Origin of the sequence: Rhizobium aouanii, from assembly GCF_037002925.1 — a bacterium.
Classification (GTDB): Bacteria; Pseudomonadota; Alphaproteobacteria; order Rhizobiales; family Rhizobiaceae; genus Rhizobium; species Rhizobium aouanii.
This window is the reverse complement of record NZ_JBAMYD010000005.1, coordinates 57672-114374: the sequence shown is the minus strand read 5'-3', so window position 1 is coordinate 114374 and position 56703 is coordinate 57672. Positions and strand designations below refer to the sequence as shown.

Below are 56703 nucleotides of genomic sequence, written 5' to 3'. Positions count from 1 at the left end.
TTTTTCCCGTGCCATCAGCGCCAACCTCAAGGCCAGCGGTGACACCTACACCGGCTCCTACGTCGGCGCGGGCAGCGGCACCGCGGGCCTCGGCGGAAAACGCGCTGGTAATGCCATAAACCTCGCGATCAAATGGGCGAAAGAGGTCAATGGCGATCGACGTGCGCAGATGACGATCGAAAAAACCGGGGCATCGGGCATGCGTCTCACAACCGTCGATACCGACCCCGCTACAGGTCGATCGGTTGTTACGAGCCGCATTGAGCTTCGTCGGAGCTGATATCTTTTTGCGTTCAAAGAGCCGCTGGCGTGCTAAAGGGTTGATAGAGAAGCGCCGAAGCTATAGTTTCGCCTTCGCAAATCGCTGAACGATACAAGGAAATAGTTATCTCATGCCGACAGGTACCGTTAAATTCTTCAATGACGACAAGGGCTTCGGCTTCATCACCCCTGAGGGTGGCGGACAGGACGTTTTTGTTCACGTGTCTGCGCTGCAGAGCGGCGGGTCGCTCCGCGAAGGCGACAAGGTCAGCTTCGAAGTTGGACAGGATCGCAAGACCGGAAAATCGAAGGCTGAGAACGTCTCGACTCTCTGATCGAAATCGAAGATGGCCCAGCCTGCGTTGAGCGGGTTGGGCTCATCGTCACGAGTCGCGGGCGCGAATGCCTTCGTACTCTCAAGCGCGTCGTGATCTTCGCGCTTTAGGTCTTTGTGTTACGCACGTCGTTGGCGCAAAACCGCTGCACGGTGTTCCACGCATTCGTTTTAGACGATGCGATCAGCTGATCACATCACGCCACTGACAGAATGCTCTCCGCGGCCTTCTCGGCAATCATGATCACCGGTGAGTTGGTGTTGCCCGACACGATCGTCGGCATGATCGAGGCATCGACCACCCGCAGTTTCTCGAGCCCATGCACCCGCAATTGCGGATCGACAACCGCCATCGTGTCGCTGCCCATCTTGCAGGTACCGACCGGATGGAAGATCGTTGTGGCGATATCGCCGACGCGACGGATCAGCTCCTCGTCAGTCCGGTATTCCGTGCCCGGCAACATCTCCTGCGGCCGGTACTTGGCGATCGCACCGGCCTCCATGAGCCGGCGGGCATGCCGGATCGATTTCGTCGCAACCATCCGATCGCCAACGGTCGAAAGATAATTCGGGCGGATTTCCGGCGCCACCGAAAAGTCCGGGCCGCCAACATGCACAGTCCCCCGGCTTTCCGGCCGCAAATTGCAGACGGAGACGGTGACGGCGGGAAATTTGTGCAGCGGCTCGCCGAGCCGGTCGGTGCTCAAGGGCTGCACGTGATATTCGAGATCGGCGGTCGCAACGGCCGGATCGCTCTTGGCAAAGATACCGAGCTGGCTCGGCGCCATCGACAGCGGCCCGGACCGGCGCAGCATATATTCAAGCCCCATACCCGTCCTGGTGAACAGGTTGTGATAGAGCTGGTTGAGCGTCTTTGCGCCCTCGATGCGGAAGACCGTACGGATTTGCAAATGATCCTGCAGGTTTTCGCCGACACCCGGAAGTTCATGGGCGACGTCCAGTCCGGCCGCGGACAGCACATCCGGGCGTCCGACCCCGGAAAGCTCCAGGATTTTCGGCGAATTGATCGCACCGGCAGACAGGATGACCTCGCGACCGGCGCGAGCCAGATGGTTCTGCCCGTTCAGCCGGAACCGTACGCCAGTCACCATTCTGCCGTCGAATTCCAGCCGCTCGGTTTCGGCGCCGGTCAGCACACGCAGATTGGGCCGCTTCATCGCCGGACGCAGAAAGGCCTTCGTCGTGTTCCAGCGCAAGCCACCGCGCTGGTTGACCTCGAAATAACCCGAGCCTTCATTGTCGCCATCGTTGAAATCGTCGGTCTTCGGGATGCCGAGTTCTTCGGCCGCATCGCGAAAGGCATCGAGGATCGGCCAGGACAGCCGCTGCTTTTCCACCCGCCATTCGCCGCCTGCCCCGTGCATCCGCGACTGGCCACGATAGTTGTCCTCGGATTTCAAGAAATAGGGCAGCACGTCGTCCCAGCCCCAGCCGGAATTACCCGCCTGCCGCCAGCCGTCGTAATCGGCCGCCTGGCCGCGCATGTAGATCATGCCGTTTATCGACGAGCAGCCGCCCAGCACTTTTCCACGCGGATAGGGCAGTGACCGGCCGTTCAGTCCGGCTTCCGCCGCCGTCCTCATCATCCAATCGGTGCGTGGATTGCCCATGCAGTAGAGATAGCCGATCGGCACATGCACCCAATGATACCGGTCGCTGCCGCCGGCTTCGAGCAGCAGGACGCGGGTTTTCGGATCGGCCGACAGCCGGTTGGCCAGAACGCATCCCGCCGATCCCGCGCCGACGATGATGAAGTCGTAGCTTCCCGCATCAATGGCCGCATCAATGGCTGCATCATCCACACGCATATTCACGCCGCCGCCCCCGCTGCCGCCGGCGGGACCGCCGTCAGACGCCGCCAGAGCGGTGTCATCGCTTCGGCGATATCCTGATAAAGAGCGTAGCGCCGCGCATAATGCGCCTCGAGCGAGACATCCGGGCGATAATGCCGCTCGGTCCGGACCATGGCCGCAGCACCGGCGCCGAAATCCGCGAAGACGCCGACGCCGGTTCCGGCCGCAATCGCCGCGCCCAGTGCACCGGTTTCGCGCGAGCGGGCGACAGTGACGGGTACGCCGAGCACATCGGCAAAGATCTGCGGCCAGATCAGGCTGCGCGAGCCGCCGCCGGAGAGCACCGCCTCGTTGAATACCGCGCCGGCCTTTCGGATCGTCTCGATGTGCTGGCGATGACCGAAGGCGACACCTTCGAGAAGCGCGCGAACGAGATGTCCTTTGATGTGCCAGCCGGCAATGCCGTAGAAGCCGGCGCGTGCGTGCCCGTCCTGTTGGGCGCCATAGAGATATGGATGGTAGAGCGGGTCGTCTGCTGCGGGCTCGATCGCCCCGGCCAGCGCGCAGCAGGCATCGAAGGGCGAAACGCCTGCCGCGTGCTCGCCTTGGAAGAACTCCCGCACCAGCCATTCGAGATTGGCAGCCGAGGTGGCGCTGTTCTCCATCGCCATGTAGCGGCTGCGATCGAAGGTCGAGGACATGAAGACCGGCCCATCAAGGTCGGGACTGTCTATAACGACCTGGTTGATGCTCCAGGTGCCGGCAATTATCGAGGCGCTGCCGGTACGCGAAACGCCCGAGCCGAGCGCCGAGGCGACGACGTCGAACAGCCCGCCGACCACAGGCGTACCGGCGGCGAGCCCGGTTTGCGTCGCCACCTCTTCCGTCACGGTCCCGGCAATGTCGGCGCTTTCGATGAGCGGCGGCAAGAGGTCCATGCAATCGCTCAGTCCATAGGCTTCCATCAGTGACCTGTCGTAGCGTCGCGCGGCCAGATCGAGCAGACCGGCACCCGACATGTCGGATACTTCGCTGACGCGGCGGCCGGTCAGGCGGTTGACGACGAAATCCTTGGAGAAGAACACGGTACCGATGCGATTGAACAGTTCCGGCCGGTGACGCTTCAGCCAGGCAAGCAATGTCGGCGTCTGGGATGGCCACGGGCGCTGGCGGGCAATCGGATAGGTCCGGTCACCAACGCCGGCTTCTCGCCATTCATCCACCAGCCCGGCCGCCCGCGTGTCGAGCGACTGGATGCCGATGAGCGGAGCGCCGTCGCGATCAAGCGCATAGAGACCGTTGCCATGCCCGGCGCAACCGATCGCGGCGATTTCCTCCGGCCGGATCCCTGCCTTTTTGATGCAGGCGCGGATGACCTGCCGGGCATTCGCCCATAATTCGTCCAACCCCCGCTCGACATGCCCCGGGCTCGGCATGCGGCTGTGCCCCTCTTCCGACGCAGCCGCGATCTCGTTGCCCGCCCGGTCGAAAATTACCGCCTTGATGACGGTGTTTCCGGCATCGAGCCCCAAAAGATAGTTTCCCATGCAGAACCCCTCCCAAGATTCGAAATCGCTGCTCAGCCCTGCTGGTAGAGCGCAAAGGCCTGTTCGCCGCTCGCATCCTCGTGCACGATCGCCATCAGCCCGCGCACCACGGCACTCGGATTGGCGTGCTGATAGATGTTGCGCCCATAAACCATGCCCATTGCGCCCTGTCGCATCAAGGCGGCGGATTTATCGAAGACGGCACGAAGATCTTCCTTGCCGCCGCCGCGCACCAGAACCGGGCAACGGGCTGCTTCCACCACTCTGTGGAAATCCTCGGCGTTGGCGGTCGGATCCGCCTTGACGATATCCGCCCCCATCTCGCGGGCGAGCCGCGTCAAGGTAACGATCTTGTCGGCATCGCCATCGACCATGTAGCCACCCTTTTCGGTGACCGGCTGCATCACCAGCGGCTCGATCATCAGCGGCATGCCATACTTGTCGCAATCGGCCCGCACGCGGGAAATGTTCTGCACGCATTGGCGGAACAGGTCCGGCTCGTCCGGCAGCATGAACAGGTTGACGACGATGCAGGCTGCATCCATTTCGATCGCGCCGATCAACGGCTCGGCCTCGTTCTGCAGCACCGCCCACATGTCGCGGTGGCGGATCCGGTTATAGGGGTTGCCCATGTCGATGCGCATGACCAGTGCCGGCTTGTCCTTGCCGGGTACGTCCTGCAGCAGGTCCGCCTGGCCGTAATTCATCTGGATCGCATCCGGCCCGGCAGAAACCAGGGCCTTGACGACGGCCTGAATATCCTCCAGCCCGTTGAGGAAGGACGGTTCGTTACAGACGCCGTGATCGATCGCCACGTCGAGGCAGCGGTCGCCGCCGAACAACCGGTTCATCCGGACTTTGCTGTTGTGTCGCATTCTATGCTCCTTGGTTCGTTCCTTGCGGAAAGCATGTCTTCGTTGACGCCGTGGCGTTCGGTGAGAAGGGTGAGAAAACGGTCGCGCTCACGGATGCGATCCGCAAGCGTCCAATGCTTTTCCTGCGCCAGCAGGTCGAGTACGGCACCCATCATGTCGAGCGTAAGCTCGCCCGAAATGGCAAGCGTCGTGCGCCGTAAAAGCAGGTCTTCGAGATGTTCCACCGCTTCACAGCGGATCAGGCACTGCAATTCGCGCACCGAGTAGCCGGCGTGCGGCAGCACGGCATCGGGACCTGCCGCGATAAAACCGGCAACCGCCTCGGCATCCGTGCCGTATCGGGCAAACAGCTCAGCCATGCGCCCGCCGGGAAGGCCTTTACTGGCCGCCACTTGCGCAAGCCAGACAGGTGCGTTGGCGGGAAATGCCCGCCCGCCGCCGATCGGCCGATCAGTTGTCGCAACGCGGCGCCGCCTGCCTAGCCGTTCCAGAGCCATGTCGGCCGCCAGTTCCCCGAAGGACCGGAATGTCGTCCACTTGCCGCCGATCATGCACAGAACCGGTGGGCCGCCATCCTTCGGCTCTACGACCGTGCAGAAATGATCGCGCGGAATGCGCCCGGTAAAACTGTCGGTGCTGGCCGGCAGGGGCCGCACGCCGGAAAACTGGAAAACGATCTGTTCCGGCCGGATGGCAATATCAGGCAGCACGAAGGCGAGCGATTGCAGGATATAGTCCCGCTCGTCCGCCTCGCAGCGCACGGTTTCCGGATCGTCGACGCGGATATCGGTGGAACCGACGAGAACCTTGCCGAGATAGGGAAACAGGATACAGATCCGCCCGTCCTCGTTCTCATAGTAGATCATGTGATCGGCGAGCGCTTCGCGCAGCTCCGCATTGTCGACGACCAAATGCGAGCCCTTTGTGCCGCCCATCAGCGGAGCCGGCCGCGCTTCTGGCGAAAACAGGGTCTGATTGGCGATGTCGATCCAGCCGCCGGTGGCGTTGATGATCAGCGCCGGTTCGACAGCAACGGATGTGCCGCCGATCTGGTCTTCGACACGATATTGGCCATCCTCGGTCCGCCGCAGTTCCGCATAATTCAGCGCCACCGCTCCGAACTTGGCCGAAAGACCATCCTGCAGAAGCTCGATGCCCAGCCGCTCCGGATGGCTGACCCAGGCGTCGAAATAGGTGGCGGAACTCTTGATGTCGGGATTGAGCGCCGGCCACTTGGCAAGCGTCGTGCGCCGACCGCGGAACTGGTGGCGGGGCATCAGCGCCCGTTTGCGGGTGAGGAAATCATAGATGCTCAGGCCCGCCTTGATGGCGACGGCGCCACGCCGGCTCGGGCGGCGGCTGAGGCCCAGGAAGCGGACGATGCCATTGCCGAGGCCGGAAAAGATATCGAACACCGGCACCGTCGTCGGCAGCGGCGCGACGTAATGCGGTGCATTGCGCAGCAGCCGGTCCCGCTCGACCAGCGATTCCTGCACCAGCTTGAATTCGCCGTTTTCAAGATAGCGAAGCCCACCATGCACCATGCGCGACAGCGCCGAACTGGCCCCGGAACAATAGTCGTGTTTCTCGACGAGCAGCACGTTCAGCCCCTGCAGCGACAGCTCCCGAAAGACGCTGATGCCGTTGATGCCGCCGCCGATGACACAGACGTCCACCTTCGGGCTCTGGCGGAGCCCGTCCAATATCTCTTGCCGTTTCATGATGGCGATCCGCTACCTGTCCATGTCAGTCAGTTTCGCCGCTATGGCCGTATCGATGGCCGCAAGCTCGGCCGCATCCAGCCGGATCGTCCCGGCCCTCGCATTGTCGAGCGCTTGTGCCGGATTGCGCGCCCCGCAAAGTGCAAAGGTGATGCCCGGCTGCGCCAACGTCCAGGCAATCACGATCTGGGCGATGCTGGCGCCGTGTTTTTCGGCGACCGGCCGGATGGCTTCGGCCAGCGCCTTTGCCTTCTGGCGGTTGTCGACCGAAAAGCGCCGATTGCCCTTGCGCTGGTCGTCGCCTGAGAACACCCGGTCAGGACCGATGGTGCCGGACAGCAACCCCAGCGCCAGCGACGAGTAGCTCAGCGTCGCAATGCTGTTGGCCTCGGTCAGCGGCAGAAGCTCCGCCTCGATCTCCCGGTCGATCATGCTGAACCGCTCCTGGATCGCGTCGAGACCACCGGCAGCGATATAGGCATTGAGGTCGTCGGGGCTGACATTGCTTGCACCGATCGCCCGGATCTTGCCCGATCTGCGCAGGTCTTCCAGCGCCCGCATCGTTTCCTCGATCGCGGTCGTCGGGTCCTGCCAATGGGTGATGTAGAGGTCGATATAATCGGTTCTAAGCCGCCTCAGGCTTTCCTCGACCTCATGCAGGATCGCGTCACGGCCGAGATAACGGTGCACCGGCTTGCCGTCCTGGTCGAAGAAATGACGACCCTTCTGCGTATGCCAGACAAGGCCGCATTTGGTGACGATGACAGCCTTGTCGCGGCGCCCGGTCAGTGCCCTGCCGACAATCTCCTCGGAACGTCCAAGCCCATAGGCCGGCGCCGTGTCTATCAGCGTCACGCCGGCATCGAGCGATGCCTGGATGGCGGCGATGGATTCGGCCTCATCGGTCCCGCCCCACATCCAGCCGCCGATCGCCCAAGTGCCCAGTCCGACCGCCGAGGCAGAAACACCTGACTTGCCGATCTCACGTGTCAGTTGCTGTCCATTCATGCCCATTTTCTCTCCCCATTCGCAAGTGCCAGCACCCGAGCACCCGTCGCCTCATCGGTCACCAGCGTATTCAGATGATTGCCGCGCAGAACGCTGAGGATCGGACCCGCCTTGTTCGGCCCGCTCGCCACACCGATCTTGGTGGGGATCGAGGCGAATTCCGGCAGCGTCAGCGACACCAGCGAACGGTTGAGGCTGTAGTCGCAGACTTGGCCATGATCATCGAGCAGATGCGCCAGCAACTCGCAGGAGGCCCCGGACCGCTCGATCGCGGCGCGGTCGGTGCTCGAGGACGGATGCAGATCGTAATAGCTCGAATCGTCCGAGAGGATCGAGCCGATGCCGACCACCGCCACCTTCGCCTCGCGCCCCCGTTTGAAAACGTCTGCGACGGAACGCATGTTGATCAGCATCGCCCGCTGCTCGGCATTATCGGCAAAGAGGGGCGCGTGGATCTGGTAGGAACGCCCCCCAAGCCGGTCGGCCATCAAGGTCGAGACATGGTTGACGTCGGTATAGTGCTTCCCTTGCACGCAGCCGGTTGCTGGAATGACCTCGACATCAAAACGACGCGGCGGCTGCAGACCAGCGACGACGGCGCTCACCCCTTTGCCGCCGGTGATGCAGATCGTATCGCCGTCGGTGATCTCTTCCAGCAGCAACCTTGCTGCCGCTTCGCCGACGGCTTGAAGCGCCGTCTGCGGGTTGTCGGACACTGTCGGCACCACCACGGCGCGGCCGATGCCGCCAAGCGCTCGTAGCCGTTCTTCCATATCGACCAGCGGCTCGACCGGCGACTTGATCTTGATCTCGACCAGACCGAGCTGGCGGCCGCGCTTGATCAGGCGGTTGACGGTAGCGTGCGAGATGCCGAGCTGGTCGGCAATCTGCGCCTGTGTCAGTCCCTCGAGGAAATGCAGGACCAGAGCCTGATGCATCTGCCGGGCGATGACGATTTCCTCGCGCGGCGCATTTGCAGGTTTGAGTTTGGCTATCGGCATATCAGGCAGCCTTCCGCTTGTGCAGAAAATGGTCGATCGAGACGGCAGCAAGTAGAATGCAGCCTTTGATCATGTCTTGCCAATAGACAGACACGTCGAGCAAGATCAACGAGCTTGTTACGACCGACAGCAGGGCGATGCCGAGAATTGCCCCGAGGATCGTGCCGGAGCCGCCATTCAGCGACGCACCGCCGATCACCGCGGCTGCGATGATGTTGAGTTCCATGCCGACGCCAAAGGTCGGGGTCGCGGCACCGAAGCGCGACATGTAGATCACCCCGGCAACACCGGACAGCGTGGCGCAGAGCACCGTCACCCAGAACTTCACCTGGTTGGTCTTGATACCGGAATAGAGTGCCGCCTTCTCGTTGCTGCCGGTGTAGAACACCTTGCGGAAAGCGGTTGCCCGGCGCAGCAGGAAATCGAACAGCACGACGACGGCGACAAAAATCAGGATCACATAGGGCACACCATAGAACGTGCCCTGCCCGACCGCCTTGAACGAGGGTGGCAAGGTGAACAGCGACAGCGGCGTACCCTTGGTGATGATCAGGCAGATACCGCGCACGATCACCATGGCCGCAAGCGAGGTGATGAAATGGTTGAGCCCGACGATTGTGACGAAGAAGCCCATGACGCAGCCGATCAGGCCGCTGGCGATAATGCCGATCAGGGATGCGCTCCACGGATCGAGCCCCATCAGGAACAGCGAACCCGACAGCACCATCGAGAAGCAGACGACCGAGCCGACCGACAGGTCGATGCCGCCGACGATCAACAGGATGGTCATGCCGACGACGACGATCCCTTCCACCGAAAACGACATCAGCATCGCCCGGAAGTTGCCGAGCGTCAGAAAATGCGGCGAGGCAAAGCTCATGGCGATGCAGAGCGTCAGGATGATCGCGATCAGTCCCGCCTCGCGCATCGTCCCCAGCCGTTTCCAGCCGGGCGCGCGTGCCTGATGTGCCGTTGCCAATGTAGCGTCCGCCATGACCCTGTCTCCTGCCCCTGCTTTTTCCCTATGCGGCATGCTCTGATGCCTTTGAATTGTTGTGGCCGCCGATCCCCGAGGCGAGCCGCATGATCGCTTCCTCCGTGATCGCCTCGCCCTCGACCTCGCCTGCAACCGTGCCTTCGTGAATGACCAGCACCCGGTCGCACAGGCCGAGAAGCTCCGGCAGTTCCGACGAGATGACGACGATGCCGATGCCGGAGCGCGCGAGATCGCGCAGCAGCCGGTGGATTTCCGATTTGGCGCCGACATCGATGCCGCGGGTCGGCTCGTCCATCAGGATGACCTTGGGATTGACCGCCAGCTGCTTGGCAATCGCCACCTTCTGCTGGTTTCCGCCGGACAGCGATGAGACCGGCATGTCGATGCCACCCATCCGCACGCCGAGCCGTCGGACCAGGTTGTGGGCACGATCCGCCTCGGCCTTGGAATTCAACAGTCCCAGCGGTCCGGTCAGCGATTTCAAATCGAGAACGGCAATGTTCTGGGCGATAGAAAGATCGAGGAAAATGCCGGAGCCTTTCCGGTCTTCCGACAGGTAGACGACGCCCGCTTGCGCCGCCTGCGCATAGGACCGCGCCCGCAGCCGCTGTCCATGCAGTTGCACCTCGCCGCCGGTTACCGGTCGCAACCCGCAAATTCCTTCGGCTATCTCGGTGCGGCCCGAGCCGATCAGCCCGCCGAGGCCGAGAATTTCCCCTTTGCGCAGGTCGAAGTTGACATCCGTGAAGCGGCTGCCGTCGCCGAGATCGCGGACGCGCAGGATGATCTCATCGGTCCGCTCCGCCAGCGCCTGTTTTTCCGGATACAGCTGGGTGATCTCGCGCCCGACCATGCGGCGCACCACATCATCCGGCGTCAAATCCGCCACCTTGTCCGTCGAGACATAACGGCCATCGCGAAACACGGTGACCCGGTCGCACAGGCTGAAGATTTCGGCCATGCGGTGGCTGATATAGATGATCGAAATACCCTGCGCCTTGAGGTCGCGGATGATTGCGAACAGGATCTGCGTCTCCGATTCCGTCAATGCGGCCGTCGGCTCGTCGAAAATCAACACCCGGCAATCGAGCGTCAGCGCCTTGGCAATCTCGACAAGCTGCTGGCTGGAAATGGACAAGTCGCCGACTTTGCGGCGTACGTCGATCGGCGCCAAACGATTCATCACGACCTGCGCATCCCGCTCCAGCCGGCCATAATTCATGAAAGGCGAGCGGCGACGGTTGGTCGCGGCCATGAACATGTTCTCGGCCACCGTCGCATCGGGGCAGAGCGCGATTTCTTGATGCACGAGGCCAAGCCCGAGCGATTGCGCCACGGCCGGCGACGTTACCTTTACCGGCGCGCCATCGACGAGAACGTCTCCCTCGGTCGGCTGCAGCACGCCGGCAATAATGTTCATCAGCGTCGACTTGCCCGCACCGTTTTCGCCGCAAAGCGCATGAACCTCGCCTTTTTCCAGGCTGAAGCTCACCTCCGTCAACGCCTTCACCGCACCGAAGTGCTTGCTGACATTGCGGATTTCCAGAACCGGTACCGACACCATCATCGTCCCCTCCTCACGCTTGAGGCGGCTGTCCGAAGCATCACGCCCCGGACAGCCGGCACAAAAGTCTACTCCTCGATGCCTTTGGTGCCCCGCCGCTTCAGGTACTTGTCCCAGTAGAAGTCGTCGGCATTGGCAGCCGTGACGATCGACAGGCCGTTGTCGACGAAGGGAATGCTCATCGGATTGAAGCCAACGCGCTTGGCGTCGTTCATCGGGTCGATGAGTTCCGGATGCTTAGCAAGCCACAGGAGCATGAAGCCCATGTAACCCTGCATGCCCTGGTTCGGATTGATCGAGCCGAACACTTCGCCCGCCTTGATCATGTCGAGGATGTTGGCGTTGACGTCTGCGCACATGACGAGGATCTTGCCGCCGCTTTCCTTGTTGGCCTGCGAAGCGCCGATGGCCGAGTTCGCTTCCGGCATGAAGACGGCGCCGATATTCGGATGTGCCTGCACCAGGCTCATCAGGCCCTGATAGGCTTTGTTCGGGTCCTGGTTGGACGCAGCGCGGCCGACCAGCTTCATTTCCGGATATTTTTCCTCCATACGGGCGATGAAGGCGGCGATACGCTTGTCGTGGTTGTCTTGGCCTGGATTTTCGAGGACGGCATATTCACCCTTGCCACCCATCTTTCCGGCGATCGCGTCGGCCGCATAGGTGCCTTCGCGGGTATTGTCCGAGGTGACGAACGAGATGCGCTTGGAGAGCGGCGCATCAGCTGCGAAGGTCACGACCGCCGTGCCCTGGTCGATCGCCCGGTTGATCGGCTCGATGAACGGGTCGGAGTTCATCGGGTGAACGAGAATGCCGGCCGGGTTCTGGGCCAGTGCCTGGTCGAAAGTGGCGATCTGTTTGTTGACGTCATATTCCGGCGTGCCGGTATAGGCGGTCTCGCAACCGAGCTGCTGACCGGCCTGCTTGAACATTTCATAGACCGGGAACCAATATTCGACGCCCGATACCATGACGTTCATGACGTATTTTTCACCGGGCTTGCAGCGGAACGGATTTTCCGTGTTCGCGCTGGCCGCGCCGGCGAAAAGCGTCGATGCAAGGACCGCCAATGCGGTCGTGCTTAGAAATTTGCGCAAGTTTCCTCCTCGAGGCCGAAGCCCCTCCCAAATATCCGGCGGCGCCTCAGCGGCTGCCGATGATCCATTGAAGACCGGAGTTCCTCCTCGAAGTCCGGTATGGGCAGATAATCGCAACGGCAGAGCGCTGTCAATATAATTCATACAGTGAAATATATTTCACAAAAGATTGTATGCGGAATGTCGATAGCGCCTTAGGCGAATACCGCTAACAGGGGACAGAGCAGGTGAGCAGTTATTGGGTGACGAAGGTTGCGCTTTCGAAGGTGCGACAGCGGAACCATCTGCTCTCGCCGCGGGTTGGATAGGCATCCTCAAGCTCTCAGCCCCACGGAGCATGCGATGGCTATATCCGCCAGCAATCGAGACTCGGCCGCCTATCCGATACAGTCGCTGTTCGTCCCCTTTCCTTTCGTCTGCTTCACGCTCGCGCTAGCGACCGATATTGCTTTCTGGCAGACCGGCAATCTGATGTGGCAGAATTTCTCTGCATGGTTGCTGCTCGCCGGGCTCATGTTGGGCTCGCTTGCGGTTCTGGCCGGATTGATGGATCTGATGCGTCCCCGCACCCGCCCGTTGCGGCCGCCGCTCCTGTCCGCCCTGCTCTATCTGATCATATTGGGCCTCTCCTTTGCCAACAATCTTATCCATGCCGGCGATGGATGGACGGCCGTAGTCCCATATGGACTGATGCTGTCGGCCGTCACCTTTATCTTGTGCCTGGTGGCCGCAGCAGTTTCCGCTCGCAAATATGCCAGACTGGCCTGGAGGATATGATGATGAAGTCCCAGGTTCTCCGCGCTTCGGTTCTGTCGATATCTGTCGGCGTCGGTCTTGCGGCTTACGCCCAGAACGGAGGTTTTGATATCTCTCAGCAGATCGGACCGAACCCCGTCCTTCCGGAACCAACCGCCTCACTGCTGCCTGATCTAAAGGTAGCGGAGGTCGTTGGCTGGAAGGATGGTGAGACGCCGGCCGCCCCGAACGGTTTGACGGTCACTGCTTACGCCAATGACCTCGCCAATCCGAGGACAATCCACACCTTGCCGAACGGCGACGTACTGGTAGTCCAGTCGCGCGGCCCATCAGGCGAACCGACATCACGGCCGAAGGATTTGATCCGGGGCTGGATCATGTCGATCGCTCGTGGCGGCGGCGGCGAGCAGAAGGAAAGCAACGTCATCACACTGCTGCGTGACGCGAATCGCGACGGCACGGTGGATGAGAGGCACGATCTCCTCAAGAAACTCGATTCGCCGTTCGGTGTCGCCTGGGTCGACAACACCCTTTATGTCGCCTCGACGTCCGCCATTCTCGCCTACCCCTATGAACTTGGGCAGAATGAAATCACCGCCCAATCGAAAACCCTGACGCCCCTCCCCGGTGGTCCGATCAATCATCATTGGACCAAGGATCTGGCGCTGAGCCCCGATGGGCAGATGCTTTACGTCTCGGTCGGCTCGAATTCCAACATCGCCGAGAACGGGCTTGAGGCGGAAAAGGGCCGTGCGGCGATCTGGCAGGTCGACCGGCACACCGGCGCGGCGCGCGTCTTCGCCTCAGGTCTGCGCAATCCAAACGGCCTCACCTTCAACCCTGAGACAGGTGTGCTCTGGACGGTCGTCAACGAGCGCGACGAACTCGGGCCGAACCTCGTTCCCGATTACATGACCTCGGTCAAGGAAGGTGGTTTCTATGGCTGGCCATGGAGCTATTATGGCAAGCATGTCGATGCGCGCGTGCATCCGCAGCGTCCCGACATGGTCGAAAGGGCGATCCCACCGGATTATTCGCTGTCGAGCCATGTCGCCGCGCTCGGACTGACCTTTTCTATGAATTCAGCGCTGCCGGCCGCCTACGCCAACGGCGCCTTCATCGGCGAGCACGGCAGTTGGAATCGGGACAGCTTCAACGGCTACAAAGTCGTGTACGTACCATTCGAAAACGGCAAGCCCTCCGGCAAGGCGCAGGACATCGTCACAGGGTTTATCCAGGGCGACCAGGCGAAGGGACGGCCGGTTGGCGTCGAGATCGACGGGACGGGAGCGCTGCTCGTCGCCGATGACGCCGGCAATACTGTCTGGCGCGTATCGTCGTCCGACGGCAAAATCACGCCGCAGCCAATCGGCACGGACCAAGTAAAATTGCAAGTTTCGACGAATGCGGCGAGAGATCAGACTCCCGATGTAGATCCAAACATCGGAACGGAGATGACGGGGTCGGCCGCTCAATCCCAGCCGCCGCCGGCCTCACCCGATAAGCGCCCGGCCGGCCTGGAACCACCTTCCGGCCAACAACAGGATGAGCGCCGGCCTGCGCAGATGCAGATTGCCCCCGCATCAGGTCTCTAAAAATTGGGAGGTGCCGAATCCGAAGCACCGTTCATGGGCACAAGACTACTGCGCACTTTGCTGGATGCTCTACAGCCGATTGGCGCGCAACAAGGTGTCACGAGACAAATATCCCGCAAGCGTCCCATCGGCGGCTCTAACGTGCAGGCCCGGCATCTCACCAGCGAGGATGAGCGCCAAGGCGTCGTGAACCGTGGCATCAGCGGCAATCTCGGCATCGCCGTTCGACGGTTCCGGCGCGGTCATGATCATCGATACGGCAATCAAGCTCAGCCTTTTTATAGCCCGGTCGGGGCCGAGGAAACTCTCGACGAATTCGTTGACGGGACGCGCGAGGATTTCCTGCGGGCTATCATATTGAAGGAGGCGGCCATCCCGCATGATGGCGATGCGATCGCCCATCTTAATCGCCTCATCGAGGTCATGGGTGACGATGACGACGGTCTTCTTCACCTTCCTGAGAATATCGCGGAATTCGTCCTGAAGCCGAACGCGGGTGATCGGATCGATGGCACCGAACGGTTCATCCATCAGCATGATTGCAGGGTCGGCGGCGAGCGCACGCGCGAAACCGACACGCTGACGCTGTCCGCCCGACAATTCGTGTGGCAGGCGCTGCCGCATGATGGCCGGATCAAGACCCACGAGATCCAGCAGCTCGTCGACCCGGCGATCGCTGCGCGCCTTTTCCCAACCAAGAAGCCGCGGCACGGTCGCGACATTGCGCGCAATCGACATATGCGGAAACAGACCGACTTGCTGGATGACATAACCGATGCTGCGGCGCAGCTCTTTCTGATCGACCCGGGCGATATCTCTGCCATCGACCAGCACACGTCCCGTCGTGGGTGTTTCCAATTGATTGATCATGCGCATGGTCGTGGTCTTGCCGCAGCCCGAAGGACCGATCAGGGCAACCGTCGTACCGGTCTCGATCAGGAGATCGAGATTGTCGACGGCATGCGATCCGCTTCCGTCGTAATTCTTCGTGACATGGTCGAGATGAATCATCCTGATATCCGCTTTCGGCCGCTTAGCGCCGTTGAGTGAAGACGCGCTCCAAGGCGCCGAACGCCAGTTCCGCAAAGATCGCGAGCAGCGCGATCGGAACCGCTCCGACGAGAAGGCGCGGCATGTTCATGATCGCAATGCCGGCATTGATGAAATCGCCAAGCCCGCCACCGCCGATGAAGGAGGCCAGCGCCGCCCCGCCGATGACCTGGATGGCACTCGTCCTGACGCCCGACAGAATCGAGGGAACGGCCAGAGGAAGTTCGATCTCCCACAGCATCTGCCCGGCGCTCATGCCCATTCCATCGGCCGCATCGATCACCGAAGCGTCGATCTCGCGGATGCCGATGATCGTGCTCAACAGCAGCGGCGGCACGGCAAGGACGATGAGGGCGACCACCGACGGCAACAATCCGATGCCGAGAAACGGCATCGCCGCCGACAGGATCGCAAGGCTCGGTATGGAGCGCAAGGCGCCGGCAATATTGACCACGGCAAAGGCGGCGCGAGGTGCCCGTGCGACGGCAAATCCGAGCGGCACGGCAATGACGAAAGCGATGCCGAGCGAAAGCACGCACATCAGAAGATGGCGATTGAAAGCGTTGAAGAAGGCGCCGGAGTTGTTGAAGATCCAGCTGAATGCATCGATAACGATCATGCCGCTTTACCTCCACTGCGCCGGCGCAGCAGCTTTTCGAACGATGCAAAACAGTAGTCGGCAAAGAGCGCCAGAAACGACGTCAGCAGCCCGCCCGCGATGATCTTTTCGGGAAACCGCTGGTCGATGCCTTCGAAAATGATGACGCCGAGCCCGCCGGCATTGATATAAGCGGCAACGGTTGCGATGCCGATGACCGTCACCATGGCAATGCGGATGCCGCCGACGATATAGGGCATCGCCAGCGGCAGCTCGACTTCCCAGATGCGGCGCGCGGTGCCATAGCCCATGCCATCGGCAGCTTCGAGTATGTCACGCGGAATTGCCTGAAACCCCATGCCGATATTGCGGATCAGGATCATCAGCGAGTAGGCGGCAAGACCGGTAATGGCGGGTGCCGCCCCAATCCCCATGACAGGAATGAGAAGCGCAAACAGCGCCAGGCTCGGCACGGCGAACAGGATACCGGTGAAGATGATGATAACCGCGAAGCTCCGCGGCCGCCTTGCCGCCCATATCCCGACGATCAGTGAGATCACCAGAGCAATGCCGACCGAGGAAAAAACGAGATACAGGTGCTCCAACAGCGCTTCGAATAGCCGGTCGAGGTGTTTAGGGACCCATTTCATCGTCGAGACCTCCGCGTCCGGGCGCTCGTTCGCCTGTCTACCATGAGATCCCCAATCTGCGATCGGCGTCGTCGGCTCTCTGCGGCAGGACATCGTAGGCCGACGGAGCGACCGCCGAAAATCGTCTGAGGCCGAGTCGTTCCAAAGCCGCCGCTCCCTCAGGCGTTTCATGCAACGTCACGAGGCTCCGCTGTAACGCTGTGGCGATGTCCGCGGGCAATGTTTGCGCGGCAACCAATAGCGGCGCGGGAAGCGGATCGGTCGTCGCCAGAATACGAAGACCATCGATCGCTTCGCGTTCGTGCAGCGACAACAATTGGAAGGCATAGGCGTCGATCGCGCCCGCATCGATCCTGCCATCCTTGAGGGCTGCGACGATGCCTGAGGGGTTGAGCAGTGGTCCAACCGTTGTGCTCTGGTTCATCGTGCCCGCAAATCGGCCGGCAAGGTAGGAGCGCGCCGCATGGTAGCCCGATTGGGAATCGCGCACCGTCCAGCCCCAACGTGCCGTAGCGAGATCCGCCACGGCGGTCACCGGTCCGGTGGAGGCGACGAGGATGTGGCTGGCATAGAGCGGCTGGTCCAAAGACCATGCTTCGCTCGAGACGGGTGCAGCAAGGGCAGCCGGTCTTAAGCCCTCGGGCATGCGCGAAAACGGATAGCCGCACATGAAGACCGCTCCCATGTCCGGTCTCGCCCATAACGCCGACAAGGGTGCTGGTGCTGGATGGGCGATGATCTCCAGCTCGACGCCGGAACGTAGGCCGACCAGCGCAAACAGCGCGTCCCACAGGCCGCGAATGCGCGGGCTGAGATTATACATTCTCGAACAGGCGATTGGCTTGGAGATGACCATGGCTATTTATGCGAACCGCAGGCGCTGGCCAATATTCATCTCCCTGGCCTTCTCCACCATGGCGGCGCCGAGCGCCACGTCGGTCGTGCTGAGGCCGCGATGCCAGAACAGGATCGTCTCCTCGTCGCTCTCGCGGCCGGGTTTCATGCCGCAGACGATCTGGCCGATTTCGGCATGCAAGTTCTCGGCCGTCACCTTGCCCTCGTCGACGTGACGGCGAAGCGCTCCGAACGGTTTGCCGGGGCCGCATTGCCCCCAATCGTCGACGACGACCTTGTCCATGATATCGGTGAGATCGAATTCAAGCGCGCTCATCGTGCCATAGGGCACGACGAAGGCTCCCTTCTTCACCCATTCCGTCTTGAACAGCGGCGCCGGTTCCGGCAGGCGGCTGGCTTCGACCATGATATCGGCGTCCTTGAGGCAATCCTGCCAATTGTCGGTGACGATAATCTTCTTGCCGAGATCCGCCTCAAGGCGCATTGCGAAGGCATTGCGACTTTCCGGCCGGCGCGAATGCACGCGGATTTCCTCGAAGTCGAAGAGATGGTCGAGAAGCCGGACATTCCAGTAGGAGGTTCCGCGCGCACCGATATGGCCGAGAATCCTGCTGTCCTTGCGGGCGAGATATTTCGCGCCAAGGGCGGTCACGGCGCCGGTGCGCATGTCGGTGATAGCAGTTGCGTCGATAACGGCCTTCGGCACGCCAGTGTTCGGGTCGAACAGGTTAAGGACCGCAAGTTCCGAGGGCAGATCGACCTTATAGTTGTCGACGAAATCGCCGACGACTTTGACGCCCGCATAGTTCAGCGCTTTGACATAACCGCGAAGCACATTGAAATGGCCTTTGTCGGAGCTCTCCGGCACAAGATGCACGCGCGGCTCGATGACGGTTTCGCCCCTGCCTTGCGCATCCAGCGCTTTCGACACCGCATCGAGAATCTCGTCATTCGTCAGCGCCAGCGCCTTGGCATCGAGGGCGTTGAGATAATCGATCCAGATTTCCTGCATTTCCCGCTTCTCCACATTCCTGTCCGACTGCTGAATGGACGGATTTTCGAACAAACACCGTAAGAAGATCGCCACGCCAGGTCGCGGCCGGATCGATATCCGGCCGCGGGCGTGACAATCACTTCGGCAGCAGGCCGTTTTCCTTGAGGAATTCGACCGCAACGTCCTTGGCTTCCTCGTGATCGGTCTCGACCTTGGCATTGAGGACGCGCATTTTCTCGTTGTCGAGATGGGTGCCGACCGCTTCCAGCAATTCGGCAACCTTCGGATTGGCCTTCAGCACGTCCTGGCGGACGACGGGGGCCACGAAGTAGGGCGGAAACAGACCCCTGTCATCTGCCAGCGGCACGAGGTTCTTCGAGCCGATCTGCCAGTCGGTCGCGGCGCCATTGGCGACGTCAATGTCCTTTTGTTCCAGCGCGTCATAACGAAGGCCAAGCTTGGCAAACTGCTTGAACTCCTTGAACTCGGCGTCGTAGACACGCTTCAGGCCGGGCAGGCCGTCGGCGCGGTCCGGAAATTCAGCGCCGCCGCCGAAGACCAGGGTCTTGGAAACCTTGGCGAGATCCGACAGGCTTTTCAGATTGTTAGCCTGCGCCGTTTCCTGCCGGACGACGATGACATAGCCATTGTTGATGCCGCTCGGCTTCAGCCAGGTGAGGTTGAACTGCTTGGCGTAGAAGTCCTTGACCTGCGTGTAGACCTTCTCGGCATCGGTCGACATCTCACCCTTGACGACAGAAGCAAGCGCCGTGCCGGTATATTCCGGATAGAGATCGATCTCGCCGGCCACCAATGCCTGGTGAGCAATCAGCGTGCCGCCGAGATTGATCTTGCGCTCGACGGTGATGCCGGCATTTTCCAAAACGGCGGCGTACATTTCGGCGAGGATAAACTGCTCAGTGAAATTCTTGCTGCCGACCTTGATGGTCTCTGCGGATGCAGGCTGGAACATGGCGGCTGCCATGACGCCGGCTGCAAAGATGCCTTTTGTCCAATTTTTCATAGTCATTCCCTCTTGTTGACTTTTCAAAGAACGAACCGACGGCATTCCCCGGAATAACTGTCGGCATGACCGGTCGGCGCCCTGCCCTTCTTGCCGGGGCAGTGGCGAACCGGCTTATTGCGGGCCGAGCCCGATCAATGCGGCAATCGTCGCAAAATCCGGCCCTTGCGCGCGATCTTCTTCAAGCGCCGGGACGTGAGTGCGGACAAAGGCATAGGCTTGCGCCGATCCCTTGCCCAATTCGCCCGAGACGCCTCTGAGCTCGACGGCCTGTACCGAAGCAATCAGTTCGATGGCGGTGAGATAGCGCAGGCGCTCGACGATCGCCTGCGCCTTTGCCAAAACGCTCGGAGCCATCGATGCCTGGTCTTCGACGCCATCGGCGACAGGAATGGGCGAAAGCGAAACCGGCATGGCCAGATGGCGGATTTCGGCTTCCATGGCCGAGACGGTCTTTTGCACGGTCGCAAAACCGGTACGGCTCTGGCCCATCGGGGTCAGGAAGCGTGGCAGGTCGGACATGCCAGGCGACATGATCTTCATGATCCGATAGGCGGTGCCTGCCGCACAATGCGCCATCGCCTGCCCCAGCCTTTCCCAGGCGAGCACAAAAGCGGTCATGTCAAAATTGCCGTGTGAAAGAATGACGCCCTCGGATGCGATCACGACAGGATTGTCACTGGAACTGACGAGCTCAATCTCAGTCGCCTGCCTTGCCTCATCGATCGCATGCCTCAACGCGCCCCAGACCTGCGGTGTGCAGCGGTAGCTCAACGGATCCTGGAGACGCCTTGCTGCATCGGCGGCAAGCAAGGAGCTGCCCGATAGAAGCTCCATCAGCTGAGCGGCGACGCGGCGCTGCCCAAAGGCCGGTCTCGCAGCCAGAGCGCGGTCGTCGAAGGCACTGACATTGGCCCGGAATGCTTCAAAATTGACGGCAATCGTCTTCAGGGACCAATCGAACAGCCGCTCGATATCCACAAGCGTCAAGCAGGCGAGGCCGACGGAGAGGCTGTTGGCCACAACAAGCGCGTGCCCGTCCTTCGGCGCGAATTCGAGAGGCTTCAGGCCGGCCCTTTCAAGGGCGATGGCGGCCGGCAGCACTTCGCCGCCAAGCTCGATCTCGCCGAAGCCGAGAAGGCCCCGGCTCATATGGGCAAGCGGCGCCAAATCCGCTGCACCGATCGAGCCCAATGACGGGACGACAGGGTGGACACCTGCATTGATGGCGGCGATCAGACCGTGGAACACTTTCGGCGAAACGCCGGAACCGCCCGCCGCCATGCCGGCGGCCCTGACGGCCATCATCGCCCGCACGGATTCCTGGGCAAGCGGCGCTCCGACGCCGACAGAACGGGCTTGCGGCACGCGCATCTGGAACGCCACCAGATCTTCCGTTGCAAGTCGGGTGTCGACCCCCGCCCCAAGTCCCGTCGTCAGACCGTAGACCGGCAGATCGCTTTCCGTATAGCGGTCGACGACGGCGCGCGCGGCCACAATCCGGGCATCGACCTCGGCGGATATCTCGATCCTTGCGTGCCGACGGGCAATTGCTGCGATGTCCTCGATCGTCGGCGGCGCCGCGCTGAAGATGATCGATGGAGAATTGGTGGCGCTCACTGTTTCTCTCCGAGAATGGCAACAGGCCTGGAAGGCCCCTTGGTGGACCGTGCTTCCAGCCGATATTGCGCGCCGGGATAGTATAACAGCGCGCAGGTCACGACGGCCTCGCCTGACCAGGTTCTTCGAAAGACGCGCAGGCAAGGATGATCATTCCTGAGGCCCAGATATTTGCGTATCGTCGTATCCGGCTTGACGGCCTGGACGATATGTTCGAACGCCGTTATCGGAGCCACCTTCGTGAGATATTCATGCGGCGTCATGCTGCGGAAGTCGGTCGAGAGATAGTCGGGCGCGACCAGGGGATTGACGTAGCGCTCCTCGACCTGAATAGGCTGGTCGTTTTCCATGTGCACGATCAGCGAATGCATCACCTCAGCGCCGAGGATGAGTTCGAGCGCATCGGCGACGTTGGCATCCGCCTTCATCAACCCGGCCTTAACGACCGCCGCCTTATGCTTGTGGCCCCGCTCCAGTATTTCGTCGGCTATGTTGCGGATTTGAAGCAGATCGACATCGAGGTGCTTTGGCGACACGAATGTTCCGATCCCGGCGGATCGCTTGAGAACACCCTCGAACATCAACTCCCGCAGCGCCCGGTTCGCCGTCATGCGGCTGACGCCGAATGCCGCCACCAATTCGCTCTCAGAGGATACCCGGTCTCCCGGCCGCAACTTGCCCTCGGCGATCTCGGCGAGGATCTGCTCCTTGATCCTGATATAATGGCGCGCCTCGCCGGCGGCCGGTTTGACCGCTTTCGTCATGACAACCTCGCCATGCCATTGTCGAGGATGGTCGCGCCGCGAGAAGCAACGAGGCCTCGGAAGCGAATCTCGGCATCGTTGCGCCATATCTGCACGGTGATCGTTTCGCCGGGAAAGATCGGCGCGCTGAAACGCGCCGCGATGGCGCTCAAGCCGCTGGCCATGCTTGGATCGATGGCAGCAACAATGGCGTAACCCGCATAGCCGAAGCTGCAGAGCCCATGCAGGATCGGCCGATCAAAGCCGCTTTTGCGGGCTGCCTGCGGATCGACATGGAGCGGATTGAGATCGCCGTTCAGGCGATAAAGCAGAGCGGCGTTGTCAGGGATGTCGATATTGAATTCAAGGTCCGGTCCTCTGTCCGGGACTTTCGACAACGGTTCCGGCGCAGATCCCACTGAGCCGCACCCACCGTCGCCGCGGCACGCATTGGTCTGGACGATGGTCGCGATTGGCTCATCACCGTCCACGGTTGCGATCAGCCGCTCGAAGCTGACGAACATTCCTTTCTCAACGCCGCGGTCGATCACCGACAAGACGCGTGAGCGAGAGATGAGCGGCACATCGAGCGGGACCGGCCGGTGGATAGTCAGGCGATGTTCGGAATGCACCAGACGCGCCCAGTCGACGCCTGTCTGCTGCATCCATGGGCCTGGATGCGCCACGATATTGGCAAGGGTCGGCGCGGTCGCGAGATCGCGTTCATAGACGTACTTCAATGCCGCGTCGGGCGCGTCGGTGCCGTAGCCAGTCGACAAGGCGTAAAGGATGGCATCCCTTGCGGTAACCACATGTGTCGCCTGCGGCACCGGAAAGTCGAGGATGGATTGGGCCGACAGCGTCACGATGCGGCTCCCCCTGAGGTCGCGGGTTTGCGAATGCCACCGGACAGGCGGACGCCGCCGTCAACGGAAAGCAATTCGCCGGTGACGAAGTCAGCCCCCTGAACAAGCCAGACAATGGCGCCGGCAACGTCTTCCGGTGTCGCGACTCGGCCGAGCGGGGCGGTTTCGGAAAATCGCTTGGCAATGGCTCCATAGCCATCCGGCCCGAGTGTGTCGCGCATCCAGCGCGTATCGATGATGCCGGGACAAACCGCGTTGACGCGGATATCGGGACCGCAGGTGCGCGCCAAAGCCAAAGTCAGCGCATTGAGCGCGCCCTTGGAGGCCGTATAGGCAAGCGAGCTGCCGCCGCCGGTAAAAGCAACATTGGATGAGACATTGACGATCGCACCACCACCGCTGTCCCGCATTGCTGGTACCGCCGCCCGGCACATCTGATAAGCGCCGATGACGTTGACGCCGAAAACGTTCTGAAAATCCTCGGCCGACAATGTCTCCAGATCGAAAGGATCGGATTTGACCGTCATTGCGGCGTTGTTCACCAGGGCGTCGAGCCGTCCCCATCGATTGACGGTAATCGCGACCATCCGGCGGCAAGCCGCGTCGTCGGCAACGTCGGCCTGTACGATCTCGACCTCCGCGCCCAGACTGCGGCAGATATCGCCGGTCTCATCGGCCTCTTTTTTGCTGCGGCTGTAGTTGACGACCACCCGGGCCCCACCCTCGGCGAATTGCTTCACGCATGCAGCCCCGACGCCCGTTGCCGAGCCTGTGACGATGATGGCGGCTCCATCGATTTTCATGAGGCAAAGTCCTTCATGGCATGGACCGAAAACAGGCGCGCATCCATCTGCTTCAACTGGTCCGACACCGCGATGCCCTTCGGCAGGCGGTCCAGAACATCGGCGGCAAGATCGATGCCGGGAGCAAACTCCGTCAGCGTCAAGCATCCGCCGATCACCCGAAAAACCGCCCGCTCGGTGACGACGACCTGTGATTGTCCCTCCGGCGCAAAGGCCGGGCTCGAACTGATCTGGTCGACAGCCTCGACGATCTTGCAAAAGCGGCCGTCCTGGATGATGTCGAGCCTGCCGTCGGCAACCGTAATTTGCGCGCCGCCAGCCGAAAACGCGCCGAGATAGACAACATGCTTGGCCGTCTGCGAGATATTGGTGAATCCGCCGACCCCGACGATGGAATTGTTGAAGCGGCTGACATTGACCGCCCCATGCCGATCCACCTCTGCCACACCGAGAAAGGCGATATCCAGGCCGCCGCCGTCGTAAAAGTCAAACTGCGATGCCTGCGGGACGATGGAAGTCGGATTGACGGCAGCGCCAAAGGACAGCTCCTCGGCCGGCACACCGCCGATGACGCCGGATTCGATCGTCACCGTATAATCGTCGAACCCCTCTTCGCTGGCGATACGGCCGATCCCGGCGGCAATGCCGATGCCGAGGTTGATCGTCGGGCGGTTCAGCGGCGCCAGTTCCAGGAAGGCGCGTCGCTGAATAATCTTATCGACCGACAGCGGCGCCGGCAGCAAGCGGCCCGCCGCCATCCGGACGCGTCCGCTATAGGCGATATTGTCGGTCTCGGCGAAACTGATGCCGTGCTGGGCCGGATCATCGCAGACGACGACATAATCGACGAGCGCCGCCGGGATACGAACATCGTTCGGCTGCAGCGAGCCGCGTTCGGCAATCCGTTTGACCTGCACGACGACGATGCCACCGGAGTTTCGGCCCGCCTGCGCCATGGCGAGCGCGTCGAGGGGGAAGGCCTCGTCTTCGAGGGTGATGTTCCCATCTTCGTCGGCCGTCGTTCCGCGCAAGAGCACGCAGTCGAGCGGCATCGACGGATAAAGCAGCCATTCCTTGCCGCGCAACGACACACGCTCGACAAGCGGACGCGGCGTCGTCGCATTCATGCGGCCGCCGCCATGAAGCGGATCCATGAAAGAGCCAAGCCCGATATGGGTGACGACCCCAGGCTGACCGGCGGCAATCGCCCGATAGAGCTGCGCGATGACGCCTTGCGGCCAGCAATGCGCTTCGATCTTTTCCTCGATCGCAAGTTTTCCAAGGCGCGGCGTTCCGCGCCATCCCCCGGCAATCACACAGGCGACCAGGCCTTCATAACCGAAGTGCCCCATGCCGCGGGTCTGCCGATCGCCCGTGCTGGCAGCAAACAGAAGCGTCAGGTCGCGGGGTTTTCCAAAGGCGAGGAAACGCTCCTCGACGGCGGCCGTGATGGCCTCGGGATGGCAGTATCCTCCAAAGCCGGAAGCAGCGACAGTCATCCCGTCTTCGAGAAGATCCGCCGCCTGTTGTGAAGAGATGACCCGCATGACGATTTTTACTTCCGTCTGACCTGTATATACAGGCTAGCCTCTGATCGTTTGGAAGGCAACCGGAATCTTTGCAAGTATTTTGGGCATATCACCTCGATCAGACGATATTCAGCAGCCCGATCAGGCATAGTCCGAGAGCCCCCAGCGTCAACAGCGACAGCGCCGCGGCTGCGAGCACACGTCCGCCGGTATGGGCGACGGATCTGACATCGACGGAGAGCCCCAAAGCGGCCATGGCGGTGACGGTGAAGGCCGCGGAGACAGCCGCCATCCCGGGCAGCAGCGGCGCCGGGATCGCGTCGAGGGAACGAAGCGTCGCCATGGCTGCAAAACCGAGGATGAACCATGGGAGAAGATGGCGGAGCTTGACTGCCGGACCGCCAGGACGGCGGCCATGAACTGCGCCGAGCACGAGGATGACGGGTCCGAGCATCATCACGCGGATCAGCTTGACGAGCGTGCCCACCTGGGTGCTGACGACTCCGGCAGAGGCCGTGGCCGCCAAGACCTGCGGGACGGCATAGGCTGTCACTCCTGCGAAAACGCCATATTGTACGGCGCTGAGACCAAAAAGCAGGTGAAGAAGCGGCAGCGTCAGCACTGCACCGATGCCGAGCAGTGCGGTAAAGGCTATCGAGGCCGCGATATCGTCGGGTTTGGCGCCGATTACCGGCGCTGCGGCGGCAATTGCAGAATTGCCGCAGATCGAATTGCCGCAGGCGACCAACGTCGCCAGGCTGGCCGACAGCCCGAAGAGCCGCCCGATAACAAAGCTGCCGACCAAAGAAAGAGCAACCAGAACGGCGATTCCACCGACGAGCGGCAGTCCGGCCTGCCTGATGGCGGCCGTGCTGAGGGATGCGCCGAGCAACACGACTGCAATCTCGAGCAATGTCTTGGCGGCGAATTGAATGCCGGGAATGAAGGTCTGCGGCAGACAGACCGAGGAGCGCACGGCAACGCCGATCAGAATGGCGAGCACGAGGCTCTCGATCCAATGCGAGCCGAGAACCATCATCTGCAGCTGTTCAACGAGATATGCAGAGAGCGTGACTGCCGTACACAGGACGAGTCCCGGCAGGACGGCAGGAAGCGACAGGGAACGGGAGGCGGAGACGATCATCGGCAAGACCTTGCGGAAGACTGTAATCTCCCACACTCGATTGTCGACTTCCATTGAATAGTATAGCATCGTTCATTCGGTAAAATCGAACGATTGAATCAATGACGTTTGAACAGCTTTCCATTTTCGTCGCGGTTGCCGAACGCGAGCATCTGACCAAAGCCGCCTTTGCGATCGGGCTGACACCATCGGCCGTCAGCTCGGCCATCCGCAATCTCGAGACCTCCTATGGCGTCGAGCTTTTCCATCGCGTCGGACGCCGCATAGAGCTGACATATGAAGGACGGGTGTTTCTGGGGGAGGCTAAAGCGACGCTGGCGCGCGCAAAGGCCGCAGCGCTCGTCCTGTCCGATCTGGGCGGCTTGCAGAAGGGTGAACTGGTCGTTTTTGCAAGCCAGACGATCGCAAGCTACTGGCTGCCGGCGATGTTGATGCGTTTCAAGATCCGCTACCCGGGCATCGACTTGAAGCTGATGATTGGCAACACGACCACGGCGGCAAAAGCGGTTCTCGATGGATTGGCCGAAGTCGGTTTCGTCGAAGGCAGCGTTGATGAGCCGGCGCTGCATGTTCAGCCGCTTGCCGAGGACGAACTCCTTGTCGTCGTCGGTCCGCGCCATCCCTGGGCGCGTGGTAAACCCATTGCGCCGGCAGAGCTGGTTTCGGGCACAAAATGGGTCATGCGGGAAAAGGGGTCCGGAACCCGATCGGCTTTCGAGGCGGCAATTTCCAATCTCGGCATAGACCCCGGAGATCTGGCTGTCGCGCTGCAACTGCCATCGAACGAGGCGGTCATATCGGCAGCAAGAGAGGGCCTCTGCGCGACCGTCGTTTCGGGAGCCGTGGCAGCGCCGCTGTTGACGCAAGGCCTGCTGGTCAAGGCGCGCTTCCCTCTGCCTTCCCGCCAATTTGCGATCCTGCGGCATAAACAAAGGCACTCCAGTCGTGCCTCGCTGGCGTTGGAAACCATTTGCCGCGAGGACAAAGCTGCCGAAGTCCAAAATTGGGATGATTGGGCGCTTTAGGTCTGATCCCCCGCGCTGGTGGTCTGCTTCATCGCATCATCGATGCGCTTGACATCGACATTGTTAAGGCAGAAGCCGCACTCGGCCGCGCATGCGCGGCCGTTTTGCGAGGACTCCAAGATGAAGACCAACACGGCTGCCGCCGATGCCGGAAACCTGATCATGACTGGCGTCCTACTGATGCTGCTTGGCGATCTGCTTTTTGCGCTGAACGATGCAATGGGCAAGTGGCTGGTCGCCAGCTTTGCCGTCGGCCAGGTGCTGGTGATTCGTTCTGTCGGCGCTTTCATCGTGCTCGGGCCAATGATCCTCCGGCAAGGGCCGATGGCCTTGTTCCGCGTCGAGCAGAAGGGCCTCCAGTTCATACGGGTCCTCATGGCGACTGTCGATGTCGCCCTGTTCTATGCTGCCGTCGCCTATCTGCCGCTCGCAGACGTCATGACCTTCTATATGGCCGGACCGATCTATATTGCGGCGCTTTCGCATTTCTTTCTCGGAGAGAAGATCGGCTGGCGCCGTTGGCTCGCCGTTCTGATCGGCTTCGCAGGCGTCGTCATCGCGCTGCGTCCGTCCACGGCGATGCTGTCGCTTCCATCGCTTTTCGGACTTGCCGGCAGTCTTGCTTTTGCGCTGTCGCTGGTGATGAGCCGCTATCTGCGCTCGACCAGCGACACGACGCTGGTGACTTGGCAGACGATCGCCGCGCTGCTTACCGGCATCGTCTTGAGCATCGGTCACTGGCAGCCGGCAACGCTCATCGACTGGTCCGGCATGCTGCTGCTCGGCATCGTCGCCTCCTGCGCACATCTGCTCATCACCCGCTCGCTGAAGCTCGCACCGGCATCGCTGCTCGCCCCGCTGCAATATACGCTACTGCTCTGGGCGATCGTCCTCGGCTACCTCTTTTTCAACGATATTCCCGATACCCAGATCATCGTCGGTGCCGCAATCATCGTCGTTGCGGGCCTCTTCATCTTCCACCGAAAGAATTTGAAAGAGACGGTTCCGGTCGAAGCCGTCCCGCCCGACGGCCATTGAGAGCTAGCTCTGGTCGGTCTCCGGCTCCTCCCAGCCGAAGACGCTCCGGCCGCCGAAATCGGCGGATTGGCGGAATTCGCCGGCGATGATTTCCTTGAGGTCGGGACCTGTCACATAGCGTTCCATCTGCCTGGACTGATCGTCCAGGCGCTTGAGCGCCTGCAACTCCTCCTCGCGTCCGAGCCTGCCCTTCTGCACCGCCGATTTCATCACGGCGATCGTTTCGTCATAGACTTTGAGCGGGACCGGAAAAGGATGGCGGTCCTTGCCGCCATGGGCGATCGAGAAGCGCGCCGGATCGGAAAAGCGGCAGGGCGCGCCGTGGACGACTTCCGCCACCATCGCCAACGCCTTCACCGTGCGGGCGCCAACGCCTGGAACGAGCAGCAGCTCATCGAAATCCGCCGGCCCACGGTCGGCAGCGGCAGCCAGATTTCCATGCAGGCGCCGCATGTTGACGTCGCTCTCGCGGACATCGTGATGGGAAGGCATGATCAGGTGCGGCAGCATCGGCTGTTCGACAGGTTCGGGCGCCGGCTCTTCGGCACGCAGCAGGGCGGCGGCTTCGCGGATGATCCGGTCGGGACCGAGGGTCGCCAGCAGATCGAGCTGACCGCGCCGCGAGCGTTCCGCGCGCCTGTCGGCGAGGTTGACGATCTCACCCTGGCTCTTTCCCTCGATTGCCGCATGCGGCGAGTCGACGAAGCTCTCCAGCCCTTCGGACAGCCAGTGATAGCGCCGTGCCTGCCGCCTGTCGCCGTTCATGCCCTGCTGCACGACCACCCAATGGCCGTCATCGGCAACGATGAACCCGTGCAGATAAAGATCAAACCCGTCCTGAAGGGCGGCGCTGTCGACCTTGGCGATGAGACGGCTGGTGGTCGCGAGCCCCTCGCCGTCAAGGCCGACAAGCTCGCCGATCGACACGAGCTCCTGCGGGGTCTTGCGCGAATGCGCGCCGCGGCCGCCGCAGACATGCAGGCCGAGCTCGCCGGCACGCGGTTTCAGGCCGCGCTTCAGCGCGCCGAGAACGCTGGTGGTGATGCCGGAGGAATGCCAGTCCATGCCCATGACCGCGCCGAAGGACTGGAACCAGAAGGGATGGGCTAGTCTGCGCAAAAACTCGTCGCGGCCATAATGATGGATGATCGCCTCGGTGATCAGCGTTCCGAGCCGCGTCATCCTCTCGCCGAGCCAATGCGGTACGCGTCCCCCGTGAAGGGGAAGATCGGCGCTGCCTGCTCGTTGTGACATTTCGCTTTCTAAATCCTGTATGTCAGGGCGCCCATGCGGCAGCCGCGCCCTACAATCGGGAACCCGGTTAGATTCCACGCGTTTGGTCTCAGTCGAGAGGCTGAGGCAAACATGACCGCATTTGAAACCATGTCCGATCAATCCTACCTGACCCGAACAAAAGCGCAACATCCGGGCGGCGAAAAACAGGGAAGCATGGCATGGCGCCTGCAAGGACATGCGGAAAAGGCCGCCTTCCTGATCAATGGTAACCGCTATTTCTCGGAAGTGGCGCGTGCGTTGCGGCAGGCGCGACGGACCGTGTGGATCATAGGGTGGGATTTCCATCCCGACATTCGGATCGAGCCCGAAAAATCCGACGAAACCTTGGCCGACCTGCTGCATTCCGCAGCGGCGACGAATCCCGACCTCGAAATACGCATCCTCGTTTGGGCGCTCGGGCCGATCTATTCGGACAAATCAATCCAGTTGCTTCGCAAGAAGGATTTTCCAAAAAATGCCAGGATCGATCTGCGCTTCGACCTTCCAGGCACCGTGCGCGGCTGCCATCATCAGAAGCTCGTCTGCATTGATGATGCCGTCGCCTTCATCGGCGGCATCGATCTGACGTCGCGGCGATGGGATACGAGGCGCCATCGCGTCATGGACAGGTGGCGGCGCGACCCTGGTGGCGAGCCCTACGATCCTCTGCATGACGTCCAGGCGATGATCACTGGCGATGCCGCCCGGATGATCGGCGACATCGCCAGGCGGCGCTGGGAAAACGCCACAGGCGAAAGCCACGGGCCGTTGACCGAGAGCATTCCCTTCACCTGGCCCGCCAATCTCGCCGTTTCCATGCAGGAGATCCCGGTCACCTTGGCGCTGACGGAGCCGTCGACCGCTTTTCGCCCCGGCATCAGCGACGGCATCGCGATGACATTCGACGTCATCGCCCGGGCGCGCCGGCAGCTTTACATCGAGGCGCAATATCTCGCCTCCTTCCGCGTCGCCGACGCCATTGCCGCACGGCTGCAGGAGGAAGACGGCCCCGAAGTCGTCATCATCTGCACGCGGAGCTCTCACGGGTTGATCGAAAAGATCGTCATGGGCGGCAATCGCGACCGCGTCATCCGCCGCCTCAAACGCGCCGATCGTGCAGACCGCTTGCGCGTCTATTATGCCGTGGTGCCCGGGCCAATCGTGCCGGGCCCAGTCACGTCGAAAGAAAACGGCGAGGTGGAGGTGCTCGTCCATTCCAAACTGATGATCGCCGATGACGAGCTGGTCCGCATTGGCTCCTCCAACCTCAACAATCGCTCGGAAGGGCTGGATGGCGAATGCGACATGTTGTTTGAGGCTGGTAATGACGAGCACCGCTGCGCGATAGCGAATCTGCGCAATCGCCTGCTTTCGGAATATCTCGGAACCACGCCGGAAACCTTCGCCGCAGCCTTTATGCAAAGTGGCTCGTTGATCGCGGCGGTCGACGCGCTCAATGACGGGCCTCGGGGCTTGCGGGAATTCACCGTCGAACTATCGGGCAGTATTTCGCCGATTTTAGGCACGGCGCTCTTCGACCCGGTTCGACCCGTCGCAGTTTTAAACCGACTGGGCCTCGGCGCCCTCGTTCGCCTCCTCGTCCGCCGCCCTGCGTGATCTCCGCCGGAAGATCACCTCGCTGATGAGGAGAAGTGTCGTGCCGAGAGCCAGCGGAATGAAGAAATAGGCACAGCGGAATGCAATCAGGGCGCCGATCGACGCCTCCTTCGGCACGACATAGGAAACGGTCGCCTCAAGCACGCCGAGGCCGCCCGGAACATGTGTTGCAAGGATTGCCGAATTGGCGAGCACGTAAGCCGTCACCGACCTGAAGAAGGCAACGTCGCCGAACGCGGAAAGCATCTGGTGCAGGCAGGCGGCGACGAACATGAAATTGATGGTCCCAATTCCGACCTGCGCAACCGCAATCGAAAATCGCGGCAGCTGAAACGACCAGCGCCACAGCCGTAAGGTGCCGCGAACAAAAAACGCCAAGCCCGCATAGACGACCGGCACGACCAGCGCCAGTGAACCGGAAATACGGACGCTTGCAGAATCGATGCGCAACAGGCGCCCGGCATCGCCAGGATTGATGATCATGGCAAGGCCGCCGAGCGTGATGAGCCCGAGCCCCACGGTGACACCGCAAAACAAGATAACTTTCGCCACGTCTTCCGCCGTCAGCCCCCAGCGCGAATAGTACCGATAGCGGAAGGCGCCGCTGCTTAACCCGGCAAAGCCGATATTGTGGCCGAGCGAAAGGCTGACGAATGAGGCGAGCAGGATCTTCCGGTAGGGCAAGGATTTGCCGAGCGAGCGGATCGCCAGAAGGTCGAAGCAACTGAGGCAGAGATAAGATGCCGCCGTAAACAGAAGCGCTGTGCAGAAGGTCGAGAAAGGAATGCTGCGAACCGATTGGACGATCTCATCCAGGCTGTACTGTTGGAATATCCGGTAGAGAAGGAAGACCGCAAGACACAGGGCGGCAACCAGCAGTCCATTCCAGATTATGCTTTTCCAGCTCATCGATTATCCATTCCGAAGCGCGATACGAGGATTGAAAAAGCTGAAGCGTCATTTGTGCGTCCGAAGATGCACGGCGCTCGAGGCTCGATTATCCGGAACGATCAAACGAGTTCTGTGTTCCCCCGGGGGACAAGTTCTATGTCCTGGGGGAACGAGTTCAGCGGGGCCTATGCCGGATCAATCAATCAAACTCCTGACCTATAACGTGCACAGCTGCATCGGCGGCGACCGGAAGCTCGATCCCGGCCGCATCGCTTCGGTCATCGCCGAGGCTGAGGCCGATATCGTCGCTCTTCAGGAGGTAGATGTCCTCAGGCGCAGGACCGGCGGCGTCGACCAAGCCCATGCGATCGCCTCGCTTTTGAAGATGCAGGCTCATTTCCATCCGGCGCTGTCGATTGCCGAGGAGCAATACGGCGATGCGATCATCACTGCGCTGCCGACAGGCGCGGTCAAGGCCGGACCATTGCCATCCATCGGCGAACAGCGCGGCGCCATTTCCGTCGAAATACTGGTCGGCGGCAGAAAACTGCTGGTTGTCAATACCCATCTCGGCCTTCGTGGCCGCGAGCGCATCCGACAGATGACGACATTGCTGAACCCCGGCTGGCTGCACGGCACGGCGCATGAACCTCTTCCAACCATCCTCTGCGGTGATTTCAACGCCATTCCGTCATCAGCGACTTACCGACTTGCCACGCAATCATTAAAGGACGCCCAACTCGCAGGCGGCGCCGCGCCGAGAGCGACCTTTCCCTCGCGCTACCCGCTGATGCGCCTCGACCACATTTTCGTCACTAACGATCTCATCGTCAAACAGGCGGCGGTCCTGGAAAACCGCTTGACGAGGGTTGCCTCGGACCACCTGCCTCTGCTCGCGGAAATCGGCTTCGCCTGAACAGTCATCGACGCTGACGACTTTTACCGGGCGAGCTTCCGGCTCATCGCCGCCGCCACCAACGGTAGCGCCGTCGTCGCCACGGCTCCCAGAGGCAACCGCATGATGCCTCTGGTGACGACGAAGGTCGCCGCCATTGCACCTGCCAGCTTGAGCCAAGGCTGATTGCCGAGCTGCGCATGGGCGCTGGCATCGGCCCATCGAACGTTCTCCGCGACAACGGTCCCGGCCTGACGTTGGATCACGTGAAGGCGAGCGCGGAGGTTTTCGAGTTCTTCTCGCAGTTCTCGCAGCCGGCCTTCCAGGGCATGCCCATCGTAGATCGGAAGAGGTTCCTCGACGATTTCTCCAACGGAAGCATGGCCCCCGCGCGTCGCGATATACGCCCGATATTCGGCCTCGCTGGCGAAACCCTCACGTCTGATCAGATCAGGGTTAATGTTTGCCTCTTCGAAGGAGGCCGGTGCGGTCTCCATGCGCATATCCTTGTTTGTGCCGGTGTCCCCGACTTCGTCCTTGAACATGATGCGTCTCCAGTTGTTCCTGGCGATAGAACGCTCGACGGCTTAGAAGGATGCATCAGCCGCCGCTGCCCCGGCTGGACAAAATGCTGGTCTCGGTGAATATTGAAACGAATATTTCACGAGTCGTGCAGTATGAAATATTTATTCCACTGATGCGTCATGCGTCTGGCAGGGGTTATGTGCAGAGCCGGTTCGAGGGGATCGGCATCTTCACCCGAGATTGATTGTTCTTCTTCGTCAAGCCATTTCCTTCCGACGGATCTAGGAATTTCGGAAGGTCAAGAGGAAGGGAGAGAGCAGCCGCTGGTTGCGAGAAAACCTGTGTGGCTGCCGTCTCAGGCGGAAGGAGGGTTGTCACTCGAAGGGAGCAACTGCAACAGCTCCGCGCCGAGGCGCCGTAACGAGACGCTGTGAGCCGAGGAGGGACTCATGTTGGGAAGGCTGTTGTCACGTGTTCGCATCCAGACGCAGGTGATGGTATTCATCGTTCCGTTCGTCTTCAGCATCATGGCCGTGGGCGCGACTGGTTTTTACGCGTCGAGCTTGCTTCAGGGGCGGATGGATATTTCCAATTCCGTCCTGCAGTCCTTGAGCGGATTTCGGGATTTGTCGGCCGCGATGGGAGAGTTCCTCGCCAATGCCACGCAAGAAAACCGGGAAATCGTCACCCGCAAACTTGCCGATCAGCGCGTTCTTCTAAAATCCGGTATCGATAAACTCGCCGCAGATCGCAGCGGTCAGCAGGAGCTGGAGCAAGCGCTGTCTTCCATCGACGGAATTTCGGCCCGCATGGATACATTATGGCAGCTTCAGGAAACTCGGTCGGCGCTGCTGACCGATCTCCAGAAGGCACAAAGCGTCGTCGTCTCGTCCCAGACGGATATCGTCGAAGGCTCCAAGGTTCTCCAGCGCGCTGCCGATATGCAGGAAGATGAAGCCCGCAATACGCTGGGCGACGCACAGCGCATTTCGGACTTCGCTTCCTTCGCCCAATCGTTAAACGACAGGGCTCAAACCGCCGATCTCATCAGCGGCTCCGATATGGAGGAACTCGCCCGGCAGCAGCGCATCGTAGGAATGGCGCTTGGCGGCGAGGCACCGGAGGCCAAAAAGGCGATCGACGATACCATTGCTTCGTTGAAGCCGCTTGTCGAAGCCTCCGGCCAGACTGAGGAGCGCACAGCCGGCCTCAGGAATGCGACGAGCCAGATCGTCGGCAGGTTGCCCGAATTGCGAGAGGTCGCCACACGACGCGTGAAGGCGGTAACGGATAAGGCGGCCGAGACCGCCAAAACGGTCGAGCGCGCCAAGACCAGCCAGAGAGACGGCCAAAAACTCACAACCTCGGCTTACGTGATTCAGATCGTTATGGCGAAGCTGACCCTGGCGCCGACGGACGCCAATCTCCAGCGGCTTTCGCAGGAAATCACGGCTGTCAGGAAGGGTCTGGACACGCTGATTTCCAATGCCGGCGGTGTCGCGCAATTCGATAATCTCAAAGCCAAACTTCTGCCGGCGCTGGACAAGATGCAAAAAGCGGCAACCGACCTTGTTCGTGTCAGCGCGCAGCGCCAGGATGAATTCCGTTTGGCAGCGGCCGACGTGGACCGAATGTGGTCTCAGCTGACGGCTTTCGCTGAAATGCAGCGTCAGAATGCGGCTGAGGAACGCACGGATGCCAATTCGATGTCTCTGGGAACGACAATCCTCGGCGTGGTGATCGCAATCCTCGCAGGCGTCGGGCTGACCGTTACGCTCAAGGGTCCGATCAATCAAATCACCTCGGCTATGAGGCGCCTGGCGGAAGGCAAACTCGAAACATCTATCGTCGGTGACAGCCGAGCCGATGAAATCGGCGACATGGCCCGCGCGCTGGGAGTGTTCAAGAATAATGCCATCGCCAAGATCGAGATCGAGGAGCGTAGCGAGGTCGAGAGATCGAAGGCCGAGGAGGAACGGCATCGCAGTGATGAAGAAAAACGCACGGTCGAAGAGCAGATAGACTTCGCGGTTACGGCGCTGGCGGAAGGTCTCGGACGTCTGGCACGGGGCGACATTTCTCGGACGATCGCAACGCCCTTCTTCGGCCGATTGGAGCAGCTTCGCAACGATTTCAACTCGTCGCTCCTCCGGCTGCAGGAAACGATCGATCAGATCCGCACCAACACCCGGATGATCGAAGGGAACGCCAGCCAGATGGATCTTGCCGCGAGCGATCTTGCAAGGCGCACCGAACAACAGGCCGTCGCGCTCGAAGAGATAGCCGCAGCCATCGAAGAGATCACCACCACGGTTCGTTCGTCTGCGGCCTGCGCCGACGATGCCCACCAGATCATCACGGACACCAAACAGGTGGCCGATTCCTCGTCCCGGGTGGTTGCAAGCGCCATCGACGCGATGAGCAAGATTGAAGCGGCGTCCGACGAAATCGTTCAAATCATCGGCGTCATCGATGAAATCGCGTTTCAGACAAACCTGCTTGCCTTGAACGCCGGCATCGAAGCGGCTCGCGCCGGCGAGGCCGGGAAAGGCTTTGCGGTCGTGGCCCAGGAAGTGCGCGATCTGGCCCAGCGCTCCTCAGAGGCCGGCCAACGGATAAAGCAGCTTATCGGACGATCGAGGGCCGAGATTACGGCCGGGGCGCGCGTCGTTCGCGAAACGAGCGAAGTTCTCGAAGGCATTTCCACGAGAGTGGTCACCGCATCCGAGCAGATGGATGTCATCGCCCGCTCGAACAGAGAGCAATATAACGCCCTCCACGAAGTGAATTCTTCCGTCAACAGGATGGACCAGATGACGCAGCAGAATGCGGCCATGGTCGAGGAAACCAGCGCGGCGACGAAGGAACTTGCCGACGAGACGAGGATACTCCTCCAGTTGATCGATCAGTTCCAATTGGAAGAAGCGGACGCGCTTCGTCGGACCGCCGCGGCATAAAACGGTCATCCGCTTGACCAGCGCCCGGGCTTCCGCATCGCGACCTTCACCGTCGCGACGCGCCGAAACGCTCTGGCCGAAAGTCCGCCAGCAGCGGATGGCGGTGTCGGGTGGCGATCTCGTCTGCCAGCAATTCGCCGGCAATCAGGCCGAGTGTGGCGCCGCTATGGCTGAAGGCGACGAAATAACCCGGGACCGACGGCAGCTCGCCGAAGACGGGCTCGCCGTCGCCCGGGATGGGCTTCGGGCCGACCCCATAATCTTCGACCTCCAGCGCCGGATTGCCTTCGAGAACTTTTGAAGCCTCGTGCAGCAATCCCTCCAGCGTCGATTGCCTGACATCGTAGCTGCCGTCGGGCTTCACGCTCACCTCTTCCTCGGACCAAGCGGCATCGAGCGCGAAGCCGCCATTAGGCGTCGGCCGGATGGCGACGCGAGGGGTGTTGAGCACGACCTTCAGCGGATGGCGGATCGGCTTGGTCCGGACGAGAAGGGCGACAGGCGTTGCATCGCCGATATGCTGGCCGGCCTCGGCCACGATTGCCGGAACGTCGCCGCCGGCAGCAAGCAGCACGGCATCCGCATCGCGGCGCATGCCATTCGCGGTGATCACGCCACGGGCACGCCCGCCGTCGACATCGACCGTCGCGCGACCCGCATCCGTGACGATTTCGCCGCCCAGCGTGCGGAATTCTTCCACAAGCATGTCGATCAAGGACGGAAGATCGACCCAGCCCTCCCCGGGATTGAAGATCGCGCCTTGAGGCGTCACCGCGCTTGCGTCGACACCCGGCGTCGCCGCAGCAATTCTTTCCGGGGCGAGCCATTGCGCGTGATAGCCGAGCGCGCGCTCATAGTCGAAGATCTCGGCGATCTCGTTTCCGGCATCGTCCGCATCCCAGGCCAGGCCGCCGTCGAAGCGCAGCCACGGCGCGTCGGGATTCCGGGCGGCCAGCGTGCGGTAGCGATCTATGCCGGCCAAACGCAACCGATGATAGGCATCGGAGCGTTTGCGCGCCGAGTTGAGCCAGGCGAGCGAACGGCCGGAGGCGCCGTTGGCGAGCGGGCCGTCATTGATGAGCACGGTGCGGACCCCGCGCCGCGCCAGATGGACTGATGTCGAGACGCCAAAGATCCCGCCGCCGATGACGACGACCTTCGAAGGCTTGATGGAAGCATTCATGTCGATAACCTTGTTTTCTGCTCTTGCTAGATCGAATGAAATCCGGCACGCCCGGCGTGAGGACGACCGGGAGCACCATGCGTTGCCTCAGGCGCTTCAGAGAACTTCAGCAAGGAAGCGCTTCAGCCGCTCGCTTCGGGGATTGTCGAAAATCTGCTGCGGGCACCCAGCCTCGACGATGCGGCCCTCATCCATGAAGACGACCTGATCGGCCACCCTGCGTGCAAATCCCATCTCATGCGTCACCACGGCCATCGTCATGCCCCGGCGGCCGAGAGCGGCCATCAGGTCGAGCACGCCCTTCACCAGTTCGGGATCCAGCGCACTCGTCACTTCGTCGAAAAGCATGACCTCCGGATCCATGGCTAGCGCGCGGGCAATGGCGACGCGCTGCAGCTGCCCACCCGACAGACCTGCGGGCCGATGATCCCTACGCTCTGCGAGACCGACCTCGGCCAGACGCGCCTCGGCGATGCGCCGCGCCTCCTGCCTCGGCATCTTCTTGATCTTGGTCAGCGAAAGCATGACGTTCTCGAGTGCCGTGTGGTCGGGAAACAGGTTGAAATGCTGGAACACCATACCCACACGCCGGCGCAGCCTTTCCGGCTTCATCGCCAGGATGCTCTCGCCGTCGAGCAGGATGTCGCCGCCCTTGGGCTCGACAAGCCTGTTCATGCAGCGCAGCAGCGTCGACTTGCCCGAGCCGGAAGGGCCGATAATGCACGTGACGGTACCCGCGGCGATGTCGAGATCGACACCCTTCAACACGTCGAGATCGCCATAGGCCATGGTGAGGTCCCGGACGTTCAGGGCGCCGCCTTTGAAGCGTGGCGTACTCTCCTCGGTCGTGCCCGTGGAATGAGGCCCGGCAGCGGCCCGCAACTCGCTTACCTCGACCAATCCGCTCGCAGCACCCGAGCCGCGGCCTTGTTTTCCGAGCCGCAGTCTCGCATCGATATAATTGACGAAGTGGGTCAGCGGCACGGTGATGACGAGATAGAAGACGCCCGCCAGCAGCAGCGGTGACAGATTGCCGGTGACGACGGCCTGATCCTGGCCGACCCGGAAGATCTCCCGCTCGGAAGCGAGCAATCCCAGGAAGTAGACAAGGCTGGAATCCTTGACGTTTCCGATGAATTGATTGACCAGCGCCGGCAGAATCCGCCTGATGCCTTGTGGGATGACGATCAGGCGCATGCCCTGCCCATGGCTCATGCTGAGCGCCCGGCAGGCTTCCATCTGGCCGCGCTCGACGCTTTGAATGCCGGACCGGAAGATTTCGCCGATATAGGCTCCGGCAATCAGGCTGAGCGCCAGGATGCCGAGCGGAAATGGCGACGGACCGAATATCTCGCGCCCGATCCGGGCAAAACCCTGGCCGATGATCAGGATCGTGACGATCGCCGGCAGCCCGCGGAAAACATCGGTATAGATGCGCGCCGGCAGCCGCAGCCAGCGGGATTGCGAGATGCCCATCACCGCGAGAGCCATGCCGATGACGACGCCGAGCACGGTCGAGGCAGCTGCCAGGATCAGCGTGTTCTTCAGGCCGACGCTGATCATGCTCGGCAGAACTTCCGCCATGGCGTCCCAGTCCAGGAAGCTGCGGCGCAGATTTTCAAGCCAGTTCATTCAGATCCCCGTGAATTCTTGCCCGGCGCAGAGCCTTGGTAAGCCGCCCACCATGAGCGGACGGCTTACGGCGTCACTTCTTGGGAAGATACTGCTCCGGCATCGGTGAGCCGGGGAACCACTTTTCGTAAAGAGTCTTCCAGGTGCCGTCCTGCATCGCATCGTGAAGCGCGCCGTTGAGCGCCGTGCGAAATGCATCATTTCCTTTTCGGACCACGAAGCCGGCAGGCGCATCGAAGGACGGGATATTCACGGCAACCTTCAGCGCGGGATAGCGCTCGCCATATTGCTTGGCGGCCTCGTAGTCGAGAAAATGCGCATCGACCGTTCCGTTGTTGAGGGCGGCCACAGCGGAATTGTTGTCGGGAAATTTTACCAGATCGGTTCCCCCGAAATTCTTGGCTGCATAGACTTCCTGCAAGGTCCCCTGCACGACGCCGAGACGCTTGCCCTTGAGGCGATCGGCATCCTTGATACCGGCATCCGGGGTCAGAACGGAGAGATAACCGGCAAGATAGCCGTCGGAAAAGTCGATGGTCTTCTTGCGGGCTTCAGTCGTTCCGATCGCAGCAACGGCAACGTCGAACCTTTCGTTTGCGACCGACGGCAGGAGTGCTGAAAATTCCTGGCCCGTGAACGTCACCTTGTCTTTTTGAAAGCCGAGGCGGGAGACGACGTTGAGAAACAGCTCGATATCGAAACCGGTGAACTGACCGTCCGCCGTGGCAAACGTATAGGGCTTGGAATCGCCCATCGTACCGACGCTGATAGTCCCGGGCTCGATCAGGTTATAGGGGTTGTCGGCTGCGGCCACAGAGCCTGCCCCCATTGCAAGAAGGCATGTGACAAGGCCGGCCCGCAATGGGGCCATGATGGCCGGAAATGATAGAAAAGGCTTCATCGTCGTTCTCCGCTCTGAAGGAATGCTCTTGTCGGCATTGTAGGGTCGCCCAATCTGCCGCGCATCGCGGCAGAGATTTTGGACAAGATACCGGTCTCTGATAGAAAGAGACCGGTCTCATAACATATTTGATATCCATCAATTGACCGCTCGTCAACAACTCTTGTAGTCCTCGGCCCATGGAAGATTCCGCTCATCCGAAACGTTCAGTCACGGTCGCCGACGTCGCGAAGGCCGCAAAGGTCTCGAAGGCCACGGCCGCCCGCGTTCTCGGCGGCTACGGCGTGGTCAGCGCCAAGATTACAGATCAGGTCATAGCGGCGGCTGCCGCCCTCGAATATCGCCCGAACGAGCTCGCCCGGAGCATGAGCACCGGAAGGTCCGGCATCATCGGGGTCGTGGTCGGCGACATCGAAAATGCTTTCTTCAGCCTGGCAGTGCGCGGCATCAGCGATGCGGCCCGTCTTGCGGGCTTCAACGTCATCATCGCGAATTCGGGCGAAGAGCTCGATGCGGAAAAATCGGCCGTCGACCTCCTGATCGGCAAACGCGTCGATGGCCTGATCGTCACGCCGGCCCGCTGCGACAGTATCGATCATCTCCAGCACGTCCGCCGCGCCGGCGTGCCGCTGGTCCTGTTCGACCGGGCCATCCCGGAACTCGATGTCGACGCCGTGACCGGCGACGACCAGGATGCGGCCATCGCGGCGACCCGGTATCTGATCGGGCAAGGACATCGCCGCCTCGCCTACGTCTCTGCCATGGATGCCGAGGGTGGCGGGCTCACCGATATCAGGCGGATCTCGAATTCCGCCGTGCGCGAACGCGTAGAAGGTTTTGTCAGCGTCTTGACCGAGGCGGGTTTGCCGAACCCTCTTCATTATGTCAGGCTCGGCGCCACGGACCAGCATCAGACGGACGGCGTGATCAAGCGCCTGCTCGCGGACAGTGCCGCGCCGACGGCGCTCCTGGCATCGGACAGCCTCGTCGGCTTGCGCATCTTCAAGTCGCTGCAATCACTCGGCCTGTCCATCCCCAAGGACGTGTCGATGATTTCGTTTCTCGATGCCGACTGGACCAGCGTCACCGTTCCGCCGATTACCATCGTCGACCAGCGCGTCTACGAGATGGGCAAGCTCGCCGGCGAGCGGCTCATCGCCCGTATCGAACGCACCCCTCTTGCCGTCGAACGTCTGCGCGTCAGCACGAGCCTCGTGCTGCGCGGCTCCGTCGCGGCGATCGGCCGGTGAGACCTATTGAGTTAGCCATACCCCGCATCGCTTGAAGCAGCGAGTAATACCGCATCGCGATCGGCAACTGATGTCCATAGTCGTCGATTTGATATTACATGGGGTTGCTGTTGTCTTTGCCTGACCAACGTTATTTAATACCGAAAATACTCGCGGTGGGATTTTCAGAAAAATCATGCTCCAGTCAAAAGACGCTTCATCCGAGCTGATAGATTTGATCTATGGAAGTCTATTCGGTGAGTGCAACTGGCAGGATTTTCTGGATCGCGTTGCGCAAACTTCGCCAAATGGCAAGGCTGCCCTCCATTACCACGATCTGGCCTCGCCTGTGGCCCATGTTCCTTACGTATCGGGGTTCTCGAGGACCGAGGTCGACCAGTTCAGCAGCCACTTTGCCGCAGTGAACCCCTGGATTCCGAGATTGAGCTTTGTGCCCGTCGGTCAGGGTGTCTGCGGAGACGAGATCTTTCCACGCGAGGACTTGCTCAAATCGGAATTCTACAATGATTGGCTGAAGGGGCAGGCCCAATGCGAGACGAGCATCGGTGTCTCCATCATTCGGGAGGAAACCCGCACCTTCGTCCTATCGACCTGCACGTCGTCAGCGGACCCCGATTTCAACAAAGAAGCAGCCGGGCGTTACACGATACTCGCTCCCCATTTGAAAAGGGCTTTCGACTTCATCCGGAAGCGCGATCTACTCGCCCCGGAAAGACAGACAACGCAAACCCTGTTTGATAGCATCGGTGTCGGACTGATCTATGTTTCGGAGCAAGGGCTAGCGCGCCAATGGAATAAGAGCGCGGAAGCCTTAATGGAGGCTGGCTTTCCTATGCATGTCGCCCCAAGTGGCAAGCTCGAACTTCAATGCGAGAGGTCGACTGCCGTTCTCGATTTCCTGACGTCCAGAAAGGGTGTCCAAACAAAGCCGCATACGGCGATTGCGAAGCAGAAGGACAAGGCTAGTTATCGCATCACACTCCTCCGGCTTCAGTCAGATGCATTCACCGAGTTGTTGGAAGGGCCGACCGTGGCCGTAATCGTCGAGCCGATGGCGGCCACGCCACTCAATGAGCGGCGAGACTTCTTAATGGAAGCCTACAAACTGACTGCGACGGAGATTCGGATCGCATCAAGCATCGCCTCGGGCCATTCTCCAAAAGAGGTGGCCATAGCCGATCACATCAGCTACGAAACGGTCAGAACCCACCTCAGAAACATCTATTCCAAGCTCGGGGTAAACTCCCGGGTTGGTTTGGTCGCGCTGCTCATGCGCTGACGAACGTCGTGCAATTCGTCCCTACCGCCCGCATCGCTACCGAGCCTTTGCATATTGCGAACGGGTTCCGAGAGCAAAGACGTGCAACACTCGCACATGAATTCCGGCGACCCTCATGGCGTCGGAAAACCAGCGCTACGCCCTCTAATCATAGAGTTCCCCATGACCAATCTGCTCCCTTGCAGGCGCATCGCTGATTGAGGGATCGTCGGCCGGATCGGGATCTCGCTTGTTGGCATCGCTCAGAAACTGCGCGGCCTTAAGGAATGCTGCGGTGATCTCTTCGGTGCCCCAGCCGGCTTCATTGGCGGCTGCAATCAGCCTTTCCAAAGCGTCGCGTGCGGCAGCGGTCGCCTCTTCGAAGCGCTGCGCGGGAGATTCGGTCTTCGGTGGTGGAAAGGTCATCGGCGTTCCCTCCATGTGTCTGGCTGTTGAGGGATGAACGCGGGCCGCGGGAAATGGATGCACGATCATGCCGATTTAACAAGCGGCGACCCTATACGCACTGGGTCGACAAGGGTCGGCCACGTCTTTTCCGCCTCAGATGACGGTCTGCAACAGAAACGGAGAGCGCTCCAGCGGACGCTGGGCGAGGATCCTCAGCATTGCGGGGCCTTGTATGCCGGAAGTCGTGCAGGAATGGCCGTCGTGATAGACCACCGTCATGACGCGGCTGAGACTATCGTACCTGATCTCTGCGATCGTCCGGGTGTGAACCGGAAAGATGAATTCATGGGGTTGAGATTTCTCCCCCGAGGTTTTCAAGGTCATTGCGATGCCCCAACGAAAAAAGCAATTTTAGCCCCGCCGCGCCCTGGTCTGAGCCTAACGGTGTCTATCAAGCACATATTGCTGCGACGGTCGCGTGACATCGGCGTGACATGCAGAATCGGTACCGCCAACTCAGGGCGGAATTCGTGAAGCGTCAGTCGCCAAAGCGGCGATCAGCCGTCAATGCAATGTCCGACGGATCTCGTGTGCGAGAGCGGCCTGCGGCCAGCATTCGACCGTGCGCGCCAACGATCGAACGGCTTCGTCTACGTTGAAAACCACGTCCCCGAGCCGCTCGATCTCATAATCGAGCTCGTAGACCTGGACTTCGTCGAGGTCGTCATTCTGGAGCAGTCGCCTCATTGCATCGATAAGGCGCTCAGTTCGCCCAACGATATCAAGAGCGCTGCGTATGATGATGTCGAACATGCCTATCCCCTCGCTTCGATAATGAAGCGTCGGCCATAATCGTGATGCTGACAATCCTGAAATCTTGTCAGAGGCGCTCGCGGATCGTGTCATAGAGATCCCTCAACTCACGCAGTGCGGGTTGATGCCGATGGCGCGGCAGGGCGGCGCGACGTCCGGCAAAGGCAAGTGCGCCGGCGACGGCCGCGACAAGCAGGAGCGTTGAGGCCGGGTAAAGCTTCACCGCTGCTTCCGTCTGATGCATTGCTTTCCCGGCAATCCCCTTTGCCGACCGGGCTGCATCGAGGACCTGCTGCTGGAGCGTTTCGATCTGCTTTCGCAGCGCGCCGAGCTCTTCGCTCAGATCATGATCGGGCTGACGGGGAACACCGACGGAGGCCGTATTCGTATCGATGACAGCTTTCGGCAAAGGCTCGCCGATCTTCGCTCCCTTGGTATCGAGGGCCGTGGTCTCAGTGCTCTTGCGGCGCGGCATGATTATTTCTCCTTCCTGGAACATGATGCCGAAAAGTGTGAGCGGCTGTGGGACGACATCATGCGCTAACTCTTTAATGTAGAACAAGATTCAGACTAGGCCGACCGAGCCTAAAGTCCTGCTGTTCTAGTCGTCGTCGAGCGAGAAGACCGGCCGGTAGCGGCGCTCGGCGATCAGCAAGCTCCGGTCGGGCCGGATGATGTAGATCTCTTCCACCTGGCGTCCCCATTGATCTGTGAAGGTGTGGGGGAAGGAAGAACCCACGGGCGATTTCGTCAGCTTCGTACGAGGCTGGCCATTATACGTGATGCTGCCCGGGATGGGGGTCAGTCCTGTCGACGAATAACTGCCTGCGCCGGTCGTGCAGCCCGTCAGAATAACCGCAAAAACCAGCCCAAATCCTATGCTCCGCTTCATCGAGCCCTCCAGCTGCCTCATCTTCACGCGGCATCGCTTTTATCGTCAATGTAACAGGGGACGATAGACATTGTTCCAGAATTTGACCGGAGACATCAGAGCAGGAGAGACTTCGGCCCGAAGCCGGAACGACCGCGCCATCGCGTCCCTCGTCGGAGTGCACGCAGTCGCCTATCCCCTCACGTTGGCGTTGAGCTTTTCAGAGGCTGGTGGCATTAAAAGTCCATTCAAAGCGAGGTTGCGCTTCTAAAAAATGTTCCCATTTGTCAGAGCATGCAGTCGAAGGCGTTGCTGGCCATGACCTTGGCCTGTAGTGCTGCGCCAACCCGGCCCACCACCTCGAGCCATTCCAGGAGAAGTGCGAAGCGGTTTTCCCGCGAAAGGCTCTAAAACTCGTCGCTGCGACGCTTCACGGCGTGCTTCAACGCCACCATATGCCTTCGCCGCTCCAGCATATAATCGGCATATCCGACGCAGATGAACAGCAATGTCGGACCGGCGTAGATGATGATCAGAGCCAATGCGATAAGGATGAATGCGCTCGTCATGGTCTTTTTTCCATCAATATAGTCGCCGCATCTGACGCGGCGAAAGCGGACGGGTCCTCATCTCGGCAATGCCTGTCCCTATTCCTTCAAAATTCGCCGGCTTCCTATTCGTTCCCTGCGCGAAGCGATTTCCATATGCGCGGCAGGCCCAATCGAACGACAATGATGAAGCGGGACGGCTCGCCCGGCCTTTATCACTCCCGCGGACGTTCCTCCCGCATTGCCGCCGTCACGCTCTTGAGCAGCGGGCTCGACATCAGATCCGCGAGCAAAACCGATAGTTTCGGCTTCCAGTTCGGATAGCTGTCGCTGGTGCCTGGCACATTGGTTGGCCTTTTTTCGTCGGTGAGATCGGCGAGACGGACCGCGGCGAGAAGCGAGGGGGTCCTGGCGATGAAGCGATAGGCGCTGACGGTCAATTCCCTCAGCGTCTCCTCGCTTGCCCGCGCTTGGGAAAGCCTGGCTGGCAGGTCGAGGCCGGCAGACTTCAGCGCCGCCTTCAGGTTCCTCCGCTCGCGCTTGCGGTCTTCGAGATGTTTCTCGGTGAGATCGGCCGGCACAATGCCGTGGTCGCACCGGGCCTGAATGTCGGCGCCGCGCCACCAGCCGGCAAGGGTCTGGTGGTCGTGCGTCGAAATGCAGGCCAAAGCCAGGACGGGATAGACGTCCGCCGGCTTGAAGCCCTTCTCGTCCTGTTCATAGGAAAGGATGCGGTAGGAGAGAATGTGGGCCGCCGCCAGATCGTCCTGCAATCCCTTGGGGATCAGTCCCAAGTCTTCTCCGATAACGAGGCACCGATGCTCGGCGGACACTTCTGCAAGGGTCTGCAAAAGCCGATCCTGGGGATAGCGGACATAGGCGCCGGCATCCGGCCTGCTGCCCAATGGCACCAGGAAGAGGCGGCGAAGCGCTGCGGCGTGGTCGATGCGGATGGCGCCCGCATATCGCATGGCAGCGCTCACCATGCGCCGGAAAGGCGACATTTCTCCTGCCGCGATCGCGGAAGGCAGATATCCGGCCAGGTGCCAGTCCTGCCCATCTGTGGCGAAGGGATCGGGAGGGCTGCCGATCGTGGCCTTCGAGAGATAGACATCCGGCTCGCTCCATGTCGCCGAGCCGTCGACCGCCTCCCCGACGGCAAGATCGAGATAGAGCCCGATCCGCAGGCCGGCCTTCCGCGCCCGGTCCGCCGCCTGCATCAGCTGCCGATGGGCGAGCCATTGCAGCCACATGTGGAAACAAACATCGTCCGCGTGTCCGCGCTCGAATTCGGCGACGGCGGCGCTGTCGAAGCGCTGGAAATCGGATGGCCACCATTGCCAGCCGGCGCGTACCCCGCGCTCGACCATGGAAAACGAGAGGGATTCGAAAAGCGCATGCAGCCGCAGGCTGTCACCGCCTTGCGCGATGAAGGCATCGAAATCGGCCGGATCATAGGCTTCGTCAATCACGCTGCGCCGTCGCCAGGCCGGCCAGAGATCGCGCAGGGCCTTCAGCTTGATCTGTGCGACACCGGCGTAGTCGACGAGATCGGTTTGGCGAAGGCTTGCCAATTGCCGTTCGAGCTCGGGACTACAGGCGAAACCCGGCAACCGGTCGACCGCAATATAGAGCGGGTTGAGATGCTGGCGGCTCGAGGGCTCGTAGGGACTGCAACGGTCTGGATCGGCGAGAAACGGCGCGTGAAGCGGGGTGAGGCCGATGAAATCGGCGCCCAGCGATCCCGCGAGATCCGCCATATCAGACAGATCCTCGAAGTCTCCTATGCCCCAGTTGCGTGCGGAACGGAGTTCGTAAAGCTGCAGGCTTATGCCCCAGACGCGCGTGCCGGGGAGGAAATCCGGCAGAAATGACCTGGCGATCTTCTTGGCCGCCGGCTTAGGCTCCCGCCGTAGCGCGCCGGTCTCGTGATCGGCCGCTCCTGGCAGTTCGATCTTCAGTGCCTGGAGGATCTTGCGTTTGGTCTCGCCTGATATCGCCACCTCCCGATTGTCGGGACTGGGCCTGGTCAGGCTGATGCCGTGCCGGCGGGCGAGCTTGTCGAGCTCAGCAGATTTCATCGTTCGATCGCCTTCCTGTCAGCGCGCCCTCAAGCCTCGCCGATGCTCCAGATCACCGTCCACGGCGCGAGATTGCCGCCATCGCTACCGCCGAGACGGAAGATCGTCTCGCCGTCGTCCTGCTGCGAGACGGGCGGCGCCGCTTCCGCGCCGAGGTTGGCGTGCAGATGAAGATGCCGGTTTTGCGCCAGGGTCCAATCCACCGCGAGCGCGCTTCCCGCCGAACGATAGATCGCGTTTCCGGCGCCAGCGCCTTTCAGCAAAGGCACGATCCTGCGGTGCCGGAGGCCGAGAAGCGTCCTGTAAAAAACAAGGACCTTGGAAGAGGCGAGTTTCGACCAGTCCAGCTTGGCGGCGGCGAAGGTCGATGGCGCCGTCGGGTCGAGAAGGTCGTCGGCGTCGAAGCCCGGCAGACGGGAAAGCTCCTCGCGACGGCCTTTCCTGACCTTCTCGTTCAGATCCTCGTCGAAATCGCAGAAGAAGGGGAAAGGCTCTTTGGCACCCCATTCCTCGCCCATGAACAGCATCGGAATCTCAGGCGCCAGCAGGTAGATGGCGGCGACGGCCTTGCCGACATCAGCTGGGCTCGAAGCCAGAACCCGGTCCCCCAGTGCCCTGTTGCCGATCTGGTCGTGGTTCTGGATGAAGGAGATGAAAGCGGTGGGCGGGAGATGGCTGCTCGGCGTGCCGCGGCTTGCGCCGCGAAACGGCATGTGTTCCCCCTGAAAGACGAAGCCTTCCGCCAGCGCTCGGCCGAGCTTGCCGGCATCACCGGCGTAATCGGCATAATAGCCGAAGGTTTCGCCGGTGGCGGTGATATGCAGCACATGGTGCACGTCGTCGTTCCACTGGGCGGTGAACAGCTTCACTTCCCCGTTTTCGTCACGCTGCAACAGGTCGCTGTCGTTCTCCTCGTTTTCGACGATCAGATGAACATGCCGGTCGCCGGCCGCGTCCCTGACGCGGCGGGCAAGCGCGTGAAGCAGATGCTCGGCACTGTCGTCCTTGATGGCGTGGACGGCATCGAAGCGGAAACCGTCGAGCCTGAACTCGGTGATCCAGTAGATGGCGTTCTCGATGATGAATTCGCGGATCATCTCCGATCCGTCGCCGTCGTAGTTGATGCCGTTGCCCCAAGGCGTCTTGTGATGATCGGTAAAGAGTGGCGCATAGGCCGGGATGTAATTGCCGTCCGGTCCGAAGTGATTGTAGACCACGTCCAGGAAAACTGAGATGCCGCGTTCATGTGCTGCATCCACCAGCGCCATGAAATCTTCCGGCCGGCCGTAGCTGCTGTCGGGAGCATAGGGAAGCACGCCGTCATAACCCCAGCTGTAACGGCCGGGAAATTCACTAAGCGGCATGACCTGCAGTGCCGTAACGCCCAGCGCTTGCAGATGGTCGAGCCGCTCGATCGCCGCCTTGAAAGTACCCTCCGGCGTGAAGCAGCCGATATGCATCTCGTAGATGACCATCTCTTCCCATGGTCGCCCCCTCCAGTCGCTCGTCTTCCAGCGATAGAAGGAAAGGTCGGCCACTTCGCTCGGCCCGTGCACATCCTGCGGCTGGAACCGCGAGGCGGGATCGGGAATTGCGAGACCGTCCGGTAGGACAAACCGGTAGCGCGCACCGACACCGGCATCCGCGACAGTGCAGTGGTGCCAACCGTCCCCGACCGCCTGCATCGGCCGCGGATCAGCCCCTTCGAGTTTCAGCGACACGCTTTCATGCAAGGGAGCCCAGAGGCGGAATAGAATGCCCTTGTCGCCGAATGCGGGGCCGAACGTCATTTGGGTCAAGGGAAAGCCTTCGATGAAGTGAGATTGGATTTAGGTAACTTTTGTCAGGGCAAAAAGTTTCGCAGGCACGGAGAGCAGCCACCGCCGCGAGATGCCTCTCAGATACCAGGTGAGTATGATTCCATCCTATCGGGAGTAGGATTTTATCCTGTCGCGTGGTATAAGCCTGCAAAAGCAGGAGTGTAATCGATGCGTTCGACCCAACAGATGAGCATCACGTTGCCCGTGGAAATGGCGAAACGCGTTAAACAGCGGGTGTCTAACGGTGATTACGCCTCGGAGAGCGAAGTCATACGCGAGGGACTGCGGGCTTTGCAGGAACGCGAGAATGCCGTCGAGCATTGGCTGCGAACAGAAGTTGCGGCCACCTATGATGCCTACAAGGCCGATCCCACCAAGGCCAAGCCCCTCGATGAGGTCTGGAAGCGCCTCGAAGCGCGCATGGACGAAATCGATCGGGAAGGAGATTGATGAAGCGCTATAGTATCCGCCTCACCGATGAGGCGGAATTGGATTTGGCGAGTATCTATAGTTTCGTCCGCAAGACATCCGCATCTTCTACCGTCGCCCGCGATTACGTGGCCCGCATCAAGACCTTTGTGAGCCGGTTCGAAACGTACCCCGAGCGCGGCAGCATCCGCGATCATGTCCGACCCGGGTTACGCATTGTCGGTTTCGAGCGCCGGGTAAGCGTGGCGTTCATGGTTGAGCCCACCGAGGTTGTTATCCTCCGCATCCTCTTTGCCGGGCAGCGGTTTGAAAGCGACGAGAGTTAGAGCCGGCCCAGAACGCAATAAACCCCAGCACATCCCCACTTCGATCGTCAGGCCGCCGCGACGTTGCCCGAGAGCGCCTGATCCATCGCTGCCTGAAGCTGTTCTTGCGTGAATGGCTTCTTCATCCGCAGCATCCGGCCGAGGCCATAGTCTTCGGAAAACTCGGCATAACCCGAGGCAAGGATGATGGGCAGGCCTGGAAAGGAGGAGCGAAGGTGACGCGCAAGCTCGGCGCCCGTCATGCCCGGCATGGCATGATCGGTGATGACGAGATCGCAACCCTGTCCGTCGGCAAAGAATTCCAAAGCCTGGGAAGCGGAGGATGCCTCTTGCGGCAGGTGCCCGAGATCCTCCAGCATCGCCACGGTTCCCGTCCTGACGAGTGCGTCGTCGTCGACGACCAGAATGGCAAGCGACCGCGACGCCGGTTTCAAAGGCTCCGTCGCCGGAGGCTCGACGGCCGGCTGCACCTTGACGAAGGTTTCGGCGACGGGCAGCCACAGGGACACGGTCGTGCCCTTGCCCCTGGCGCTCGATATCTGGATAGAGCCGCCGGATTGCGCCGCCAGGCCATGCACCATCGACAGGCCGAGACCGGTGCCCTTGCCGACCCCTTTGGTGGTGAAGAACGGTTCGGCGGCACGCGAGACCGTTGCCTCGTCCATTCCCTCGCCATCGTCCGACACCGAAATCCTGATGTAGTTTCCGCCCGCGAGCCCGGCCGGCCGGGCATCTTCGGCTGCCGCCGCGGCAACCGTCACGGCTCCGCCGCTTTCGAGCGCATCCCGCGCATTGACGAAGAGGTTGAGCAGCGCCAGTTCCAGCTGGTTGCTGTCGACCAGGAGGGGCGCCAGATCCGCCGGGATGCTTTTGCGGATTTCGATGCGCGGCCCCACCGCCTTGGCGAGAAGATCCTCGACGTTTTCGAACAGCCTGAAGAAGTCGACCGCCTGCGGCTTGAGCTCCTGGCGGCGTGCGAAGGCAAGCAGACGCTGGGTCAGCGCGGTGCCGCGTTCGGCCGCCTGGATCGCGTTCGTCACCAGGCGTTCACTGCGTTCATCGGCCGGAAGCCGCTTCTTCAGAAGGTTGAGGCTGCCGAGAACTGCCATCAAGAGGTTATTGAAGTCGTGGGCGACGCCACCCGTCAGATGGCCGATCGTGTCGAGCTTCTGCGCCTCGAACAGCTGTGCAAGCGCCTCTTCGCGCTCCCGCGTCCTTTGGTCGATCCGGTGCTCGAGTTCCTCATTGAGCTCACGCAACTGCGCTGCAGAGGCCTCGAGCTCAGCGGTGCGCTGGTGAACGCGGGCCTCCAGCTCGGCGTTCAGGCGTTCGAGTTCCCTCGTCTTCCTGTAGAGATCGGCAAAGACCCGCACCTTGGCTCTCAGCACCTCGGGGACGATCGGGACGGAAACGTAGTCCACCGCGCCCACCGCATAGCCGCGCAGCCGGTCGGGTTCCGCCAGCATGACGGCGGAGACAAAGATGATCGGCGTGTTCTGATAGCGCGGATGCTGCCGGATCATGCTGACGAGTTCGAACCCGTCCTGTTCGGGCATGCAGACATCGACGAGGATCACCGCGATTTCGGTGCGCAACAGATGTTCGAAAGCTTCGCGAGCGGATTGCGCCTTGATGAGGTTTTCCTCGAGCTCTTCGAGAATGACCTCGTAGCTCAGGAGCTTTGCCGGCTGGTCGTCGACGAGGAGGATGTTGACGGGGTTCATGGCCAGATCCTCAGCGATGCAGCCACATGCGAAGAGCCGACAGAAGCTGCTCGGTATTGACCGGCTTCGCCAGATAGTCGGATGCGCCCGCTTCCAGGCATTTCTCGCGGTCGCCCTTCATTGCCTTGGCCGTCAGCGCCACGATCGGCAACCGCCGGAACCGGGGCTCCGAACGGATGACCTGCATCGTCTCGTAGCCGTCCATTCCAGGCATCATGATGTCCATAAGCACGATCGCCACAGAGGGTTCGTTGTTGATGACGTCGATGGCTTCGCTACCGGTCGTCGCGGTCAGGACCTTCATTCCCCGGCGTTCGAGAACGCTGCTCAGCGCGAAAATGTTGCGGGCATCGTCGTCGACGAGCAGCACGGTCTCGCCGACCAGATCCTCGTCCGAGCTGTGCAGTTCCTGTAGAGTCGCCTGCTTTGCAGCCGGCAGGTCGGCGACCACCCGGTGCAGGAACAGGGCCGTCTCATCCAGGAGACGTTCGGGCGACTCCACCCCCTTCACCACGACGCTGCGCGCCATGCTGTGCAGCGCCGCGTCTTCCTCGGCGGAAAGCTCCCGGCCGGTGAACACGACCACCGGCACCTCGCCGATCTCGGCATCGTCGCGTATCTGCTCCAGCACTTCGAAGCCGGACATGTCGGGAAGGGAAAGGTCGAGCACCACGCAGTCGGCGGCATTCTGCCGAAGAGCGGCAAGAGCCTCCGATCCGGAGCCGACGCTGGTGATATCGATGTCGTCATGTCCGAGGAGGGCGGTGACGCTCAGGCGTTCGGCTTCGTTGTCTTCGACGAGCAGCAGATGCTTGCGACGCGGCTCAGCATAGGCCTTCAACCGCGACAGTGCCTTACCGAGGCCTTCCGGCGTCGTCGGCTTGCTCATGAAAGCAAAGGCGCCGCGGGTCAGCCCATGCTGGCGATCCTCGTCGAGGCTGATGATCTGGACCGGAATATGCCGCGTCTGCGCATTCTGCTTGAGCTGGCTCAGCACCGTCCAGCCGAGCATGTCGGGCAGGAAGATGTCGAGCGAGATCGCCGCCGGCCTGTAGTCCTGCGCGAGTGCGAGCGCATCGCTGCCGCGCATCGCCACCAGAACCTTGAATCCATTGTCGCGGGCAAGATCCACCAGGACGCGGGCGTAATGCGCATCGTCCTCAACGACGAGCAGCACCGAGTCGCCGGCCGCTATCTGATGGCGATCGTCTTCGACATGTTCGGCAGGCTTTTCGGCGCGGCGGCTTGCTGCCGCCTCGGCGAATTCCACGACATTTGCCGACGGAACGGCCTTCGGCGCAACCGCGCCGGCGCCGACATAGGTGAGCGGCAGGTAGAGAACGAAGGTGCTGCCGACACCGGGAGTGCTGCGCAGCTGGATCTCGCCGCCGAGCAGGTTTGCCAGTTCGCGGCTGATCGCCAGGCCGAGGCCGGTGCCACCGTATTTGCGGCTTGTCGAGGCATCCGCCTGCTGGAACGCCTCGTGCGCGTGACGGCGGTCGTCGGCCATAGGAGATCGTCGATCAGACCGTTGATAGATCCTTCCATTTCGGACCAGGAGCCGTCCGACAGGCCGAAGCGTACGCGCGTGCTCGTTCGCCCGTCCCGGCCGACCACCTGCCCGACATGCTCGAGCTGCTGGGCCATGCGCTGATTGGCGGCGATGATGTCGTTGAGGGCATCGGCGACCTTGCCGGTGAGACCGGTCAGGTCGGACCGCATCCGTACGGAAAAGTCGCCGCGCCTGACCGCGACAAGGACTTCCAGAAGCGCGCTGGCATCGTCGAACGCCATCGTTTTTGGGTCGTGCCCATTGAGGCTGTCTACCGCTACGCTTTCGCGCGCGAATTCGCTGGTTTGGTTGCTCACGAAAATCCCCCTCTTCGGCGATCGGTAATTTAGCGCTCAACTCAGAAAATGGTATGGGCCGTCCCGCGTCCATCCTAACATGATTCACCGCTCAAAATGAGCCTGATAGTTGCAGACATCGGAAATGCTCGCCGGAAACCGTTTCGGCGGAATTTGCGGTTTTTCTTGCGCGGGAACACTTTGCTGCCGGCTGTCGTTTCCGTCCTGACAATGGAGAGCGACATGTCGAACGTCTCGAGGACAGGCAAGGAAGAGATCAACAACGCGACCAGCCCGACCACTTTCGGAAAGTCGGTCGAGAGCCAGGCGCAAATTAAGGACGCGGCTGCGCAAGCTTCGCCCGACGCCGGCGGCGAGAGGCTCAACATCTATCGGCTGGAACCCCTCGCCGAACCCGACGATCCGAGATGGGACAATGCTCCCAACCACGGCGTCATCGTCGTCGCCGCCAGAACGCCAGGCGATGCCAGGATCGTCGCCGCGGCGCGCGAACTCGACTTCATGGAAGTCGACGCAGCGCCCGCCGAAGACGTGACGACAGTCAATGCCAGCGCCTTCCGCGACGACAAGCTTTACACCGTGATCGAAATCGATCGGAACAGACGTGATATAAAGCGCGGCATCCTCGACGGTACGGTCTCCGTCGACACGATCCGGCCGGTCGAACCGGACTAAACATCCTTTCTTCACCTGGGGAGTTCTCATGAATACCGCCAATCTGCAGCTCAAGGGCCTGATCATGGCGATGGCCTCGATATGTGATGCGATCGTCGATAAGCAACTGCTCACGCGCGGGGAGATCGATGCTGCGCTCTCGAAGGCTCAAAAGGCGATCGAGGAGGATGACGACCACGAGCTGTCAGGCGCCAACCGGGCGGCGATCCTGTTTCCGATCCGCGTGCTGCAGCTTGCCGGCGAAGCCGGTCGGAAGGGTGAAGGGGCCACGTTTTCAGACTATGCCAAACGTGTGGGGAAGCTCAGCTGAGCATGTTCGAAGGCTTTTCTCTCGATACCGTCGACGCCGGGCCGGGGTCGCTTCGCGTCCGTCACGGCGGAACCGGACCGGCCGTTCTGCTTCTCCACGGCCATCCCAGGACACATATGACCTGGGGCAAGGTGGCCGATCTGCTGTCGCCCCATTTCACGATCGTCTGCCCCGACCTTCCCGGTTTCGGCCGCTCCTACCAGCCGCTCGATGCTCCCGACAGCCGCAACTCTTCGAAGCGCGCAAAGGCGGAAGCCCTGGTTGAACTGATGCTGAGGCTGGGGCACAAGAACTTCGCGGTGGCCGGCCACGACCGCGGAAGCTTGACTGCTTTCCGCATGGCGATGGATCATCCCGACCGCGTGCAGAGACTCATCATCGCCGACGGCATTCCCGTAATCGAGCATCTCGAACGCGCCGACTGGAAATTTGCGAGAGACTGGTACCACTGGTTCTTCTTCGCTCAACCGGAAAAGCCGGAACGGGCGATCTTGGCCGATCCCCTCGCGTGGCATGACAAACTCTCGCCAGCGCTGATGGGAAGGCAAGCCTATGACGACCTCGTCGACGTCGTCCGCGATCCAGCCGCGATCCACGGGATGATCGAGGACTACCGCGCCGGCCTCCGCATCGACCATCTCCACGACCGCGAGGATCGCGACGCCGGCCGGAAAGTGACCTGTCCCATGCTCTGCCTCTGGTCGCTACGCGACGACATGGAGCAGATCTATGGCGATCCCGTCGCCATCTGGCGGAACTGGGCGGATCACGTGCACGGCTTCGGCATAGATAGCGGCCATCACGTGGCCGAGGAGAATCCTGAAGCGCTCTCGCAGGCAATCCGGGAGTTTCTCGAACGCCGATAGAACTTGAAATCGAGACACGCTTCGGTAGTGCGCCATCAGGGGAGAATGTTCGGCGCTGCCGGTTTTTGCTATAAGTTGATCCATTCGGTCTTGTTTCTCGGCGGCTCCTGTGGCTATACCCCGGCCGTACACACTCACGCACCGGGATCTCTACGTGACCAGCCTCAAATCGCTTCTGGCCGCCTGCGGCCTCTCCGCCATGATCGGCCTTGCCGCAAATCCGTCTCTGGCCGGTTCGACGACCTACCCGCTGACTCTGGAAAACTGCGGCGCGCAGGTGACTTTCCAGAAGGCGCCCGAACGGGCGATCGGCCTCGGCCAGAACAGCGCTGAAATCCTGCTGCTGCTTGGCCTTCAGGACAAGATGGCCGGCACAGCGTTCTGGCCGAGCAAGGTCCTGCCGCAGCTCGCAGAAGCCAATGCCAAAGTCAAGCTCCTGACCGTCGAGATGCCGACCTTCGAATCGATGCTCGCCGAAAATCCCGACTTCGTCGCAGTGGCCCTGCCGAGCCTGGTCGGGCCGAACAGCAAGATCGCCAAGCGCGAAGATTTCGATAAGGTCGGCGTCGCCACCTATCTCTCGCCCAGCACCTGCCTCAGCACCAAGGATGTCAAGGACCAGTACGGCAGCCGCGCCGAGCTGTGGAACATGGATCTTCTCTACAGGGAGATCGATGAACTCTCGCAGATCTTCGACGTCGCCGACCGCGGCCAGGCGCTGATCGCCGACTTCAAGGCGCGCGAAGCCAAGCTCCGCGGGAGCGTTGCCAAGGACGGCAAGAACCTTTCCTACGTCTTCTGGTTCTCCAGCCCCAGCCCGTCGGCCGACGCCTATCTCGGCGGCAAGAATAGCGCGTCCGGCTTCATCGCCGACCTGCTCGGCGGGCATAATGCGATATCAGCGGAAGCGGAATGGCCGACGCTCGGCTGGGAAGGCATCATAGCCTCCAATCCCGACGTCATCGTCGTCGCCAGTCTCGACCGCAATCGCTGGGAGCTCGACAAGCCGGAGGCCAAAATCAATTTCCTGAACACCGATCCGGCCGTCAGTCAGATCCCTGCCGTCAAGA

General features: G+C 61.2%; 54 protein-coding genes and 1 pseudogene (2 of these 55 running past the window's edge). 18 read left to right on the top strand and 37 right to left on the bottom strand.

The features are described 5' to 3' along the window. Both V8P77_RS10590 and V8P77_RS10585 read left to right on the top strand, forming a co-directional pair. Positions 1-280 carry the 3' portion of a hypothetical protein gene (locus V8P77_RS10590; RefSeq protein ID WP_335912431.1) on the top strand. 233 nt of this gene lie to the left of the window's left edge, so 280 of the gene's 513 nt are visible here — the last part of the coding sequence; its start codon lies beyond the left edge, outside the window; the stop codon is at positions 278-280. Between the two features lie 112 nt (positions 281-392). Beyond that, positions 393-596: a cold-shock protein gene (locus V8P77_RS10585; RefSeq protein WP_003550088.1), complete on the top strand. Its 204-nt coding sequence runs from the start codon at positions 393-395 to the stop codon at positions 594-596. Positions 597-792: 196 nt separating this feature from the next. Here V8P77_RS10585 and V8P77_RS10580 read toward each other — a convergent pair whose 3' ends face one another. The 9 genes from V8P77_RS10580 to V8P77_RS10540 all read right to left on the bottom strand — a co-directional run bounded on the left by V8P77_RS10580 (position 793) and on the right by V8P77_RS10540 (position 12219). After that, positions 793-2424, bottom strand: coding sequence for a GMC family oxidoreductase (locus tag V8P77_RS10580; RefSeq protein WP_335912892.1), 1632 nt, complete (start codon positions 2422-2424; stop codon positions 793-795). 2 nt (positions 2425-2426) lie between these two features. Further along, positions 2427-3956 carry an FGGY-family carbohydrate kinase gene (locus V8P77_RS10575; protein ID WP_335912396.1) on the bottom strand — a complete coding sequence of 510 codons (1530 nt, stop codon included), beginning with the start codon at positions 3954-3956 and terminating at the stop codon, positions 2427-2429. Between the two features lie 32 nt (positions 3957-3988). Next, positions 3989-4831, bottom strand: a complete 843-nt coding sequence (locus V8P77_RS10570; RefSeq protein WP_335912395.1) for a class I fructose-bisphosphate aldolase — start codon at positions 4829-4831, stop codon at positions 3989-3991. Beyond that, the gene (locus V8P77_RS10565; protein ID WP_335912394.1) at positions 4804-6552 is read right to left on the bottom strand and encodes a glycerol-3-phosphate dehydrogenase/oxidase; all 1749 of its coding nucleotides are present in this window, start codon (positions 6550-6552) and stop codon (positions 4804-4806) included. The genes V8P77_RS10570 and V8P77_RS10565 overlap by 28 nt, the downstream gene beginning before the upstream one ends. Positions 6553-6564: 12 nt before the next feature. Further along, on the bottom strand, positions 6565-7560 hold the full coding sequence (locus tag V8P77_RS10560; protein ID WP_335912891.1) for an aldo/keto reductase: 996 nt from the start codon (positions 7558-7560) through the stop codon (positions 6565-6567). Continuing rightward, the gene (locus tag V8P77_RS10555; protein ID WP_335912393.1) at positions 7557-8561 is read right to left on the bottom strand and encodes a sugar-binding transcriptional regulator; all 1005 of its coding nucleotides are present in this window, start codon (positions 8559-8561) and stop codon (positions 7557-7559) included. Before V8P77_RS10555 ends, V8P77_RS10560 begins: the two co-directional genes overlap by 4 nt. Position 8562: 1 nt before the next feature. Further along, a complete protein-coding gene (locus V8P77_RS10550) occupies positions 8563-9555 on the bottom strand; it encodes an ABC transporter permease (RefSeq protein WP_335912391.1) in 993 nt (330 codons plus the stop codon). A 28-nt stretch (positions 9556-9583) separates the two neighbouring features. Continuing rightward, positions 9584-11122 (bottom strand): sugar ABC transporter ATP-binding protein, encoded by a 1539-nt coding sequence (locus V8P77_RS10545; RefSeq protein ID WP_335912890.1) that lies wholly within the window; start codon positions 11120-11122, stop codon positions 9584-9586. A 68-nt stretch (positions 11123-11190) separates the two neighbouring features. After that, the gene (locus V8P77_RS10540) at positions 11191-12219 is read right to left on the bottom strand and encodes a substrate-binding domain-containing protein (protein WP_335912389.1); all 1029 of its coding nucleotides are present in this window, start codon (positions 12217-12219) and stop codon (positions 11191-11193) included. A 342-nt stretch (positions 12220-12561) separates the two neighbouring features. On the opposite strand from V8P77_RS10540, the gene V8P77_RS10535 reads away from it, so the two are divergent. Together V8P77_RS10535 and V8P77_RS10530 are read left to right on the top strand one after the other, a co-directional pair. Continuing rightward, the gene (locus V8P77_RS10535; RefSeq protein ID WP_335912388.1) at positions 12562-12996 is read left to right on the top strand and encodes a DUF2231 domain-containing protein; all 435 of its coding nucleotides are present in this window, start codon (positions 12562-12564) and stop codon (positions 12994-12996) included. Next, complete coding sequence (locus V8P77_RS10530; protein ID WP_335912387.1) at positions 12996-14570, top strand: PQQ-dependent sugar dehydrogenase; 1575 nt, start codon at positions 12996-12998, stop codon at positions 14568-14570. The genes V8P77_RS10535 and V8P77_RS10530 overlap by 1 nt, the downstream gene beginning before the upstream one ends. Before the next feature lie 69 nt (positions 14571-14639). On the opposite strand, the gene V8P77_RS10525 is transcribed toward V8P77_RS10530, so the two are convergent. The 12 genes from V8P77_RS10525 to V8P77_RS10470 all read right to left on the bottom strand — a co-directional run bounded on the left by V8P77_RS10525 (position 14640) and on the right by V8P77_RS10470 (position 26482). Further along, the gene (locus V8P77_RS10525; RefSeq protein WP_335912386.1) at positions 14640-15581 is read right to left on the bottom strand and encodes an ABC transporter ATP-binding protein; all 942 of its coding nucleotides are present in this window, start codon (positions 15579-15581) and stop codon (positions 14640-14642) included. A gap of 22 nt (positions 15582-15603) precedes the next feature. Next, a complete protein-coding gene (locus V8P77_RS10520) occupies positions 15604-16239 on the bottom strand; it encodes an ABC transporter permease (protein WP_024319723.1) in 636 nt (211 codons plus the stop codon). Then, a complete protein-coding gene (locus V8P77_RS10515; RefSeq protein ID WP_065283107.1) occupies positions 16236-16868 on the bottom strand; it encodes an ABC transporter permease in 633 nt (210 codons plus the stop codon). Before V8P77_RS10515 ends, V8P77_RS10520 begins: the two co-directional genes overlap by 4 nt. Positions 16869-16905: 37 nt before the next feature. Further along, positions 16906-17724, bottom strand: coding sequence for a phosphate/phosphite/phosphonate ABC transporter substrate-binding protein (locus tag V8P77_RS10510; protein WP_335912352.1), 819 nt, complete (start codon positions 17722-17724; stop codon positions 16906-16908). Positions 17725-17730: 6 nt separating this feature from the next. Further along, a complete protein-coding gene (locus V8P77_RS10505; RefSeq protein WP_335912350.1) occupies positions 17731-18735 on the bottom strand; it encodes an ornithine cyclodeaminase family protein in 1005 nt (334 codons plus the stop codon). Between the two features lie 118 nt (positions 18736-18853). Then, positions 18854-19741: a glycine betaine ABC transporter substrate-binding protein gene (locus V8P77_RS10500; RefSeq protein WP_507237386.1), complete on the bottom strand. Its 888-nt coding sequence runs from the start codon at positions 19739-19741 to the stop codon at positions 18854-18856. Positions 19742-19855: 114 nt separating this feature from the next. Then, positions 19856-21361 carry an HAL/PAL/TAL family ammonia-lyase gene (locus V8P77_RS10495; RefSeq protein WP_335912348.1) on the bottom strand — a complete coding sequence of 502 codons (1506 nt, stop codon included), beginning with the start codon at positions 21359-21361 and terminating at the stop codon, positions 19856-19858. Further along, positions 21358-22125 (bottom strand): histidine utilization transcriptional repressor HutC, encoded by a 768-nt coding sequence (gene hutC, locus V8P77_RS10490; protein ID WP_335912347.1) that lies wholly within the window; start codon positions 22123-22125, stop codon positions 21358-21360. The genes V8P77_RS10495 and hutC overlap by 4 nt, the downstream gene beginning before the upstream one ends. Next, positions 22122-22970 (bottom strand): MaoC family dehydratase, encoded by an 849-nt coding sequence (locus V8P77_RS10485; RefSeq protein ID WP_335912346.1) that lies wholly within the window; start codon positions 22968-22970, stop codon positions 22122-22124. The genes hutC and V8P77_RS10485 overlap by 4 nt, the downstream gene beginning before the upstream one ends. Next, entirely contained in the window at positions 22967-23773 is an 807-nt protein-coding gene (locus V8P77_RS10480; RefSeq protein ID WP_335912344.1) for an SDR family NAD(P)-dependent oxidoreductase, read from the bottom strand. Before V8P77_RS10480 ends, V8P77_RS10485 begins: the two co-directional genes overlap by 4 nt. After that, on the bottom strand, positions 23770-25320 hold the full coding sequence (locus V8P77_RS10475; protein WP_335912342.1) for an acyl CoA:acetate/3-ketoacid CoA transferase: 1551 nt from the start codon (positions 25318-25320) through the stop codon (positions 23770-23772). The genes V8P77_RS10480 and V8P77_RS10475 overlap by 4 nt, the downstream gene beginning before the upstream one ends. 100 nt (positions 25321-25420) lie before the next feature. After that, positions 25421-26482 carry a YeiH family protein gene (locus V8P77_RS10470; protein ID WP_335912888.1) on the bottom strand — a complete coding sequence of 354 codons (1062 nt, stop codon included), beginning with the start codon at positions 26480-26482 and terminating at the stop codon, positions 25421-25423. Between the two features lie 65 nt (positions 26483-26547). Here V8P77_RS10470 and V8P77_RS10465 point away from each other — a divergent pair, with 65 nt between their 5' ends. After that, positions 26548-27471, top strand: a complete 924-nt coding sequence (locus tag V8P77_RS10465; protein ID WP_335912341.1) for a LysR family transcriptional regulator — start codon at positions 26548-26550, stop codon at positions 27469-27471. A gap of 120 nt (positions 27472-27591) precedes the next feature. After that, entirely contained in the window at positions 27592-28509 is a 918-nt protein-coding gene (locus V8P77_RS10460; RefSeq protein ID WP_335912340.1) for a DMT family transporter, read from the top strand. Between the two features lie 3 nt (positions 28510-28512). Here V8P77_RS10460 and V8P77_RS10455 read toward each other — a convergent pair whose 3' ends face one another. Further along, positions 28513-29763, bottom strand: coding sequence for a DUF763 domain-containing protein (locus tag V8P77_RS10455; RefSeq protein WP_335912338.1), 1251 nt, complete (start codon positions 29761-29763; stop codon positions 28513-28515). A 111-nt stretch (positions 29764-29874) separates the two neighbouring features. On the opposite strand from V8P77_RS10455, the gene V8P77_RS10450 reads away from it, so the two are divergent. Then, positions 29875-31401 carry a phospholipase D-like domain-containing protein gene (locus V8P77_RS10450; protein WP_335912336.1) on the top strand — a complete coding sequence of 509 codons (1527 nt, stop codon included), beginning with the start codon at positions 29875-29877 and terminating at the stop codon, positions 31399-31401. Here the strand turns inward: V8P77_RS10450 and V8P77_RS10445 are convergent. Next, positions 31345-32310: a lysylphosphatidylglycerol synthase domain-containing protein gene (locus V8P77_RS10445; RefSeq protein WP_335912334.1), complete on the bottom strand. Its 966-nt coding sequence runs from the start codon at positions 32308-32310 to the stop codon at positions 31345-31347. The two genes, V8P77_RS10450 and V8P77_RS10445, sit on opposite strands and share 57 nt — an antisense overlap. Before the next feature lie 169 nt (positions 32311-32479). On the opposite strand from V8P77_RS10445, the gene V8P77_RS10440 reads away from it, so the two are divergent. Then, on the top strand, positions 32480-33208 hold the full coding sequence (locus V8P77_RS10440; RefSeq protein WP_335912333.1) for an endonuclease/exonuclease/phosphatase family protein: 729 nt from the start codon (positions 32480-32482) through the stop codon (positions 33206-33208). A gap of 23 nt (positions 33209-33231) precedes the next feature. Here V8P77_RS10440 and V8P77_RS10435 read toward each other — a convergent pair whose 3' ends face one another. Next, positions 33232-33732 carry a hypothetical protein gene (locus tag V8P77_RS10435; protein ID WP_335912332.1) on the bottom strand — a complete coding sequence of 167 codons (501 nt, stop codon included), beginning with the start codon at positions 33730-33732 and terminating at the stop codon, positions 33232-33234. 429 nt (positions 33733-34161) lie between these two features. Here V8P77_RS10435 and V8P77_RS10430 point away from each other — a divergent pair, with 429 nt between their 5' ends. Then, the gene (locus tag V8P77_RS10430; RefSeq protein ID WP_335912330.1) at positions 34162-36669 is read left to right on the top strand and encodes a methyl-accepting chemotaxis protein; all 2508 of its coding nucleotides are present in this window, start codon (positions 34162-34164) and stop codon (positions 36667-36669) included. A gap of 46 nt (positions 36670-36715) precedes the next feature. On the opposite strand, the gene V8P77_RS10425 is transcribed toward V8P77_RS10430, so the two are convergent. The 3 genes from V8P77_RS10425 to V8P77_RS10415 form a co-directional block, all read right to left on the bottom strand. Continuing rightward, complete coding sequence (locus V8P77_RS10425) at positions 36716-37852, bottom strand: NAD(P)/FAD-dependent oxidoreductase (protein ID WP_335912329.1); 1137 nt, start codon at positions 37850-37852, stop codon at positions 36716-36718. Between the two features lie 96 nt (positions 37853-37948). After that, complete coding sequence (locus V8P77_RS10420) at positions 37949-39484, bottom strand: amino acid ABC transporter permease/ATP-binding protein (RefSeq protein ID WP_335912328.1); 1536 nt, start codon at positions 39482-39484, stop codon at positions 37949-37951. 73 nt (positions 39485-39557) lie between these two features. Continuing rightward, positions 39558-40385 (bottom strand): ABC transporter substrate-binding protein, encoded by an 828-nt coding sequence (locus V8P77_RS10415; RefSeq protein ID WP_335912326.1) that lies wholly within the window; start codon positions 40383-40385, stop codon positions 39558-39560. Between the two features lie 179 nt (positions 40386-40564). Between V8P77_RS10415 and V8P77_RS10410 the strand changes: the two genes are divergently transcribed. Beyond that, positions 40565-41635: a LacI family DNA-binding transcriptional regulator gene (locus tag V8P77_RS10410; RefSeq protein ID WP_335912324.1), complete on the top strand. Its 1071-nt coding sequence runs from the start codon at positions 40565-40567 to the stop codon at positions 41633-41635. Between the two features lie 175 nt (positions 41636-41810). Continuing rightward, a complete protein-coding gene (locus V8P77_RS10405; RefSeq protein WP_335912323.1) occupies positions 41811-42914 on the top strand; it encodes a helix-turn-helix transcriptional regulator in 1104 nt (367 codons plus the stop codon). Positions 42915-43058: 144 nt separating this feature from the next. Here V8P77_RS10405 and V8P77_RS10400 read toward each other — a convergent pair whose 3' ends face one another. The 8 genes from V8P77_RS10400 to treZ form a co-directional block, all read right to left on the bottom strand. Beyond that, positions 43059-43319 (bottom strand): hypothetical protein, encoded by a 261-nt coding sequence (locus V8P77_RS10400; protein ID WP_335912321.1) that lies wholly within the window; start codon positions 43317-43319, stop codon positions 43059-43061. Between the two features lie 135 nt (positions 43320-43454). Next, a complete protein-coding gene (locus V8P77_RS10395) occupies positions 43455-43685 on the bottom strand; it encodes a hypothetical protein (RefSeq protein ID WP_168304959.1) in 231 nt (76 codons plus the stop codon). 180 nt (positions 43686-43865) lie between these two features. Continuing rightward, the gene (locus V8P77_RS10390) at positions 43866-44114 is read right to left on the bottom strand and encodes a hypothetical protein (RefSeq protein ID WP_335912317.1); all 249 of its coding nucleotides are present in this window, start codon (positions 44112-44114) and stop codon (positions 43866-43868) included. 67 nt (positions 44115-44181) lie between these two features. Next, the gene (locus V8P77_RS10385) at positions 44182-44589 is read right to left on the bottom strand and encodes a hypothetical protein (protein WP_335912316.1); all 408 of its coding nucleotides are present in this window, start codon (positions 44587-44589) and stop codon (positions 44182-44184) included. Between the two features lie 126 nt (positions 44590-44715). After that, positions 44716-45006, bottom strand: a complete 291-nt coding sequence (locus V8P77_RS10380) for a hypothetical protein (RefSeq protein ID WP_335912314.1) — start codon at positions 45004-45006, stop codon at positions 44716-44718. 386 nt (positions 45007-45392) lie between these two features. Continuing rightward, positions 45393-45554 carry a hypothetical protein gene (locus V8P77_RS10375; RefSeq protein ID WP_012755472.1) on the bottom strand — a complete coding sequence of 54 codons (162 nt, stop codon included), beginning with the start codon at positions 45552-45554 and terminating at the stop codon, positions 45393-45395. Between the two features lie 194 nt (positions 45555-45748). Continuing rightward, entirely contained in the window at positions 45749-47614 is a 1866-nt protein-coding gene (gene malQ / locus V8P77_RS10370; RefSeq protein ID WP_335912303.1) for a 4-alpha-glucanotransferase, read from the bottom strand. 29 nt (positions 47615-47643) lie between these two features. Beyond that, on the bottom strand, positions 47644-49404 hold the full coding sequence (gene treZ, locus V8P77_RS10365) for a malto-oligosyltrehalose trehalohydrolase (protein ID WP_335912886.1): 1761 nt from the start codon (positions 49402-49404) through the stop codon (positions 47644-47646). 198 nt (positions 49405-49602) lie between these two features. On the opposite strand from treZ, the gene V8P77_RS10360 reads away from it, so the two are divergent. Next, the gene (locus tag V8P77_RS10360; protein WP_335912302.1) at positions 49603-49884 is read left to right on the top strand and encodes a type II toxin-antitoxin system ParD family antitoxin; all 282 of its coding nucleotides are present in this window, start codon (positions 49603-49605) and stop codon (positions 49882-49884) included. Beyond that, entirely contained in the window at positions 49884-50189 is a 306-nt protein-coding gene (locus tag V8P77_RS10355; protein WP_335912301.1) for a type II toxin-antitoxin system RelE/ParE family toxin, read from the top strand. The genes V8P77_RS10360 and V8P77_RS10355 overlap by 1 nt, the downstream gene beginning before the upstream one ends. Before the next feature lie 47 nt (positions 50190-50236). On the opposite strand, the gene V8P77_RS10350 is transcribed toward V8P77_RS10355, so the two are convergent. Together V8P77_RS10350 and V8P77_RS10345 are read right to left on the bottom strand one after the other, a co-directional pair. Continuing rightward, a complete protein-coding gene (locus V8P77_RS10350; RefSeq protein ID WP_335912299.1) occupies positions 50237-51913 on the bottom strand; it encodes a response regulator in 1677 nt (558 codons plus the stop codon). A 10-nt stretch (positions 51914-51923) separates the two neighbouring features. After that, positions 51924-53402, bottom strand: a pseudogene (locus tag V8P77_RS10345) (response regulator); the annotation flags it as partial. Between the two features lie 137 nt (positions 53403-53539). Between V8P77_RS10345 and V8P77_RS10340 the strand changes: the two are divergent. The 5 genes from V8P77_RS10340 to V8P77_RS10320 all read left to right on the top strand — a co-directional run. Continuing rightward, positions 53540-53815 (top strand): hypothetical protein, encoded by a 276-nt coding sequence (locus V8P77_RS10340; RefSeq protein ID WP_335912907.1) that lies wholly within the window; start codon positions 53540-53542, stop codon positions 53813-53815. Between the two features lie 177 nt (positions 53816-53992). Beyond that, a complete protein-coding gene (locus tag V8P77_RS10335; protein WP_335912885.1) occupies positions 53993-54457 on the top strand; it encodes a hypothetical protein in 465 nt (154 codons plus the stop codon). Positions 54458-54485: 28 nt separating this feature from the next. Beyond that, entirely contained in the window at positions 54486-54767 is a 282-nt protein-coding gene (locus tag V8P77_RS10330; RefSeq protein ID WP_017956696.1) for a hypothetical protein, read from the top strand. Positions 54768-54769: 2 nt separating this feature from the next. Beyond that, entirely contained in the window at positions 54770-55633 is an 864-nt protein-coding gene (locus tag V8P77_RS10325; RefSeq protein ID WP_335912293.1) for an alpha/beta fold hydrolase, read from the top strand. A 154-nt stretch (positions 55634-55787) separates the two neighbouring features. After that, a protein-coding gene (locus V8P77_RS10320) for an ABC transporter substrate-binding protein (protein WP_335912291.1) crosses the window boundary here: on the top strand, positions 55788-56703 show its 5' portion. Its footprint extends 110 nt past the window's final position; only the first 916 of its 1026 coding nucleotides appear in the window; it begins with the start codon at positions 55788-55790; the stop codon falls past the right edge of the window.

Bases quoted from the DNA above. Each gene is read 5' to 3' on its own strand.
- V8P77_RS10585 (WP_003550088.1), top strand. From the start codon at position 393: ATGCCGACAGGTACCGTTAAATTCTTCAATGACGACAAGGGCTTCGGC.
- V8P77_RS10580 (WP_335912892.1), bottom strand. From the start codon at position 2,424: ATGCGTGTGGATGATGCAGCCATTGATGCGGCCATTGATGCGGGAAGC.
- V8P77_RS10575 (WP_335912396.1), bottom strand. From the start codon at position 3,956: ATGGGAAACTATCTTTTGGGGCTCGATGCCGGAAACACCGTCATCAAG.
- V8P77_RS10570 (WP_335912395.1), bottom strand. From the start codon at position 4,831: ATGCGACACAACAGCAAAGTCCGGATGAACCGGTTGTTCGGCGGCGAC.
- V8P77_RS10565 (WP_335912394.1), bottom strand. From the start codon at position 6,552: ATGAAACGGCAAGAGATATTGGACGGGCTCCGCCAGAGCCCGAAGGTG.
- V8P77_RS10560 (WP_335912891.1), bottom strand. From the start codon at position 7,560: ATGAATGGACAGCAACTGACACGTGAGATCGGCAAGTCAGGTGTTTCT.
- V8P77_RS10555 (WP_335912393.1), bottom strand. From the start codon at position 8,561: ATGCCGATAGCCAAACTCAAACCTGCAAATGCGCCGCGCGAGGAAATC.
- V8P77_RS10550 (WP_335912391.1), bottom strand. From the start codon at position 9,555: ATGGCGGACGCTACATTGGCAACGGCACATCAGGCACGCGCGCCCGGC.
- V8P77_RS10545 (WP_335912890.1), bottom strand. From the start codon at position 11,122: ATGGTGTCGGTACCGGTTCTGGAAATCCGCAATGTCAGCAAGCACTTC.
- V8P77_RS10535 (WP_335912388.1), top strand. From the start codon at position 12,562: ATGGCTATATCCGCCAGCAATCGAGACTCGGCCGCCTATCCGATACAG.
- V8P77_RS10530 (WP_335912387.1), top strand. From the start codon at position 12,996: ATGATGAAGTCCCAGGTTCTCCGCGCTTCGGTTCTGTCGATATCTGTC.
- V8P77_RS10525 (WP_335912386.1), bottom strand. From the start codon at position 15,581: ATGATTCATCTCGACCATGTCACGAAGAATTACGACGGAAGCGGATCG.
- V8P77_RS10520 (WP_024319723.1), bottom strand. From the start codon at position 16,239: ATGATCGTTATCGATGCATTCAGCTGGATCTTCAACAACTCCGGCGCC.
- V8P77_RS10515 (WP_065283107.1), bottom strand. From the start codon at position 16,868: ATGAAATGGGTCCCTAAACACCTCGACCGGCTATTCGAAGCGCTGTTG.
- V8P77_RS10510 (WP_335912352.1), bottom strand. From the start codon at position 17,724: ATGGTCATCTCCAAGCCAATCGCCTGTTCGAGAATGTATAATCTCAGC.
- V8P77_RS10505 (WP_335912350.1), bottom strand. From the start codon at position 18,735: ATGCAGGAAATCTGGATCGATTATCTCAACGCCCTCGATGCCAAGGCG.
- V8P77_RS10500 (WP_507237386.1), bottom strand. From the start codon at position 19,741: ATGAAAAATTGGACAAAAGGCATCTTTGCAGCCGGCGTCATGGCAGCC.
- hutC (WP_335912347.1), bottom strand. From the start codon at position 22,125: ATGACGAAAGCGGTCAAACCGGCCGCCGGCGAGGCGCGCCATTATATC.
- V8P77_RS10480 (WP_335912344.1), bottom strand. From the start codon at position 23,773: ATGAAAATCGATGGAGCCGCCATCATCGTCACAGGCTCGGCAACGGGC.
- V8P77_RS10475 (WP_335912342.1), bottom strand. From the start codon at position 25,320: ATGCGGGTCATCTCTTCACAACAGGCGGCGGATCTTCTCGAAGACGGG.
- V8P77_RS10465 (WP_335912341.1), top strand. From the start codon at position 26,548: ATGACGTTTGAACAGCTTTCCATTTTCGTCGCGGTTGCCGAACGCGAG.
- V8P77_RS10460 (WP_335912340.1), top strand. From the start codon at position 27,592: ATGAAGACCAACACGGCTGCCGCCGATGCCGGAAACCTGATCATGACT.
- V8P77_RS10455 (WP_335912338.1), bottom strand. From the start codon at position 29,763: ATGTCACAACGAGCAGGCAGCGCCGATCTTCCCCTTCACGGGGGACGC.
- V8P77_RS10450 (WP_335912336.1), top strand. From the start codon at position 29,875: ATGACCGCATTTGAAACCATGTCCGATCAATCCTACCTGACCCGAACA.
- V8P77_RS10445 (WP_335912334.1), bottom strand. From the start codon at position 32,310: ATGAGCTGGAAAAGCATAATCTGGAATGGACTGCTGGTTGCCGCCCTG.
- V8P77_RS10440 (WP_335912333.1), top strand. From the start codon at position 32,480: ATGCCGGATCAATCAATCAAACTCCTGACCTATAACGTGCACAGCTGC.
- V8P77_RS10435 (WP_335912332.1), bottom strand. From the start codon at position 33,732: ATGTTCAAGGACGAAGTCGGGGACACCGGCACAAACAAGGATATGCGC.
- V8P77_RS10430 (WP_335912330.1), top strand. From the start codon at position 34,162: ATGTTGGGAAGGCTGTTGTCACGTGTTCGCATCCAGACGCAGGTGATG.
- V8P77_RS10425 (WP_335912329.1), bottom strand. From the start codon at position 37,852: ATGAATGCTTCCATCAAGCCTTCGAAGGTCGTCGTCATCGGCGGCGGG.
- V8P77_RS10420 (WP_335912328.1), bottom strand. From the start codon at position 39,484: ATGAACTGGCTTGAAAATCTGCGCCGCAGCTTCCTGGACTGGGACGCC.
- V8P77_RS10415 (WP_335912326.1), bottom strand. From the start codon at position 40,385: ATGAAGCCTTTTCTATCATTTCCGGCCATCATGGCCCCATTGCGGGCC.
- V8P77_RS10410 (WP_335912324.1), top strand. From the start codon at position 40,565: ATGGAAGATTCCGCTCATCCGAAACGTTCAGTCACGGTCGCCGACGTC.
- V8P77_RS10405 (WP_335912323.1), top strand. From the start codon at position 41,811: ATGCTCCAGTCAAAAGACGCTTCATCCGAGCTGATAGATTTGATCTAT.
- V8P77_RS10400 (WP_335912321.1), bottom strand. From the start codon at position 43,319: ATGACCTTTCCACCACCGAAGACCGAATCTCCCGCGCAGCGCTTCGAA.
- V8P77_RS10395 (WP_168304959.1), bottom strand. From the start codon at position 43,685: ATGACCTTGAAAACCTCGGGGGAGAAATCTCAACCCCATGAATTCATC.
- V8P77_RS10390 (WP_335912317.1), bottom strand. From the start codon at position 44,114: ATGTTCGACATCATCATACGCAGCGCTCTTGATATCGTTGGGCGAACT.
- V8P77_RS10385 (WP_335912316.1), bottom strand. From the start codon at position 44,589: ATGCCGCGCCGCAAGAGCACTGAGACCACGGCCCTCGATACCAAGGGA.
- V8P77_RS10380 (WP_335912314.1), bottom strand. From the start codon at position 45,006: ATGAAGCGGAGCATAGGATTTGGGCTGGTTTTTGCGGTTATTCTGACG.
- V8P77_RS10375 (WP_012755472.1), bottom strand. From the start codon at position 45,554: ATGACGAGCGCATTCATCCTTATCGCATTGGCTCTGATCATCATCTAC.
- malQ (WP_335912303.1), bottom strand. From the start codon at position 47,614: ATGAAATCTGCTGAGCTCGACAAGCTCGCCCGCCGGCACGGCATCAGC.
- treZ (WP_335912886.1), bottom strand. From the start codon at position 49,404: ATGACGTTCGGCCCCGCATTCGGCGACAAGGGCATTCTATTCCGCCTC.
- V8P77_RS10360 (WP_335912302.1), top strand. From the start codon at position 49,603: ATGCGTTCGACCCAACAGATGAGCATCACGTTGCCCGTGGAAATGGCG.
- V8P77_RS10355 (WP_335912301.1), top strand. From the start codon at position 49,884: ATGAAGCGCTATAGTATCCGCCTCACCGATGAGGCGGAATTGGATTTG.
- V8P77_RS10350 (WP_335912299.1), bottom strand. From the start codon at position 51,913: ATGAACCCCGTCAACATCCTCCTCGTCGACGACCAGCCGGCAAAGCTC.
- V8P77_RS10340 (WP_335912907.1), top strand. From the start codon at position 53,540: ATGCTCGAGCTGCTGGGCCATGCGCTGATTGGCGGCGATGATGTCGTT.
- V8P77_RS10335 (WP_335912885.1), top strand. From the start codon at position 53,993: ATGGAGAGCGACATGTCGAACGTCTCGAGGACAGGCAAGGAAGAGATC.
- V8P77_RS10330 (WP_017956696.1), top strand. From the start codon at position 54,486: ATGAATACCGCCAATCTGCAGCTCAAGGGCCTGATCATGGCGATGGCC.
- V8P77_RS10325 (WP_335912293.1), top strand. From the start codon at position 54,770: ATGTTCGAAGGCTTTTCTCTCGATACCGTCGACGCCGGGCCGGGGTCG.